We start from the raw sequence: 50,402 nt of genomic DNA on the forward strand, positions 1-50,402 counted from the left end.
ATAATGAAAAACATAAAACTTTCAGGCAAAAAGTTTTTCATTTTAGAGATTCTTTTTCTCATGATTCACTTATGGTTTTGCCAAATATTTTAAAATTGGCAGCTTAAATTTGCCAAACTCAAGTTATGTGTTTGAAATTAAATTTGCTAAAAATAAGTTGTATGGTAAAATATATTTAGAAGCGGTTTCATAAGTCTCTTCTACTACAGTTAACTGCAGGACTTATGTACTGCGTTATCGGCACAAAATGTCCTCGACATAGCCCTGCTATGCCTGCGGGCATTTTGCACCTGCTGCCTTGTTCATAAGTCCTTCGCTTAACTTCGTGACGAACCGACTTATGAAACCGCTTCTATTAAAAATAGAAATGAGGGAAAATGATAGCTTTTTTATCAGGCATATTGGATGAAAAATTTTTAGACAAGGTTTTTATTGATGTCCAGGGAGTCGGGTATCTTGTTTACATTCCCGCGACGGTTTACAGCCGCCTGCCGGAGAAAGGGTCGGAAATAAAAATTTATACGTATTTTTATGTGAGGGAAGATACGCACATTCTTTATGGTTTTTTGACGAATGAAGAGGTGGAATTTTTCAGGCTTTTACTGCAGGCGTCGGGAATAGGCCCGAAGCTGGCGCTTAAAATTCTTTCCTCTGTTTCAGTATATGAATGCCAAAAGGCGATATTGCAGAATGATATATTGTCGCTTACAAATATTCCGGGTATCGGCAAAAAAACCGCGGAAAAGCTGGTCGTGGAATTAAAGGATAGGGTATCAAAAATTTCTTCAATTGAACAAACAAAAGAAATTTTTGCGGATGACACTGCTTTAAACGAGGCCTTATTGGCCCTTCAGGCGTTGGGTTATAAACCGGCCCACGCGAAACAGGCTGTCCTTAAGGCGAGAGGTTTGGTGTCCGATAAAAATAGAACGGAAGAACTGGTTAAGGCGGCGTTAAAAAACCTTTAAAGTTTCGAGGTGAATCAAAAAAATGGACGAGAGAATAGTCACCCCTGAGATAATCCTTGAAGATAAAGGGCCTGAATTTAGCATCAGGCCGCGTAAAATCAACGAATATATCGGGCAGGAAAAGATAAAAGAGAATCTGAAAATTTTTATTTCCGCGGCACAGTCGAGAAAAGAGGTTTTAGACCATGTCCTTTTTTACGGCCCGCCGGGTCTTGGGAAGACAACATTGGCCCATATAATCGCCTGCGAGATGGGTGTTAACATTAAAACGACATCAGGCCCTGTGATTGAACGTCCCGGGGATTTGGCATCCATATTGACGAATCTCCAGGAGGGGGATGTCTTTTTTATTGATGAAATCCACCGTTTAAACCACACGGTGGAGGAAATATTATATCCAGCGATGGAAGATTACCAGCTTGATATAATTATAGGCAAGGGGCCGAGTGCCCGTTCGATAAAACTGGACCTGCCCAAATTTACGTTAATCGGCGCGACAACAAGGGCAGGCCTGATTACATCTCCTTTGCGTGAAAGGTTTGGAATTGTGGGCAGGCTTGATTTTTACAACCCCGGGGAATTGATGGAGATTGTTAACAGGGCGGCAGATGTGCTTGAAGTGCGTCTTGATAAAAGCGGGGCGATGGAGCTGGCTAAAAGGGCGCGCGGTACTCCCAGGATTGTTTTACGGCTTTTACGCCGGGTCCGGGATTTTGCGCAGGTTGAAGGCGTAAAATGCATAGACCGGGAATCAGCGGATAAAGCCTTAAAAATGCTTGAAATTGATGAACTGGGCATGGATACGATGGACCGTAAAATACTTTTGACGATAATTGACAAATTTGGCGGCGGGCCTGTAGGCATTGAAAGTCTTGCCGTAGCGGTGGGAGAAGAAAATGACACGATTGAAGACGTGTATGAACCTTATTTGATTCAGATAGGTTATATTGACCGCACCCCGGCCGGCCGCCGGGCGACGGAGCTTGCATACCGCCATTTTAACCGCAAATTGCCGAAAAAAGAACAGATGAAACTGGATTTGTGATGAAACAAGATGTTTTTCTTCATATCTGCTGCGCGCCTTGTTTAATCTATTTCTGTAAATATTTTAAAGAAGAAAATATTTTGTGGAAGGGATATTTTTTTAATCCGAATATTCACCCTGAAGAGGAATATGGCAAAAGGGCGGACTGTTTAAAAAAATTTGTTTCAGAAAATAATTTTCCCGTTGATTTCATCACCCGTTATTCCGGACAGGAATTTTTAAACAGAATCGGCAGGAATAAAGAACATTGGACAAAATCTAAAAGTAACAGGTGCCTGGTTTGTTATGAATGGAGGCTGAAAGAGACCGCGTGTAAAGCGAAAAAAGAGGGATATAAATATTTTTCGACCACGCTTTTAATAAGCCCGTATCAGGACCACGGCCTCTTGAAAAAAATAGGCGAGGAAACAGCAAAAGAATTTGACCTGAAATTTTATTATAAAGATTTCAGGCCTTTTTTCCGCGAAGGAAGAAAATTGGCAAAAGAGAATAATTTTTATTTGCAGAAATACTGCGGATGTTTATTTAGTAGGGGCGAGGCGATGCCTCGCCCAAAATAGAAGAGGAATAATTATGGATGATTTTAGTTCAACAGGCCGCGTTTTAATTATTATAGGGTTTTTTATAATCATTATAGGAGTCTTTATTCTATTTTCAGATAAAATACCATATTTGGGCATGCTCCCGGGTGATATTTACATTGAAAAGAAAAATTTCAGATTTTATTTCCCGTTGGCAACTTCAGTCATTATAAGTATTATTTTAAGCATAATTATCCGTCTGTTTTCTAAAAAATAAAATTCCATGAAAAAAATAAATTTATTCTTAATTTTTATTGCATCGTTTATATTTTTGCGGATGGCGTCCGGGAATAAAAAAGAGTCAAATATAAAATTACGCGTAGCCGTTTTTCGCGGTACCGGCCTTGTTTTAACGAATACAGATGGTTTTAATGTCTTATACCCGAAAGAAAACAACAGGAATGCCGGTTTTCCCAACAGGGTAAATATTTTTTTTAAAGAAGGCAGGCTGTTTTTAGAAGATAAGGAAATTACAAACCCTGTTATTTTTAAATCACGGGAAGATGACAGGATAAAGGTCGGGGATAATATATACCGGGGAGATGTTGAAATCAGGCTTGAAGAGGATAATCTTGTTGCTGTGAATGAAATTCCCCTTGAAGAATATCTTTTCAGCGTGGTTGGAGGTGAGATTTATCCCTCGTGGCCCATGGAAGTTTTAAAGGCCCAGGCTGTTGCCGCGAGGACATACGCGTTATACCAATATGAAAAAAATAAGGATAAAACATACCAGATGGAATCTTCCGTAGATTCACAGAGGTATATAGGTATAGCGGGGGAAAATAAAAATGTAAACAAGGCTGTCCTTGAAACAAAAGGGATTGTAATGACCTATCACAATAATCTGATACAGGCTTTTTTCCACAGCACATGCGGGGGCAGGACGGAGGATGTTAATTCATTATGGCCCGGTAACAACCTGCCATATCTTGAAAGCAAAATATGCAGTTTTTGCAGGGACGCGGTAAATTACAATTGGAAGTTCACCATCACAAAATCAGATTTAGAAAAAATTTTGTCAACAGATGAAAATTTTGGAGGGAAACTCCGTTCCCTGAAAATTGCAAAACTCACGCGTACCGGGAGGGTAAGCGAACTTGTGTTTCAGACATCTTACGGGGACAAAAAAATAAATGTGTCTGATTTCAGGAAATGGATTGGGCAGGATAAAATTAAAAGCACGCTTTTTAAAACCGATTTTAAAAAAGATAAATATATTTTTACAGGCCGCGGTTCAGGGCATGGGGTAGGTTTGTGCCAGGAGGGCGCAAAAACACTGGCTGTAAAAAAATACCGGTATGATAAAATTTTGAAATTTTATTATCCTGGTATCAAGATAGAAAAATATTCTTTATAAAATATGTCAACAAGTATTGAAAAAACAAGTATAGTCGCGCTTGCGGGAATTTTTATCGCTGTGATTTCGCTTTTTTGGGGCGGTGGAAATAAAAAGAATAATTCAGCCCCTGTCCATATAGAGAAAGTTGTTTCTCCTTCAACCGGTGAATTGAATTCCAAGGCTTTGATGAATCTTGATTCGGGCCGCTCATTTTTCGCGAAAAGCGATTTTGTGCGCGCGATTTCAGAATACCGCAGGGCGGTTGAAATCGAGCCGGATTACATAGATGAAAGAACCGGGTTATTTTTGGGAGACGAGATAAAAGACGTTATTAAAAAAACTATTTTTGAACTTACCGGAGAAGAGAAAAAAACCCCCGCTGATAAAATTATCAGGCAGGGGTTGAAAGACGCTTATTATTTAAGAAGAAGATTTGGGAGAGGCTGCGAGTGAGCCGTTTCGCGGCAGCAAAAAATTTAAAGTGTAAAGTTGAAAGTCATGGAAAAAAAACAAAAATATGATTTAACAATTGCAGGTGTAATACTTTCCGGAATTTTACTGGGTGTTGGAGGGGTGATACTTGAGAAATTCGGAAATCCTTTCCGCACGGGGATTTGTGTGTCCTGTTTCATGGAAAATATCGCGGGGAGCCTGGGATTTCACGCTAACAGCCGGATGCAATATATCCGTCCTGAGGTTGCCGGGTTTATTATAGGTGCGTTTTTGCTGAGTTTAATAAGAAATGAATTTAACGTTCGCGGGGGACAGTCGCCTTTAATCAGGTTTATGCTGGGTGTCTTAATGATGATAGGTGCAGGTGTGTATATAGGATGCCCTATAAAATTATTTTACAGGATATCCGGCGGAGAAATTATGGGTGTTGTCGGCCTGGCAGGATTGATTGCAGGTGTTTGGGTTGGCGGAGAATATATAAAATCAGGTTTTTCATTAGGGGAATCACGGCCGTTGAAAAGCGTGGAAGGAATTTTTATTCCTATGACAGCGTTTATTTTATTAATATTTGTTTTTATTAAACCCAGTTTTATTCTTCAAAGCAGTTCCGGGCCAGGGACGAGGTTTTCACCGGTATATTTATCGTTATTTATTGGATTAATTATAGGAGGGGTTTGTTATTACTCAAGGTATTGTGTTTTGGGAAGCATCAGTAATTTTATACTTGGAAGAGAGACGACTTTGCTTTACGGGAGTTTCGCCTTTTTAATCAGCGCATTTTTGAGTTATTTTTTTGTAAAGGATTTCCAGCCGGGGATTATCGCTTATCAGGGGTCATCACCCGATTACCTATGGGATTTTTTAAGCATGGGATTAGTCGGGTTCAGCGGGGCCCTTGCGGGCGGGTGTCCTTTCAGGCAGATGATTCTTGCCGGGAGCGGCGATAGCGACGCGGGTATTACTGTTTTAGGCCTTTTTGCCGGCGGTGCGATACTCCAGAATTTTAATTTGAACAGCACGGCGGGCGGGGTTACTTTTAACGGACAGGCCGCGGTCCTTTTTGGTTTTGCTTTATGTATTATAATCGGGCTTGCGAACAGGGAAATATAGTGTGCCCTGTTACATAATCATAAGAGTTACAGCGGTACAGATTTGACGACATTAAACGGACAAGATTTAGTATCTGTGCGAAATGAGCAGATGATATGCGAAGAAACGTCCCGTTTCGATTACTATCGGAATGGGGGATGGGGGGCGCATATCACTGCGAAATTGAGCTACAGATACTTAAGCTTGGTAGTTAGTCGGCAAATTTGTACTGCTGTAACTCTGCCAAATAAAGTAACAATGAAGTCGTTTGTTTGATTGGTATCAGTTTTTATTAAGTCCGGTGAGAAAATTTTTTCGCCAGTTTTCGAAATTATCTTCCAGTATCGCGGTCCTCGCTTCCCTCATAAATTCAAGATAAAAATGGACGTTGTGAAGGCTTACCAGTGAAAGGCCTGTAATTTCACTCATCTTAAACAAATGCCTGAGATAAGCGCGTGAATGTGTGCGGCATGTGTAACATTTACAATTCTCATCCAGTGGTTTAAAATCATCCTGGTATTGCGAGTTTTTAAGAATGACCTTTCCGTTTTTAGTAAACGCGGTGCCGTTTCTGGCGTTCCTTGTCGGCAGGACGCAGTCGAACATATCAATGCCGAGAGATATAGCTTCAACAAGGTCTTCGGGGGTGCCGACACCCATGAGATACCGTGGTTTGTGTTCAGGGATAAGCGGCGCGGTATGTTTTATTATTTCATACATTTCATCTTTTGGTTCTCCCACGCTTAAACCTCCCATGGCATACCCGTCAAAACCAATTTCAATAAGCTGTTCAGCGGAAATTTTCCTTAATTCCGGATATACGCCCCCCTGGATAATGCCGAACAGCGATTGTTTGCCGGCCGAATTCGCAAGGAAATATTCCTTGCACCTTTTTGCCCAGGCCGTTGTGATTTCGAGCGAATTCCGGATATGGTCCGGTGTGGACGGGTAGGGCGGGCAGTCATCAAAATTCATAATGATATCCGCGCCTAATATAATCTGGATTTCCATGGATTTTTCGGGTGAGATAAAATGGCTGCTCCCGTCAAAATGCGAATTAAAATGAACGCCGTCTTTTGTAATTTTTTTTAAGACATTCAGGCTGAAAACCTGATAACCGCCGCTGTCAGTTAAAATGGGTTTCTTCCAATTCATAAACCTGTGTGTGCCGCCGATTTCTTTGATAACCTCAAGCCCCGGCCGGAGATAAAGGTGATATGCGTTATTCAGAATGATTTGCGCGCCTATTTCATCCATGTCCCTGTTTGTCAGGGTCTTGACAGTGGCATGTGTTCCTACAGGCATAAAAACTGGTGTTTCTATCGGGCCGTGAGGAGTATTGATAATTCCAGCCCTTGCCATTGTCTGCTTATCTTTTTTCATTAAACTGAATTGCATAATTTTTTGAATAATATTTTTGACAAATCAATAAATATAGATTATACTATATATTATTAATATGGAAACAGAAAAATTAGAAGCGGTAATAAATATTGACGGGGCGTGTTCCGGGAACCCCGGGCCTGCAGGACTTGGTGTTTTGATAAGCCATCCCAGCGGCGAGGTCTATGAAGAGATTAGTGAATATATCGGCGAGGCGACCAATAATGTAGCCGAATACAGGGCTTTTATCAAGGCGCTGGAGCGTTCGAGGGTCCTGGGTTTAAAAAGAATCGCAATCTATTCTGATTCGGAACTTCTAGTAAAACAGGTTTTGGGAGAGTATAAAATAAAAAATAAAGATATTTTAAGGCTTGCAACTGAGGCCGGCGAGATATGCAAGTCATTTCAAAAACTATATGTCAGATACCTGCCGCGTGAACAAAACAGCCAGGCTGATAAATTGGCCCGCCTGGCTATAAAAAAACATACTACTAAACTGTCTCCAAAGGCAAAAAAAATCAGCAGTAAATCGCAAGCCGGACAGGCAATCGCTCCAAATATCTTTGGTGGTTAACGGGATAATTTGGAGAGGAAAGTCCGAACACCGCAGGACAAGATGGCTGCTAACAGCGGCGCTCCGCAAAATAATTGCGGGGACGGAAAGTGCCACAGAAAATACACAGCCAACCCGTTATTTAACGGCGGCAATGGTGAAAAGGCGTCCGCCTAAGGCGGATTTATTTTAAGGTAGAAATATCTTGAAGTAAAAGGTAAGAGCTCACCGTCCCGATAGTAATATCGGGAGCGTGGTATGCACTGTATGGTGCATACCGGGGAAAACCCCATCTGGTGCAAGGCCAAATAGGTTTCGGTTCCCGGTGTTACACAGGGACAGGAATTGTCCGTTCCTGAGCCCGCCTTAGGGCGGATATCGAAACGGGTTAGGCCGCTTGAGGCTGGTGGCAACATCAGTCCCAGAGGAATGATTGCCGCTTCGTCCCGATGTTAAATCGGGGAGGAGAACAGAATTCGGCTTACAGTCCGGCTTATTTTTAAGGGTAGTCCGCCAGGGCGGACTACCCTTTTTATATTCACTGAACGAAGTATAAAAATCTGGTATAATATATTTGTGCTTTTAAAGGAGGAAAATATGTTGCCTTGTAAATCCCAGGAATATCTTGTAACTCTGCTGGATACGATGAGCGATTGCATTTTTACTGTAAAGATGCCTGAAAAGACCATTGAATATATTAATAAGGCAGGCCTTCAAATGTTTGGATACCAGCCGGAAGAAGTAATTGGCCAATCAATGCGTATATTCTACCCGGATGAACCAAGCTATATTTCTATGGGCCTGGCACTCCAGTCTAAAATAGCCAAAAATGAAACACAGGTTTGTTTTGAACAGGAACTGGTGGGGAAAAACGGCAAACCTGGACGGTATGATATCATTTTTAATTTCATGTTTGACGCCGGCCAGATTACCCATATGGTCAGTGTAAACCGCGATATCACAAAGCGTTTAAAAAATGAGGAAAAACTTGTAAAGAGTCTTGAAGCTTTGCAGAAAACAATGAAAGAAATCGTACAGGCCGTATCTTTATCCGCGGAGTTAAAAGACCCTTTTGCATCAGGTCACCAGTTAAGAGTGTCCAAACTCGCAGTTGCCATAGGTAAAGAAATGGGGCTCACGGATTATCAATTGGAATCAATTGACAGGGCAAGTATGGTCCACGATATCGGAAAAATTTCCGTCCCGTCCGGGATATTAAGTAAACCCGGTAAATTAACCAAAGGTGAATTTGATTTAATGAAAGCCCATTCCGTTTACGGTTATGAATTGTTAAGTAAAATTGAATTTCCCTGGCCGATTGCGAAAATAGTCCTTCAGCACACGGAAAGAATAAACGGTTCCGGATACCCTTACGGTTTAATCGGGAAAGATATTTTACTGGAAGCCAGGATCATTTCTATCGCGGAAGTTGTTGAAGCAATGTCTTCTGAAAGGCCGTACAGGCACGCGCTTGGGATAGAAAAAGCGCTTTCTGAGATTGAAACAAACAAGGGAATACTCTACGATAAAGACGCTGCGGCCGCCTGCATAAAATTGTTCAGGGAAAAGGGTTTCAAATTCAGTTGATTCCCGCTATGCCCCGGCTTCTTTTTTAAGCTTTTCTATCTCTTCCTCTAAATCCTCTATTTTCCGCCAGAGGGAAGCCGGCGCGTGATGATAATCGATGTAGCCGTTTTTCCCGTAGCAATGTTCAGGCAGGCTTTTTTTGGCTTCTTCCAGCTCCTTTTCAAGCCTCACAAGTTTGTCCTTTTTTGTTTCATTGTTTTTTCCCATTTTGCACCTCCTGTTTTTTTATTCTATCTCTTTTTATTTTATTTGTCGAGGCAGATTGACCTTTTTCTTGACAATTTATTAAAATAACTATAATATAGCTTTATAAAACCTCTTCAAAAATTTAAAAAAATGTAGTATTTGAGATATTATTGATGATAAAATGTTTCCATGAAAACTTTAGAATATATTATAAAACATGGTGATTGTCTGGACGTTTTGCAGGAGTACCCGGATAATTATTTTGATCTTATTATTACGTCACCGCCATATGCGGATTGCCGGGTCAAGTCATACGGAGGGATTTCACCTGATAATTATATTGAATGGTTTCTTCCCCGTAGTAAACAGTTTTTGAGAGTTGTTAAACCAACAGGAACATTTATTTTAAATATTAAAGAAAAGGTTGTTGATGGAGAACGCCATACTTATGTTATCGAATTAATTCTCGAACTTCGGCGTCAGGGATGGCTGTGGACAGAAGAATTTATCTGGCATAAAAAAAATTGTCATCCAGGTAAATGGCCTAATCGTTTCCGTGATGCATGGGAAAGATGTCTTCAATTCAATAAAACACGACATTTCAATATGTATCAAGAAGAAGTTATGGTTCCTATGGGAGATTGGGCACAAACAAGATTAAAGCATCTTGGCCAAAATGATGTTATTAGATTCAATTCCCAGGTTGGCAGTGGTTTTGGTAAAAATATTGCTAACTGGTTAAGCCGGGACAAAGCATACCCGTCTAATGTATTACACATGGCGACTGAGACCGGGAATCGAAATCACAGTGCTACTTTTCCACGGGATCTTCCTGAATGGTTTATTAAACTGTTCACTAAAGAGGACGATTGGATACTTGATCCATTTGTTGGATGCGGAACTGTATGTGAGGTTTCGCAGCGGCTTGGACGTAATTCCGTTGGGATAGATATTTTAAAAGAATATGTCGCATTAGCTCGTGATAAAGCAAAAGAAAAAGAATTATTACTTTGTGAAAAAACAGGGAAATATGGCGCAAATAACAAGAAACGAAATAATAAGGTTTATCGAACCAAACATTCAACAGTTTCACAAGCGAAGGCTCGATAATCTTACTGATCTTCAGTTAAAGAAAATTCTTTGCAGAAAGAATCCGTATTTGTTTAAAGCAATGAATCAAGACACCGCTCAGGATTTAGTGAAAACTATTCTTGATGCACATCTTTCCTCGCAGGAAGAGGGTATTTTTGGAGGATTTCTTGAAGAGTTGGCGATTTTTATTTGCAGTAAAGTATATGGAGGCCGAAAGTCTTCTTCTGAAGGAATTGATCTTGAATTTTCGAGGGATGGAGTAGCATACATCGTTTCAATCAAGTCCGGGCCAAACTGGGGAAATAGCCGCCAGATTGCACGAATGAAAGATGATTTTAAACGTGCCAAACGTATTTTAAGTACAAATACATTATCTCAAAATGTTGTTGCTGTAAATGGTTGTTGTTATGGGAAAGATAATAGAGCAGACAAGGGTGACTATTTAAAACTATGCGGCCAAAGATTCTGGGAATTTATATCGGGAAATGAAAATCTTTATACAGATATTATAGAACCTTTAGGACACAAGGCTAAGGAAAAGAATGAGAAATTTTCTGAAGAATATGCAAAGGTGATTAATAAATTTACTCGTGAATTTGCAACAGAATACTGTGATAAAGACGGATTAATACTATGGAAAAAGCTTGTTAAATTCAATTCAGGAAAAAGTAGTACTACCTGTTAACTTACCCCATTTGTTATGCCGCTAATAACTCAATAGACTCTTTTAATACACTTCATTACTCAAACTATTTTTTAAGTCAACATCTTCCATTTTTATTTTAAAAATTTTTTAATTTTTCTCTTGACATCCCGGAAATAAGGTGTAAAATTTTGTATAGAAGTGTAGTAAAGTGTAATGAAATAAAATTTATTGTCTGAAATCCTTGTTTGGGTAGTCTCTATTTTCGGATATTTCCGGGGGAAACTGAAATGTTCACAGGCGAATACCATTTCACATTAGACGAAAAGGGAAGGCTATCGATTCCTGCTAAAATGAGGCAGAAGAGAAAAGGCATTTTCACCGTTACCCGCGGCCTGGAAAAATGCCTTTTTGTTTTTACTCCCGATGAATGGAAAAAATGGGAGAAAAAAATATCCGCAACGCCCACGACCCAGAAAGACGCACGTTCATTTGTCCGTTTTCTTCTTTCAGGGGCCACGGAGTGCGAGGTCAATGAACAGGGGAGAATAAATCTGCCTGTGACCCTGCGTCAGTATGCGGGTATCAACAGAGACGTTGTTGTTATCGGTGTGGGCAACCGTATTGAAATCTGGAGTAAAGAGAACTGGGAGAAATATCTATCGGAATCAGAAAAGATTTTTGAGGACGCGGCTGAAAAACTGGTTGATCTGGGTATATAACTAGTGCTCTGGCAAACAAATTTCTGATAGATAGAATGCCCGGATTTGAGACAATTTCAACGAACGACGACGAAAGGCATATCCGCAGTGATACGTCGAGGAGGAGTGAGGCAGAAATTGGCCAAAGGTGGGCATTCCCGAAGGGCAGGGCTCTTTTGCCCTGCTTCTGCGTTGCTCGTCGCATGCATACCGCAGAGGGTATGCACTGCTTCTCGCGCCTTGAATCAGGCCAAAATAGCCTCTGCTATCTATCAGAAATTTATTTGCCAGAGCACAAGGAGTTTTCAGTGATTATCAAAAACAGTATAAAGGAAAGTGCTGTTCAGAAGCCGTTTATTATCTCCTGCGGCCGGCAGAGTGTTGAAAAAAAGAGCCTGCAAATATCGGGAATGAATTTCCCAAGAGATTCAAATATTGTTATAATAAAAGTTTCAGGACATTTAAAAGGAAAGATATGCGGTGAATAATTATTTTCATAAGCCCGTGATGCTTGATGAAGTATTAAAGTGGTTTTTGAATCTTGACGAAAATAGTTGTAACGGGGGGGTCTATGTAGACGGGACATTAGGCGGAGGCGGGCATGCTAAAGCGATTTTGGAGAAAATTCTCCCTCATGGGAGACTGGTTGGGATCGATTGCGATAAAGATGGTATTTTGGCATCTGAGAGGCGTCTTGAAGGTTTTCGGGAAAACTTGATAATTGTAAAGGATAATTTTCGTAACATTAAGAGAATATGGGAAAAGCTTAATCTTCCCCTGGTTAACGGAATTTTATTTGATTTAGGTGTTTCTTTGCACCAGTTGAAGGAAGGGGGAAGGGGCTTTTCTTTTAGCGCGGATTATCCACTGGACATGAGGCTTGACTATGAACAGAAAGTTTCAGCGGAATATCTCGTTAATAATTTACCGTATGATGAACTTGCAAGAATAATTTTTGAATACGGCGGGGAACGTTTTTCAAGAAGAATAGCAAAGGCAATAATTTATGAACGGTCAAAACATCCGGTAAAAACAACCGGAGAGTTAGCTGAAATAGTAAAGAAAACGGTGCGCGGGAGAGGTAAAATTCACCCGGCTACAAGGACCTTCCAGGCTTTGAGGATTGCGGTAAACGATGAACTTAAGGCACTGGAGGAAGGGCTTTCATGCGCGCTGGATATTCTCACAGTTAAAGGAAGAATTGTAGTCATAAGTTATCATTCATTAGAGGACAGGATAGTAAAAAATAAATTCAGGGACAAAGCAAAAGAAGGCGGTTTTGTGCTTTTGACAAAGAAACCTTTAATTCCCTCATTAGAGGAAATCATGGAAAATCCAGGCAGCAGGAGCGCTAAGATGCGGGTGATTGAAAGAATTGCTTAGCAAGCTAAAAGAGTTATAGAGTTTCAGAGTTTGGGAGTTTTTGACTCTTAAACTCTTGGAACGCCAAAATTTCTAAACTGATTTTAAGGAGTTAACATGTTTCAGGAAGGTTATCTTTCAGGAAGCACGGTTTTTGAAATATTTGATAAAATAAAAAACCGGGAAGAACTAAAAATAATGATTCTTACGTCTGTTTTTGTCCTGGGAATAATATTTATTTTCCTTTTTTATATATACCAGAGAATGGAAGTGAGAGAAAAGGTTTATTTGATAAACCAGATGCAGGAAGAACAAAAAAAACTGGTTGAGGAAAACCGGAGCTTGCAATTGGAGGCCGCGAGCCTGCGTTCACTGGACCGTATTGAACATATCGCAAGGGAACAGCTGGGATTAAATGTTCCCGGGGATGTCCGGAATCTGAATTAAGTGCTCTTTTACATGTAACAGAGCACTATAAAGGGGCACTTGGAGGGAAGATTGTGCTTGGCAAAAAAACAAAATTTCGCATAGTCACTTTTTTTATTTTTTTAGGAGTGGCTATTTTTTTTATTATTCTTCGCTTAGTTCAAGTCCAGATTATCCAGCATAAAAATTTCTCGCAAAAAGCTTCACGCCAGCACCAGAAAATTGTTAATCTTCAGCCCAAAAGAGGCGCCATATATGACCGCAAAATGAGAGAATTGGCGGTAAGTGTTTCCATGTATTCTATTTATGGTGAACCGAAAAAAATAAAAGACCCAATGGAGGCCGCGGAAGTTTTAGCGGAAATACTGGAGATTGACAATAAAAAGATTATCGGGTATTTGACAAGCGACAGGGCATTTGTCTGGATTGCACGGCGTATTGAGAGGAAAAAATCCAGGAAAATAAAGGAATTGGACATCAAAGGCATTGGTATTATTGAGGAAAATAAAAGATTTTATCCTAAAAAAGAACTATGCGCCCAGGCAATCGGTTTTGTAGGACTGGATGATGACGGTATGGAAAATAAAGGACTTGAAGGCATAGAATTTTATTATGATAAATATGTCAAAGGAAACCCGGGTTTGCTTATCACTGAGAAGGATGCTATGGGGCGCAATATTTCAACCAATGTGGAATCTGTTATCCCTTCAACTGAAGGAAACAGTATTGTTTTGACTATTGATGAGGTGATTCAGCATATTACCGAGAGGGAACTTTGCAAAGGAGTGGAAAAATTTAATCCTAACTGGGGAATGGCCATTGTTATGGATCCTGCGACTTTTGAGATCCTTGCCATGGCAAACTGGCCGTTTTATAATCCTAATGATTTTCCCAGGTATCCGAATTCTGTCAGGCGCAACAGGGCTGTTACGGATTTATTTGAACCCGGGTCAAGTTTTAAGGTGGGGGTTATGTCGGGTTTGCTGGAAGATGATATTGTGTCTCCTTCTGATATTATTGATTGTGAGAAGGGGGTTTATTTTGTATATAACCATGCTGTCCATGATTCTCATATCTATGATACTTTGACATTTAAAGAAGCGATGGGGAAATCAAGCAATATCGCTGTTATTAAATCAGTGCAGAAATGGAGCCCCAGAAAACTGTATCAATATTTATGTTCGTTCGGTTTTGGTGAAAAGACAGGTATTGACCTGCCCGGAGAAGTTCCCGGCAGTATTCCTTCACCTGATAAATGGTCAAAACTTTCAATAGGAGCAATTCCTATAGGCCAGGAAGTAGCGGTCACCGGGCTTCAATTGATTCAGCCTTTGGCGGTAGTGGCAAACAAAGGAATTCTCATGAAACCCTATATTGTCAAATCTATTAATGATAAAAATGGTGTTGTGAAAGAATTTCGTCCTAAACCGATAAGGCGTGTAATATCTGAAGAAACTGCGGAAAAGGCAAAAGATATTTTGGAGGGTGTTGTTCTAAACGGTACCGGCCGGAGGGCCCGTATGACAAACTATAGAGTCGCCGGCAAGACCGGCACTGCTAAAAAATTCGATTTTGAGTTAAAAAAATACAGCAACGAAAAATTACTTATTTCTTTCGCAGGCTTTGCGCCGGTAAAAAATCCGAAAATTTGTGTGCTTGTGGTATTGGATGAAGCCAAGTCTGATGATACAGAAATCTGGGGGGAAACTATATGTGTCCCGATTGCAAGAGAAATAATAAGAGAAACCCTGAGATACCTGAATGTCCCACAGGAGATGCAGGATATAGCGTGCCAGGATCGGAAGATTGCCGCGGATTCGAAGGATATTAACGAGAGAGATACAGATAATATTTTAATAAAGGATAAAGAAAAAATAAATGACACAACTTTTCAAAATATTGTAATGCCCAAAGTAATCGGGCTTACCATGAGAGAGGCATTGAATGTAATGTGCAATTATCAGATTAAAGTGAAGTTTGAGGGGAGCGGGGTCGTAGTCAGGCAGTCTCCCCCGCCGGGAACAGTGATTAAAAAATTTCAGGAGGGTGTTTTATATTTTGAGGATAAAACTTAATAGTTATTCCGCCAGAGGCGGATCCGCCTTTGGCGGAAAGTTGAAAAGAGATTACAAAAAAAATGATTTTATTAACATTAGGGGAAATCCGGGAGGCGGTTGGCGGGAAAATTTTTGGTGATTTTAATCCAAAAGAAAAAATTTCGGGGATCTCTACCGACTCGCGGACAATAAAAAAAGGTGAAACCTTTTTTGCCATTAAGGGGGAGAAATTTGACGGGTCGAAGTTTTCAGGTGATGCTTTAAAAAGGGGCTCGTCCGCAATTGTTGTTTCAAATGATTCAGAAAATATTGAATATAAAAATGTAATTTATGTCCGGGACACGAAAAAAGCCCTGATGGATTTGGCATTATATTACCGTAAAAAAATCAATCCGAGGGTTTACGGCATTACCGGCAGCAATGGCAAAACCACAACGAAAGACATCCTGGCATTATTATTAAAAAACACTTATAAAACAACAGAAAGCAAGGGCAGTTTTAACAATGAAATAGGGCTCCCTTTGACAGTTTTGCAGATGTCAAAAAATACAAAGGTTCTGGTCCTGGAAATGGGGATGTCGGGAAAAGGGGAGCTTAACAGGCTTTTCAAAATCGCCCTGCCTGATGTTGGGCTTATTACAAACGTCGGTCCCGCGCATCTTGCCCATTTTTCTTCGCTTGAAGAAATTGCGGCCGCCAAATCGGAATTGATTGAAAACCTGGCAAAAAATAAATTTGCTGTATTGAATAAAGATGATTGTTTTTATGATTATTTTAAGTCAAAAACCAGGGCGAAAATTATTGATTTTGGGATAAAAAATAAAAGCGGTTTCATGGCCGGGAATATCAGTTTACTCCCTTTCAAGGGGAGCACGTTTATACTGAATGCGCATGGCAAAAAAATAAAAATAAAAACTTCTTTACCGGGCCTTCATAATGTGTATAATATCTTAGCCGCCGTGGCGGCTGCCAGCATATTTGAAAATGATTTAAATTATCTGGCGGAAGAACTTAAAAATGCGTCCCTTCCAAAAATGAGGCTGGAAGGGATTAAATTAAAAGGTATTAAAATAGTAAATGACGCGTATAATGCCAACCCGAATTCAGTTGCCGCGGGATTAAAAGAATTAGGGAATTATAAAGCTTTGGGAAACAAAATTTTTGTGTTCGGCGGTATGCTGGAACTCGGGAGTGATTCAGGCAATTATCATAGGCAGATAGGTGAGGAGGCAGTCAGGCAGGGTGTTGATTATCTCGTAATAAGGGAATCTGAAGAGACTATTGCGGCATCTTGTGCCGCGATAAAATACGGTATGGATAAAAATAAAGTTTTTTCTGCAAAAACAAATGAGGATATTGTTAATATTTTGTTATCATTTATGAAAAAAGGGGATGTTGTTCTTTTTAAAGGGTCGCGTGCGGTGTACCTGGAAGAGGCAGTAGAATTGTTGAAATTTAGGATTCGTAGGGGCAGGTTCTAAACCTGCCCGAATTTATGGACGGGTTTAGAACCCGCCCCTACAAGGAAACAATGTTTTACTATTTATACCTTTTATTATATAAACAAGGCACTATTTTTTCCGGCCTTCGGATTTTCAGGTATATCACCGTGCGGTCGGTATTTGCCGCTATAACGGCGTTTCTTGTAAGTATAATTTTCGGGCCGTGGATTATACGCCGCCTTAAAGCGATGAGAGCAAACCAGCCGATCAGGCGGGATGGCCCTGAGACTCATTTCAAAAAATCCGGCACGCCTACAATGGGAGGAATGTTAATAATCTTTTCAGTTATCCTGTCCTGCCTTTTCTGGAGCAATTTAAGCAACAGCAAGGTCTGGATAGTCCTTTTTGTTACAGTCTGGCTTGGATTGATAGGGTTTATTGATGATTATATCAAATTGACACAGAAAAATTCAAAAGGGCTTTCGGTTTCGTTTAAATTAATCAGCCAGGTCATCCTCGGCCTCCTTCTGGGATTTTATCTTTACAAATACCCGCTTGATATCGGAGCGCTATGGAACTATAAAATAGACGACGCGAATTATATGAAATATCTGAACACAAAATATATGACTCAATTGGCCGTGCCGTTTTTTAAAAATGTATTGTGGAATTTATCGTGGTTTTATATTCCTTTTGCCGCACTCGTAATAGTGGGGAGTTCCAATGCGGTAAATTTGACTGACGGCCTGGACGGTCTTGCCATCGGGGCTATAGTTTTTTCGTCGATTTCATTTTTAGGCATGAGTTATGTTTCAGGCAACTGGACATTCAGCCAGTATTTAAATATTTTTTATGTTGAAGGGTCAGGCGAATTAACGGTGATTTGCGCGGCCATTATCGGCGCGGGACTCGGGTTTTTATGGTATAACACTTATCCTGCCGAGGTATTTATGGGCGATACCGGGTCCCTGGCGCTGGGAGGGGCCCTTGGAACAATAGCGATTCTTACTAAAAAAGAATTGACACTTGTAATTGTCGGGGGTGTTTTTGTTATCGAAGCAGTTTCAGTTATAATCCAGGTCCTGGTTTTCAGACTGACCGGCAGGAGGGTTTTTCGCATGTCGCCGGTCCATCATCATTATGAAATGAAGGGGTGGCCGGAGCCAAAGGTTGTCGTTCGTTTCTGGATAATTTGTATTGTATTTACGCTTTTAAGCCTGGCAACATTAAAGATAAGATAAAAATAGGTCAAATAAGTCTTATAAGACCTATATTAAAACATGAATTTAAAAAATAAGAAAGTTTCTGTTTTAGGTTCGGCAAGAACAGGCCTGGATTCTGCGCTGTTTTTGAAAAAAAAAGGTGCATCGGTTTTCCTTAGCGAGAAAAAACCCGGGAGACTTTGGGTTAAAACAAGGAATATTTTGGAAAGTGAAGGAATTGAAACGGAAGCCGGCTGGCACACGGATAAAGTTTTAAAAGGGACAGATTTTATTGTGGTAAGCCCGGGCATCCCCTTAAATATTCCTGTCCTTGTAAAGGCAGGGGAATTAAACATCCCGGTAATAAGTGAGATTGAGCTGGCATATGTTTTTTGTCCATGCCCTATTATTGCTGTCGGAGGGACTAACGGGAAAACAACTACAACCACGCTTTTAGGAAAGGTTTTTAAAAAAGCAGGAGTGCCTGTTGTTGTTGCCGGCAATATCGGGACGACTTTTATAAGCCAGATAAAAAATTTAACGCCGGGGCATATCGCGGTTCTTGAAATAAGCAGTTTCCAGCTGGAAGGTATTGAGAATTTTCGCCCTAAAGTAAGCATAACCTTAAATTTGACTCCAGATCATCTTGACAGGTATTTATCGATGGAAGATTATGAGGCTTCCAAACAGAGGATTTTTTTGAATCAGGGAGAGAAAGATTATACTATTTTGAATTTTGACGATAAGATTATTAAAACATGGGCGGGAAAAACAAAAGCAAAGGTTTTATATTTCAGTACAAAAAGAGAAGTGCCGGCGGGAAGTTATCTTGAAGGAAATGATATTATATTTTCCTTTAACAGCAGCAGGGAAAAAATTTGCTTCCGCAGTGACATCAAACTGCTTGGCGAGCATAACATAAGCAATGTGCTGGCGGTTATTACTGCCTGTAAAATAAGTAATATCGCAAACAGTGTTATAAAAAATACCATAAAGTCTTTTATGGGATTGAAACACCGGATTGAATTTGTGCGCGAGATTGAAGGTGTAAAATTTTACAATGATTCCAAGGGAACTACCGTGGATTCAGTCGTTAAAGCAATTGAAAGTTTTAATAAGCCTGTTATTCTTATAGCCGGCGGGCAGGATAAAAATTTGGATTTTACAATTCTTAAAAATTTGGCTAAAACCAAAGTGAAATTCCTTATTTTAATCGGCGAGGCAAAGGGAAAAATCAGGCGGGCATTAAATGGAGCGGTAAAAATATATGAAAGTGATACACTGGAAAACGCGGTAAAAAATGCGAAGAAATTTGCCGGTTCCGGAGATATAGTTTTACTTTCCCCGGGATGCGCGAGTTTTGATATGTTTAAAGATTATGAAGACAGGGGAAATAAATTTAAAAAAGCAGTGAGGAATTTATAATATGGCGGCCAGGAAAGTATCGGATTATAAGCTTTTTCTTATTGTTCTTGTCCTGATAAGTATAGGTATTATTATGATTTACAGCGCAAGCGCAATGATAGCTTATGAAAATTTTGGCGATAGTTATTATTTCCTGAAAAAACAATTGGTCTGGTTTTTAATCGGGCTGTTTTTTGTTTTGATTACTGTAAACATAGATTATCATTTTTGGGAAAAAATCAGCAAGCCGCTTTTGATTTTCGGTTTAATTCTTTTAGGAGTTGTTTTAATACCGCGCGCAAGCAAAGAAATCGGAATCGCAAGACGGTGGATTGAAATCGGCGGATTCAGGTTCCAGCCTACGGAATTGATAAAACTTGTTATTGTAATTTATATGGCAGGTTCACTATCGAGGAAACAACGTGAAGTGGAAGTTTCTTTTTCCGCGTGGTTTCAGGATTTGGTAATAATAGGATTTATTTGCGGATTAGTTGTATTACAGCCTGATTTTGGGACGGCGGTGATTTTGGCAGGCACGGTTTTAATAATGTTTTTTGCGGCGGGAGTCAAAATTGTTCATCTTTTAAGCATTGGATTGGCCTGCCTGCCTGTGCTTTATTTTCTTATATTCAACAGCGCTTACCGTATGAAAAGGTTTTTGGCGTTTTTTGATCCGTGGCAGGACCCCCAGGCTTCCGGATTCCAGATTATACAGTCTTTTTTAGCGTTTGGTTCCGGCGGGACTTTTGGTCTCGGGTTGGGTGAAAGCAGGCAAAAACTATTTTATCTGCCTGAGGCGCATACGGATTTCATTTTTTCCATAATCGGCGAGGAGCTTGGTTTTGCCGGGTCACTGGTAGTTGTTATTATTTTTATCGGGTTCATATTGCGCGCGGGAAGGATTGTTTTTAAAGCGAGAGACAATTTTGGATGTTTTCTTAGTTTAGGAATATTGACTGTAATAGGATTGGAATTTTTGGTCAATATCGGAGTGGTCCTTGGATTATTGCCGACAAAGGGGACACCGCTTCCTTTTATAAGTTACGGCGGGTCTTCGCTGATATTTACCATGGCGTCAGTAGGAATTTTATTAAATATATCAAAAGAAAGCTAATTGCAGGTATGTCAAAAAGAATACTTATTGCAGCAGGCGGGACGGGCGGGCATATTTATCCGGCAATTGTTCTGGGACATGAATTGCAAAACGAATTCAATCTGAATGTTTTTTTTGCCGGCACAAAAAAAGGTATCGGGAAAGATATTTTTACAAGAGAAAAATTTAGATTTGAGTTATTTGATATTGACGGACTAAGCAGGAAATTTAATTTTTCGCTTTTTTCCGGTTTCTGGAAATTGATAAAGGTTTTTTTAAAAGCGTTATTTTTATTCAATAAATTTAAGCCGGATGTTGTAATAGGAATGGGGGGATATGTTACTCCCCCCATAGTTTTAGCGGCGATTTTATACAATATCCCCACAGTCATACATGAACAGAACGTTATTCCCGGGTTAGCCAACAGGTTTTTAAACAAACTGGTTGATCAAACAACAATCGCTTTCCCGGAGGCACGGCGTTTTTTTAAAAATGCAATTATTACCGGGAACCCTGTTAGATCGACCATTGAACTTGTGAAAAAAGAAACGGGAATACGTAACCTGAATTTAGAGCATGGAAAAATTACTCTTTTTATTTTTGGAGGCAGCCAGGGGAGCCATAATCTTAATGAGATTTTTAGAGATACTTTAGTATTATTGGAAAGAAAAGGGCTGGAATTACAATTTATTATAATGACAGGGGAAAATGACTGGGAAAAAATGGATGAGTTTTGCCGCGGCCTTCGTTTTAAATCAGTTGTCCGGCCGTTTTTTTATAATATTGAAGACGCGTATGCGGCGAGCGATTTAATAATTTCCCGCGCGGGGGCATTAAGTATTTCAGAAATTTGTGCCAGCGGGAAACCGGCAATATTTATTCCTTATCCTTACGCGGCAGGGAATCATCAGTATTTCAACGCGAAAAGGCTTGAAGAAAAAGGCGGGGGTATAATTATTGAGGAAAAGGAACTGGCCCCGGAAAAGCTCGCGAAGGCGATTTCTGATTTGCTGGATAATAAGGCAGGATTAATAAGAATGGGCGAGCGAAACAGCGGATTGTATCAAAAAGGCGCTTCCAGGATTCTTGCTTTAAATGTTTTGGCGCTGATAAAATAAAAAACGTGAAGTCTAAAACGTTAAACGTAAAATGAAAATCTAAATATTTTTTAATATTTTACTTTTTACGATTCACGTTTTACGTTTAACGATAAAGGAGTTTACATGCTTCCAAGAGACCGTAAAATACATTTTGTCGGAATCGGCGGTTCAGGTATGAGCGGGATTGCCGAAGTTTTGCTTAACCTGGGGTTTCAGGTTACGGGTTCGGATTTAAAAAGCAGCCAGGTTACAAAAAGGCTGGAAGATTTAGGCGGGGGGATATTTTATTCACATGAGAGAGGAAATATTAATAATGCGGATGTTGTTGTCATGTCTTCAGCGGTTGCATATGATAATCCGGAGATAATTGCCGCGTTGGAAAAAAAAGTACCGGTTATACCGCGCGCCGAAATGCTGGCTGAAATAATGCGGATGAAGTCAGGGATTGCTATCGCAGGGTCCCATGGGAAAACGACTACAACCTCTTTTATTGGTTCTATTCTGGTAAAAGCTGAAATGGACCCGACTATTGTTAACGGGGGTATTTTTAATAGTTTGGGTACAAATGCAAAATTAGGGCAGGGAGATTATTTTGTCGCGGAAGCAGATGAAAGTGACGGTTCTTTTCTTCTGCTTTCTCCTGTTTTCGCGATTGTCACGAATATCGATTTGGAACATCTTGATTATTACAGGGATTTAGATCATATAAAAGATACTTATCTTCGGTTTATTAATAAAGTGCCTTTTTACGGTAGCAGTATAATCTGCCTGGATGAACCAAATATTCAAAGCATTATTCCCCGCATAAAAAAGAAATTTATTACATATGGATTAAAAACACAGGCTGATATGGTGGCCAAGAATATACAGATAGAGCCGATGAATATACAGTTTGATGTATTTTATCACGATAAAAATCTTGGCAAATTTAGTTTGCATGCCGCAGGAATTCATAATGTTGATAATGCGTTGGCCGCAATTACCTGCGCATTGGAATTGGGTATAGATATTGAAAAAATCAGGGAGACGCTTTTAGAATTCAAAGGCGTTAAACGGCGTTTTCAGATTAAGGCGGAAATCGGCGGCATTATGATAATCGATGATTACGGACATCATCCGACGGAAATAGAAGCAACCCTGAATGCCGCGAGGACAGGATGGGGAAGAAGAATTGTTCTTGCTTTTCAGCCCCATCGTTTTACAAGGACCAAGGCCTTGCTTGAACAGTTCGGGCGGTGCTTTTACCAGGCGGATGAATTGATTATAGGGCCTATTTATCCGGCGGGTGAAAAACCTATTCCCGGCATAACAGGTGAATCAATAGTAGAATCAGCTAAAAAGTACGGTCAGAAAAATGTCCGGTATATCCCGGAAAAGAATAAGATTCTTGAATATATTTTATCAATTGTCAGGCAGGGGGACATGGTTTTTACCATGGGCGCGGGGGATATATGGGAGGTGGGCGAGAATCTGATTGAAAAATTAAAATACAGAAATTTTATTTTTATGCCGAAATAAAAAATGAATAAAAAAAATATTAAAGAGATAAAAATCGGAGTGCTCGCCGGCGGAAATTCTTCTGAAAGAGAAATCTCTCTTTTAAGCGGTAAGGCCGTAAAAAAAGCGCTTGATGAATTGGGTTTAAAAAATAAATTCATCGATGTCGATAAGAATATTGTTTTTAAGTTAAAACGAACAGGAATTGATATTGCCTTTTTGGTTTTGCACGGGCCGGGCGGCGAGGATGGAACTATCCAGGGACTGTTGGAAATAATAGGTATTCCCTATACAGGTTCGGGTGTATTGGCTTCCGCCGCCGGGATGGATAAAATTTTTACCAAGCAGATACTGGTTGCAAATAATATAGAAACACCAAAATTCAGGATTTTGGAATCCGGCACGGCCGCGGCGGTTGGCGGAGCGCCACGGCTGAAATTACCGTTTGTCGTTAAACCGTCCCTGCAGGGATCGGCAGTCGGAGTCAGTATTGTTTCTAAAAAGTCCGAAGTTAAAAAGGCGGTAGACATTGCTTTTTCTTATGATAAAAAAATTTTAATAGAAGAATATATCCCGGGTAAAGAAATAACAGTCGGTATTCTCGGAGACGATGCTTTGCCGGTCGTGGAGATAGTCCCGAAAAATAAATTTTATGATTTTGAGTCAAAATACAAAAAAGGGATGTCGGAACATATTGTTCCCGCGAGGCTCCCGGGCGCTGTGTATAAAGAGGCACAGGGGATTGCGTTGAAAGTCCACAGGACACTGGGATGCCGTGATGTCTCGAGGATAGATATGATTTATAATCCCGGGAAAGGTTTATATGTCCTTGAAATAAATACTATCCCGGGAATGACAAATGTGAGCCTGCTTCCTGATGCGGCGAAAGCGGCAGGTGTTGATTTTAATGAAATGGTAAACCGTATAGTTATTCTGGCGGCTAAACGGGCGGGGTTAATATGAAATATGACAAAAATGTATATTTAACAAAACGGCGGCATTCAGACACCGAGCGGCTGGAGTCAAGAATAAAGTTTTTTAAGTCGCTGGGGAAGACACTGATGTTTTTGGTTGGGACAGCAATGGTTGTTTCTTTATTTTGGATAACACGCAATTTTGTTCTGGTCGCCCCGTATTTTAATGTTAAAAACATTGTTGTTACAGGCAATAACGCTGTTTCAAAAGACGATATAATAAAATCAGCCGGTATATCACAGGGGCAGAATATTTTTAAATTAAATTTAGTCAAAATTCAATACAAGATTAAGGAAAATCCTTTATTTGATAAGGTATATGTTAAAAGGTCACCCCCCGGCAGAATAGAAATTCAGGTAGAAGAAAGGAAACCGGTGGCATTTTTTAATTTGAAAGGGGATTTTTATTTGGTTTCTGAAAATGGCATAATTTTTAAAAAATTATCATCAGTTATTTATGAGAACCTTCCGATAATAACTAATATAAATTTGAAGAATATTATTTTAGGCAGTGAAACTAATTCTGTTAATCTCAATACGGGGCTGAAAATAATAAAAGATATAAAGGACATCCAGCCTGATTTTCTGGATTACGTCTCGGAAATAAATGCGGGGGACGTAAACGAAATTATTATTTATACTGACAGGGGGATAAAAATAAAGGCCGATAAAGATACAGATAAAAATAAGTGGCTTTATGTGAACAGGGTGATTGGTATCGCAGACACAGATAAAATTCCGGTTGGTTATTTAGACGTCCGTTATAACAAACAAATTGTATTAAAACCGGCAGAAAAATTAAATATAAATAATATAAAACGTAAAACGTGAAATGTAAAATGTGAAACGTAAGAAGTTAAAAATTTTATTTGCTTTTAACGTTTAACGTTTTACATTTTACGAATACAAGGAGAGTTTATGGCAAAAGAAAAAATAATTGCGGGATTGGATATAGGAACATCAAAGATTGCCACTGTTGTGGCAAAGGCCGATGATAATAAAAAAGACATAGAGATAATCGGTGTGGGTTTATCGGAATCTTCAGGAATAAAAAAAGGCATGGTGATAAATCTAGAAGCAGTAACTTCCGCTGTGGAGAAGTCAGTAAGCAGCGCTGAGGAAATGGCAGGGTTAAGAATAAACAAAGTATACGCCGGAATTTCAGGTTCTCATATAAAAGGTATAAACAGCAGGGGGGCGATAAATGTCCAGCGTCCGGACAAAGAAATAACAAAGTTTGACGTGAACCGTGTTTTAGAGGCCGCCCAGACAGTATCAATTCCTGTTGACAGGGAGATTATTCATATTCTGCCGCAGGATTTTATTGTAGATGAGCAATGCGGGATATCCGAGCCTGTAGGTATGGCTGGGAATAAACTTGAAGCGGAAGTGCATATAGTTATCGGGGCCGTAACATCTCTCCAGAATTTAATCAGGTGTATTAATGAGGCTGGAATTGAGGTTGAGGAAATAGCTCTTGAACCGCTGGTTTCAAGTTACGCGGTTTTGACCGAGGATGAAAAAAGATTGGGTGTGGTCCTCGCGGATTTAGGGGGCGGGACAACGGATATTGCCGTTTTTGCTAATGGCATATTAAGACATACCGCTGTTATTCCTGTAGGAGGTGACCACCTTACGAATGATCTGTCAGTAGGCCTGCGTATTCCAATCAGCGAGGCCGAACGGATAAAAAAAGAATACTGCAGGGCTATGTGCTGTGATGAAGACAAAAATGAAACTGTTGGCATTTCCGGGGCAGGCGAGCAGGGGGAACGCGTGTTCTCGGAAAAAGAAATTTCTTATATTATTAAACCAAGGCTCGAAGAAATTTTTTGGCTTATTCATAATGAAGTGAGAAATTCAGGGTTTGAGGAATTAATTGCCTCAGGATTAGTCATTACCGGCGGGACATCACAAATGAAAAATATTGACAAATTGGGGGAAAGGATTTTCTCTTTACCCGTAAGAAAAGGTGTGCCGAATAAAAGTATAAAAGGATTGTATGAACTTATCAATAGTCCAATTTATTCCACAAGTGTAGGGCTTATTCATTATGCATGGAAAAAGCATTGTGAAGATGAAAGTAAAAATGAATTAAATATATTTGAAAAAACATTTAATAAACTTGGGGCTTTAATCAGGGCGCTGCCATAGCGCGAAAGGCTGAAGAGCTGAAGGCTGAAGTATTAAAATAAGGGTACTCCAGAATTCAGAACTATTTATAGGAGGATAAAATGTTAGAATTCAGTAATGAATTTGAAAAATCGGCTTCGATTAAAGTTATTGGAGTTGGCGGCGGCGGCGGTAACGCGGTTAACAGGATGATTGACGCAAAAATGCAGGGTGTTGAATTCATTGCGGTCAATACTGATTTACAGGACTTGCGCGCTTCCCAGGCTAATGTCAAGATACATGTTGGCGAAAAGGTCACCCGCGGGTTGGGGGCAGGGTCAAGCCCCGAGCTCGGTGAAAAAGCTGCGATAGAAGACAAGACAAAAATATCCGAGGCAATTGAAGGTGCGGATATGCTTTTTATTACTGCAGGGATGGGCGGCGGAACAGGAACAGGCGCGGCCCCTGTTATAGCACAGCTTGCTAAAGAAAAAGGAATTTTAACAGTAGCAGTTGTCACAAAACCGTTTTATTTTGAAGGCAAAAAAAGAATTGTCCACGCAGACGAGGGATTGAAAAAATTGACCCAGTACGTTGATACTCTTATTACTATTCCTAACCAGAGGCTTCTCTCGGTCGTTGGAAAAAATATACCGATTATTGATGCCTTTAAAGTTGCCGATGATGTTTTGAGGAGCGCGGTACAGGGTATTTCAGATTTGATTACTGTTCCCGGATTGATAAATTTGGATTTTGCCGATGTCAGGACGATTATGTCGGGTATGGGTGATGCCCTGATGGGGACTGGCTCGGCGGCGGGTGAAGGACGGGCCTTGAAAGCGGCCCAGCAGGCCATTACCAACCCGCTTTTGGAAGACGCGACTATAAACGGCGCGAAGGGAATCCTTATTAATATAACAGGCGGCCCGGAAATGACTTTACACGAGGTCAGTGAAGCCGCTAATTTGATAAATGATTCGGCTGACGCGTCCGCGCATATAATTTTTGGGGCGGTAATTAATGAAGACTGCAGGGACGAAGTAAGAGTAACGGTCATTGCAACAGGTTTTGAAAGGCCTTCCCGGAAAAAAGGATTTGGAAAAGAACAGTATAATATTGACTATTTAAAAAACGCGGGGCACCAGGTTTTTGAAAAACGGGAAGGTTTAAAAGTTGAACCGGGTTTAGCAAACTTTTTGGAAGACAGCCTGGATATACCCACTTTTTTAAGAGACAAACGGTGATGGATAAACGTAGAGACAAGGCATTGCCTTGTCTCTACTAAATTTTACCCTGGTTTCTATATTTAGAGGCCGGGGTTTTTTGTTTGAAAAACAAAAAATGTGACAAGAATTTAATAAAATGTTATAATATTTTTGGCGGTAGCGGAGTATAATAAAATGTATAGAAAGGAGAATAAAATGGGATTAGTAATTGCAAAAATAATACTTAAAAATCCAAGAGAAAAAAGTCTTAAACCGGTGGAAGTTACCGCGCTTGCTGACACGGGATCAGTTCATCTTTGTATTCCCGACCATATAAGAATTCAGTTGAAATTGGAAGAAATAGATAAAAAAGAGGCCACATTAGCCGATGGAAGCAAGAAACTTGTTTCTTACGTCGGTCCTATTGAAATCAGATTTAAAAACCGGGTTGGTTTTGCAGGGGCGTTAGTAATGGGCGACCAGATACTTCTGGGTGCGATTCCCATGGAAGACATGGATCTGGTTATAATTCCTAACAAAAGAACTATCGATGTGAATCCCGACAGCCCCAACATTGCCACTTCAATCGCAAAATAAAATTTTAAAAGTTTACCCAAAAGCGCTTGCCAATCAGGAGTTACATCGCCTTGCCCAGAGGGTGTTGGAATAAGCTGTTTTTTAAAATCATTAATCATGTATAATATTATAATATGCTTAAAATAATCTCCGGCGGACAAACAGGGGCTGACAGGGCAGGACTGGATGTTGCCATAGCCCTGGGGCTGGAATATGGCGGGTCATTGCCGAAGGGCAGGATGACGGAAGACGGCCCGCTGGACTTGAAATATAAGTCCATGACTGAACTGGATATTGACAGCTATTCAATGCGGACAGAAAAAAACGTTAAAGACAGCGATGTGACATTGATATTTGTGGACGGACCCGCCGGTGAAGGCACTGTATTTACCATTGAACTGTGCAAAAAACTCAACAAACCATATCTTTTAATAAATTTTACTCATGATAAGGACTATATTAATATGATAACCGGGTGGATAAAGACAATTAAACCAGGAGTATTGAATATTGCCGGTTCGAGAGAAAGCGGTGCGCCCGGAATTTACGATAAAACATACAGGGTTCTTTATAAAGCGTTAAAAATGTTATAATAATGACGACATATTTGATGTTAAACGAAATAATCTCGACAAATCATCTTCTCCTATGAAATTGATTGAAATAGGCAAGGGCGGCTTTGACTTTGACCCTGAATTTTGAAGAAAAATAATGAGACGGCACGGCTTCTCAGGCCGGATGACGCGTTCAAATAAAGATATTTTAAAATTTCCCGTGTAATCCAAATCTCTGATATAATTTTCACAAATCATATGATCAGCAACAGAGAATTATTAAAGAGCGAAAAAGGACCTGAATACAGCCCGTATGGCAAAAATATCAAGGCCGCTCTGGCGTACCCGAATTTTTATCCGGTTGGAATGTCCAGCCTCGGTTTCCAGACAATTTATCACCTCCTGAATTCCTTCAATAACGTTTACTGTGAAAGAATATTTTTAAGCGAGGATGAAAAACAGTCTTCATTCGAAACAAAACAGTCTTTAAACAGTTTTAATTTTCTTTTCTTCTCATTATCATTTGAGGGTGATTATCCAAATACCGTGAAAATACTGGAAAAAGGGAATATCCCTGTTTTTGCCAGCGGGCGCGACGAAACACACCCTCTGGTTGCCGGCGGCGGGGTATGCGTTTTTTTAAACCCTGAGCCTGTCGCCGGATTTTTTGATTATTTTGTAATCGGCGAGGCGGAGGAAGTATTAAATAAGCTGATTGATATTTATGCAAAAAATTACCCTGACGGTTTTAAAACAAAAATGGACCGTGAATCATATTTGAAAGATATCTCAAAAATTGAAGGTGTTTATGTGCCCGAATTTTACGACTTTATTTATAACGATAAAAATGAGATAGCTTCCGTTGAAATACAAAACGGCGCGCCGTCTAAGATAAAAAGGCTTTTTATCAAAGACCTGGACAGCCTTCCGGTTTTGCCTCAAATAACCAGCCCTTTTTCCGAATTCAGGAATATGTTTCTTATCGAGATTGGAAGGGGATGTCCTTACCAGTGTAATTTCTGCGGGGCAACATCTGTCTATAAGCCCTATCGTTATAGAAGCTTGGAATCTATAAAAAAAATTGTCCTTGAACAGGGGAATATAGAATCGTTCGGATTAATAAGCCCCGCTGTGTCATGTTATCCTGAGATGGATGAACTATTTGATTTCTTTTCTTTAAAAAATTCCAGGATATCGTTTTCGTCATTGAGGATAGATAAAATTGATGATAAATTGGCCCATCTTCTGTCCCAGAACAATCAAAAGACAATAACATTGGCCCCTGAATGCGGTTCACAGAGGATGAGAAATATGGTCAATAAAAAAATAAAAGAGGGGGATATACTCCAGGCCGTAGAAAACCTGGCCGAAAATAAAATAAAAAATATTAAGTTGTATTTTATGATCGGACTTCCCGGGGAAACACAGGAGGACATATTTGCCATTTATGCCTTGACACAAAAAATCAGAGATGTTACAATAAAAATTTATAAAAATACGAAAAATCTGGTTAAAATAACAATTCATATTACTCCTTACGTGCCGAAACCTCATACTCCATGGCAAGATGTTTGTATGAGCAGTGAGGAGGATTTAAAATCGAAATTGCATTTTTTACAAAAGGCTATTTCCGGCTTAGGATCAATCAAACTGGAAACAGAAGATGTAAAAAGTGCGATTTTGCAGTCAATTTTTTCCCGCGGGGACAGAAGATTAGCCGGTTTTATAAAAGCGTTGTCCCGGACAGAAAATAAAAATTGGAAAATAACAGGTAAAAATATGAAATTTATATGGCAAAAATATTTATCGACAGAACATTACGGTAAAATTTTGCCATGGAAACTTATTAGTGAATAGTTGCCGGTGAATAGTCGATAGTAATATATTATTATGGCTAATAACTGTTCACTATTTACTAAATACTAAATTATGCCTCAGATATTCAAGAGAAGAATCGAAAATAGAAACCAGCACATGATATTTTTTACCAGTATGGTAATTCTTTTCCTTACTGGTTATTTTAAAAGTATTCCAAAATCATGGATAAATTATCTCGGGGACAGCAGGCTTTTCTGGTCGCAGATTAGCGGGATTCTCCATAGAATAGCGGCGTTTGCGTTTATCGCGTCTTCTCTTTACCATCTGAAATTTTTGTTTGTCAGTTCTGACGGCCGGTCCAATTTCAAAAACCTGATATTTACCAAACAGGATCTGGTTGATTTCTGGATACATCTTTTATCTTCACTGCATTTGACAAAGAAAAAACTTGTAAGAAAGCGTTTTTATTATAATGAAAAATGCGATTACTGGATTGTTTTCCAGGGTACTATAGCTTTTATTATTACAGGAACAATCCTCTGGCTGGAAGAATATTTCGGGAAATTTATTATCGATATTTCCTACATTATTCATAATAAGGAGGCGTTGTGGGGAGTTTATACCATTATCGTCTGGCATTTTTTCAACCTTCATCCCGAATTTTATCTTTACGCGCGTGAAGATGCGCAGCCATGCGGCCGCGACGAATGCGTGTTCTGCGGGATTTGTGATTTGTTAACACAGGACAAAGACAGCCTTAACGCATTCTTGAGCGGGGATAAACAGGTGGACAGCCTGACAAAAACATATACTCTGAATTTATGTATTGGTGATGTATTGACAAGAGCGAATAAATTAAAAGAAAAAGGCATTACTACCTGCAAAGAGGGTGCGGCCGCTTTAGCTTCTGATGCAACGGTTTGCCAGTATGGTTGTATAGGTTTAGGCGATTGTGTGGCGGTCTGCAGGACGCACGCCAGGTATTTTGACTCCAGCGGAAGGGGGATGATAAACAATTCGTTATGCACCGGGTGCGAGGAGTGTATAAGGGTATGCCCGCGAAACCTTATTATCATGTATCCCAAAGAAAAACGCGTACATATTCCGTGCCGTTCGCTGGACAAAGGTACAAAGGTCAGGGAGGTATGCGCTGTCGGATGTCTGGGGTGCGGGATTTGTGTTAAATTCTGTCCTGTCCAGGCAATTACCCTGGAAAATAACCTGGCAAGACTTGATTATGAGAAATGCATTGAGTGCGGTATTTGCGCCGCCAAGTGTCCTCACAAGACTATTGTAGATTTGGCAGGCCCGAGGGCGAAAGTTAAAATTGAAACAAGCGGATGCACCGGATGTTCGGAATGTGTGAAGGTATGCCCCGTGAAAGCCATCCAGCCCGACGCTGAAAACGCCGGTAAATTCAAAGTATTGGAAGATAAATGTATCGGGTGTAAGATTTGCATTGATAAATGCCCTCCAAAATGTATTAAAATAGTGAATAGTTGATAGTGAATAAAAAAAATAAAATATTTTATACACTATAAACTAACTACTATTCACTGTTAACTATTTTATGTCCACAAAAAAGCACCTGATTAAATCGACGACAATTATAAGCTTGAGTACAATCCTGAGCAGGATTTTTGGCTTTATACGCGATATGATTATCGCTAAATTCCTCGGGACAGGGCTGGTTGCGGATGCCTTTCTTGCAAGTTTCAGCATCCCGAATATGCTGAGGCACCTGATGGGGGAAGGAGTTTTGAGCGCGGGGCTTGTCCCTGTTTTTACCGAATCAATTGAAAAAAAGGGAAAACAAGATACAAATGCGTTAATGAACAGCGTTTTTTGGATGATTTTGCTTGTTTCAATTTTTATTACCCTCGCGGTGGTTTTTTTTACGCCCTTTCTCGTAAAATTGGTTGTCCCAGGTTTTATCTCTTCCCCCGAAAAATTAAATTTAACTATTAAGACAACAAGGTTTTTGATGCCTTATTTAATTTTTATCGGGCTTTCGTCTTGGATAATAGGGATTTTACATTCATACAAGCATTTTTTTATCCCTGCCATTTCGTCCGCCGTTTTTAATTTCGGGATTATTATTTCATCTTTGTTTTTAGGGATTTTTTTCCACAGGCCCCTGGAGGGGATAGTGGCAGGCGTGGTTTTAGGCGGTATTATGCAGGTTTTGGTTCAATGGCCTCTCCTTTTCCGGAGCGGATTCGAGATCCAGTTTATATTCTGGCACCCGTCAATAAAAAGAATTATAAAGATGGTCGGGCCGGCTGTTTTCGCGCTGGCAGTTACTGAAATCAATATTGCCGTCACAAGGATTTTTGCCTCGTCGGCGTCTTTAGCGGGAGAGGGGGCGATTTCCATTTTATATTACGCAAGCAGGCTGATCCAGCTCCCGATGGGAATTTTTACAGCGGCTATTTCAACAGCCATTTTGCCGACACTTTCAAGCCAGTTTATTGAAGGGGATATTGAAAAAGTAAAACTTACTGTTTTTTACGCGTTCCGGTTCGCGTTATTTATTGTAATCCCGGCCGCAACAGGGCTTATTGTTTTACGTGTTCCTATTATCCGGCTTTTATTTGAAAGAGGGGCCTTTGGCCCGGCTGCCACACAGCAGACTGCTTCGGCGCTTTTGTTTTACAGTGCTGGAATATTAGGTTATGCAGGAGTGAAAATAATCACTCCTGTTTTTTATTCACTGGGGGATACTTTCACGCCTGCAAAAATAGCGTTAACAATGCTTGGGACAAGCGTTTTGTTGGATTTTATTTTAGTCCGGATGATGAAATTCCCGGGCCTGGCACTCAGCGTGTCGATTTCAAATTTTATTCAGCTTGCGCTTTTAATTATCTTTTTAAAAAAGAAAATCGGGGCCATGGGGTTTAAAAATATTTTATTGCCATTAAGCAAAGTAATAATAATTTCTTCAATAATGGGAATAAGTTGCTTTTGGTTATTTAATTTTATAGAGAAATTTATTGTTTTGGATTTAGCAAGCCAGATTTTTGAAGTGGGGATATGTATATCTTCCGGAGCAATAATATTCTTATTTTTAAGCTATATTTTTAAACTGAAAGAAATGGAGATTCTTAAAGAAATAATTGGCAAAAGAGGTTAAAAAATGTTATAATATTATGAATGATAATAGATAAGCAAAAAGCAGCTACGTTTTTATTATGGATAGAAGTATTAATGCTTCCAGGCTGCAAATGCGGCTCTTCTTCCGATTCAGATATTTCCAATTTCCAGGCTAATTTTTTCCCGGCTAATAATCCAGGCAGTGGTTCCATTTATTTAAGTGAATTAAAAAGTGAAAGGGGAAGTCTTACTTTAGGGGTTAATGCTAAAGATGTCGGGGAGATAAATACCGTTTATTTTGATTTAGTGTATAATCCTTCTGTAATAAATTACTCAGGCAGTGAAGAGGGGGATTTTTTTAAATCAGGCGGGCAGTCTACCTCTGGTTTCCAGGTTTCGTTACAAAATAAAACAGAGGGACGGATTTATGTCGCCATAAATGTGTTAAATAACTCCCCCGTAAAAGGAAGCGGATTAATTGGAAAAATAACATTTATTCCAATTGCGGAAGAAAACTTCGCTGTAATTTTTGAGAATAATAAATTATTGAGATATAACTCGTCTTCCCTGGAATCTTTTGAGATAACAGGTGACTGGTTTGGGGGGGGGATTATAAGTAAAAGGATATAGCCGATATTATGTCTATGAAAAAGATATTGATATTATTTTTTTATGTTATTTCTGCAGGATTATTTTTTATTTCTTTTGCCGGCGCGGATAATTCGGCTGTTTCTGATTCTTTTCCATGGCAGGAATTTAAAAAAAATTATGGAGAAAACTGGAATGTCAAGTGGAATAAGAAAACAGGAACACCCCATCGTGTTTTTGGCAATAAAAAGCCGGTCACCGGGAAAGACGGTGTTTTAAAAAGAACAGAAGGACAAAAAAATTTTTCTGAAAGCGAGTTTGAAAGTGTTTCAAGGGCATTTATTGAGCAAAATCAAGGGCTTTTTAAAATAGACAATTCAGATTTAAAATTGCAGCGAAGCAGAAAACACGGTCCAATTTTTTATGTAACATTTAAACAGTTATTTCAAAATGTTCCTGTCTACAACAGCCGGGTTGATTTCCAGTTTGATAAAGACGGTAACCTTTTATTATTTGGTGCAGACGTTTTTCCGGATATAAATATTCCGGTTTTGCAAAAAATTGATGAAAATAATGCCGTTAAGATTATAAAGGACGATATTAATTTTAACCCGGAAAAAGATAAAATTTCCGTTCCCGAGCTTTTGATATACCCCGAAGAGATAAAGGAAGGTTTCAAGTATTATCTTGTGTGGAAATTGGAAGTAACCGTAAAAAGACCGGCGGGCAACTGGGTATATTTTATTGACGCCGAAAATGCTGGTATTAAGATGAAATATAATGATATTAACAATGATATTAGCGGCAAAATAACAGGATATATTTTGCCTTTTTATTCCGGCGATTCGCCTCAGGAGGTTTCTTTCCCTTACGAAAGTGTATTCGCCGGATCTTATAGTGCCATTTCAAATAAAGACGGAAATTATTCAGTCCCGACTCCCTTTGGGATTTACCTTCTAACATCGGGTTTGTCAGGGAAATATTTGAACGTGACCAATGAAGATGGAAATAACTCGCTGTTTTATAAAACACTGAATGATAGTGAATCCCAGAATATAATATGGAACACCGGCCTTACGTCAGGCTACTATGAGGAAATGAATGTTTATTATCATTCTATGAAAATGCATGATTATATAAAAAGTATCGACCCTGAATTTACCGGTATGGATTATTGCGTGCCGGCTGTGGTCCGAATTACAGACTATTATAGAGATAATGCGTATTGGAGTAATACGGAAGGCATGGGGTTTGGCGCGGGCACATCAGGTTATTCCAAAAGCTGGGCATTGTTTGCAGATGTTATTTATCATGAGTATACACATGGAGTTACAGATAGGCTTTATATGCAGGAAGGAGGGTCTCTTGATTATATAGACGGCACGGAATCAGGGGCTATGGATGAGGGTTTTTCAGATTACTGGGCCTGCACTCTCACAGATGAGTCTTTGATTGGAGAAGGTCTCTTACATTCGAGACCCTATATAAGGAATATTGATAATAATTTTGTCTCTCCTGAGGATTTTTCTGATGAAGTCCATGCAGACGGCCGTATTATCGCGGGGGCCATGTGGAGAATGAGAAAATATCTCGGCAGGGACACGGCGGACCGTTTATTCCATTTTGCCCGCTACGGTCTCCCGACTACATTTGCGGACTTTTTTTTGGAGGTTTTAATGAAAGATGATGACAATAACAATTTAAGGGACGGGACCCCGAATTCCTCAAATATTTACACGGCTTTTGGAAATTCCGGTATTTCCGGATTGCAGATAGAGGCAGTTTCTATAGATGATAATGACGGGGGAAACGGCAACGGCAGGGTGAATCCCGGGGAAAAGATAAGTATCATAGTAACGTTAGAAAATAAAATGTTTGAAGACGCTGAAGATATCCGGGCCGTTTTATCCACGGGGGATATTTTCACGGATATTATATCGGATCAAGCCTTTTTCGGAAATATAAACGAAGGATTGAAGGCTGACGGATTGTTTACGGTTTTAGTAAATAAATCCACGCCCATTGATTATTTAATTTCTTTTAATCTGAAAATCACCGATAAAAAAGGATATACTTTTGAACTGCCTTTTGACATAAATATTACTGATGTTATTGAAAAAAAGTGGAAGGTTGAAACTATTACAGGTATTTCTAATCTGCCGGATTATGCGGGCAGCCGCGTGTTAGAGAGGGATAAAGACGGGAATTTTCATCTATTGTATGGATACAGCTCTTTGAATTATGCCTTTTATGATAATAATAAATGGGTAACGTATCTTTTAGACAGCAGTAAGCTGTATTCTTACAATTATTCATTATGTTTAGCCGGTAATATCCCGCACATAGTCCATAATTTTGCGGATTACACCGGGAGTTATTTAAAATATAAAAAATTGGCCAACGGACAATGGGAAACAGAAATCATAGATTCAAACTATTATTCACGATACAGCTATCCATCTTTGATTCTTGACAGCAGTTATAATCCCCACATAAGCTATTCCATTAACAGCAATATTTTTTACAATTATCGCGACAGTGATGGAAATTGGAAAACAGAGGAAGTTGATACTGTCCATTGCGGTTCTAATAACTCGCTTGGGATCGGGAAAAATAATCTAATTCAAATCGGTTATTATGATTTCTGCTGCGGGGGATTGAGATATGCCAAACGGGCATCCGGCTGGGAAAATGGTTTTTTAGACATTTCAGTTGATATTGGCAAATATACCTGTTTAAGAATCGGGACAGATGGATACCCTCACATTACTTACTATGACAATGATAAAGGAAATTTAAAATACATGTATTGGGATGGTTATTCATGGGAAACAAAAATAGTTGATTTTGACGGTGATGCCGGGTTATATCCTTCAATGGCCGTAGATTGGAAAAACAGGCCGCATATCGCATATTATGATAAAACAAATGGCGCCTTAAAATATGCTTATTACAACGGAGAATTTTGGGAGATAACTGTAATAGATGATTCTGATGACGCGGGATATTATCCTGCTATGGTTATTGACGAAAATAGGTTGCCGCATGTTGCTTATTATTCAAAAAGTACAGATGGGAATATTTATTTAAAATTTGCATCCAGCCGTTTAATGGCCTCTCCTGTTTATTTAAATCCGGAAAATAATACTTTTACCGGCTTGGATGTTACGCTCCAGTGGGAGGTAAACAATATAAATGAGGGGGATACGATAAGTTATGATGTTTATTTTGATACGTCCGGGGCCGGTACAAAAATAGCGGAAAATATTTCTGATTCTTCTTACACTTTAAATAATTTGGAATACCGCAAAACTTACTATTGGAGGATTATTTACCGGGACAAAAATAAATTTGAATCCAGGGGGCCTGTTTATAGATTTAAAACAACAATGGCGGGAGATATAGATAAAAACGGGATTGTCGATGGTGATGATTTGGTTCCATTTGCAAATTCTTTTGGTTCGACTAAAGATTTTAGTATGTATAAGTCGATAAGTGATATTGATCTGAATGGCCGCATAGATGGCGCAGATTTGATGTTTATAGGAATGAATTTCGGGAAAAGTTATTAAATTTATTTATGAAAACAAGAGAGATTACTATAAATAAGGTAAAAATTGGCGGATTAAATCCATTGGTCCTTGTTGCGGGGCCCTGTGTGATTGAATCGGAAAGGATTTTTTTCCTTTGTGCGGAAAAATTAGTTGGGATAGTTGAGAGACTGAAAATCCCTTTTATTTTCAAGGCATCTTACGACAAGGCAAACCGGTCATCCATTGATTCATACCGGGGGCCGGGATTTAAAAAGGGCCTTGAGTTCCTGGACAGGTTGAAAAAAAAATTTAAAATTCCTGTTACGTCTGATATTCACTGCAGAAATGAAATTAAAGAGGCATCGGAAGTATTGGATTTACTTCAGATACCGGCATTACTTTCCCGCCAGACAGATTTTATTGTGGAATCCGCAAAGACAATGAGGCCTGTAAATATAAAAAAGGGGCAGTTCTTATCTCCCTGGGAGATGAAAAATATTGTTTCAAAAGTTGAAAGCACGGGGAACAGAAATATAATATTAACTGAGAGGGGCTCATCTTTCGGCTATAATAATCTTGTGGCGGATATGCGTTCATTGCCTTACTTAAGGCAATTGGGATATCCTGTAATTTTCGATGCTACACACAGTGTCCAGCTCCCGGGAGGTTTAGGTAAATCTTCCTCCGGGCAGAGGGAATTTGTGCCGTATCTTGCTAAATCTTCAGTGGGCTGCGGATGTGACGGAATTTTTATGGAAGTCCACATAAGTCCTGATAAAGCTTTGTGTGACGGGCCGAATATGCTTGCAATAAAGGATTTGCCTGTTTTGCTTGAAGAGTTAATGGCAATTGATGAATTAAAGAGAAAAAGATTTTCAAGATAGGAAAGCGCTGGAGGCTTAAATTCACAGGTTTTTAGAGGTTAATATCAATGAGCAGGCAAAGTTTAATGTTTTTTATCATTATTATGACTTTTACCCTTTTAATTTCTTCGTGCGGAAAAGATGAAAAAATTTCTTCCCCCGAAAATAATCAAAAAGGGCCTCAATTGGTAATTGATAAGTTCTCTATTACCGCGACAAACGCGGGTAAAATGGAATGGATTTTTTATGCGAAGAAAGCGGTAGTGTTTGAAGACAAAAATTTAATTACAGCTTCTGAAATAAATATAGATTTTTTCTTTGATAAAAAAGGGAAAGAGATAATATCTCATTTAGTTTCTGAAAACGGAAATGTTGATACAAAAACCAATGATATGGAGGCAGAGGGAAATGTCGTTTTGACAACTGAAAGCGGGAATAAATTAAATACCTCGAAATTGAAATGGATTTCCAATGACCGGAAGTTTTTTACTGATAAGGAAGTCAGGGTCGAAAAAAAAGACAGTATTGTTACAGGCCTGGGCATGGAGGCGGACCCCAATCTGGAAAATGTCAGAATCCTGAAAGACGTTAAAGTCGAGGCGAAGGAATAGGAAAATGCAAAATGCAAAATGCAAAATGCAAATATTAAATTTTCTGCTTATTTTTTTTCTTTTATCTTTTTCAATTAAGGCAGAAAGTGTTGACAATAATGGCAGTAAAGGTACGATAAATATAAAATCGGACAGGGTTGAATATACCAGCAAAGATGAGGAGGAAGTTGCTGTATTTACCGGTTCGGTTGAATTTAAAAAAGGGGAATTAACTGTTTATTCTGATAAAATGCAGATGTATTCGCAGGGCAAAAAAGCCATAGGCGAGGATAATGTTAAGATAGTTATTGACACAGAAAAAGAGAATAGAGTTATGACGGGCGGTTATTTTGAATATCATCGTGATAATGAATATGCTGTCCTTAAAAAAAATTCGAAAATGATAATAATTAATAAAAAACAGGAATCCGGTAAAGATAACGGGAGTAAAGATGTTAAAAAGTCAAAAGACTTTAAAGAATTGGTTGTTACAAGCGAAATTATGGAGATGTTTTCGAAGGATGGTTATTCCAGGGCAAAAGGTGCTGTTATTATAGAAGAAGGCGATCGTAAGGCATATTGTGAAGAAGCTGTATATTATGAAAAAGAGGATAAAGTTGTAATGACAGGGTCTCCGAGGATTGAACAAAAAGAAAATAAATTCCAGGGTGAAAAAATGACATTATTTTTGAAGGAAGACAGGCTGATAATTGAAGGAAAGGTTGAAGGAACGGTTTTGGAAGAAGGAGATAAAGTTGATAAAGAACCTGAAAGCCCGTAATCTGGCGAAATCATACGGGAAAAGAAAAGTAGTTAAAAATGTGAATGTAGAAATTAATGACGGTGAAATAGTAGGCCTTCTCGGCCCGAATGGGGCAGGCAAGACTACTACATTTTACATGACGCTTGGTTTGATAAAACCGGAAGCGGGAAATATATTCCTGAACGATGAAGATATTACTCATTTGCCGACTTATAAAAGAGCGAGGAGAGGCATTAATTATTTACCTCAGGAACCTTCTATTTTCAGAAATTTAACAGTGGAAGAAAATATCAGGGCTATTTTGGAATTTAATGAACCAGGGGAGAAAAGAATTAAAGAGAGGCTTGAATTACTGCTTTGTGAATTTAGTTTAGGGCATTTAAAAAATAATTACGGTTATGCCCTTTCCGGAGGGGAGAGAAGAAGAGTGGAAATAGCAAGGTCATTAGCCTGTAATCCTTCTTTTGTCCTTTTAGATGAACCTTTCTCCGGTATTGACCCCATCGCTGTTTTGGATATCCAGAAATTAATTGCCAAATTAAGGGAAAGGGGGATTGGAATTTTGATCACCGATCATAATGTCAGGGAAACATTGGCTATTACGGACCGGGCATATATTATTGCCGAGGGTGAAATTTTGGTATCAGGGACCGCGCAGGATTTACTTAATAATGAGCAGGCCAGGAAAATTTATTTAGGCGAGAGTTTCAAGATGTAATTTTAACTTATAACTTATGAAAACGGGACTTTATCAGACTATCTCACAAAAATTAGTATTAACGCCAAGGTTACAGCAGGCGATAAGTTTACTGCAAATGTCGAACATGGAACTGCTTCTTTATATCAGGCAGGAAATGGTATTGAATCCCTTTTTGGAAGAAATAACATCTGAAGAAAACGGTGAGGAAGAAAAGAATTCGCAGAATAGTGAAATTTTGGAACAAGACGAAGACGAAAATGAAGATGAAAAACATGATGAAAATCTTAAAATAGAAGACTGGCAGGAATTATTTGAAGAAAATAATACATCACATGAAGAAAAAGATAAAAATAATTTTCCGGAAAAACCTATAGAAGCCAAGACCACTTTGTTCCAACATCTTATGTGGCAATTATATATGAGTAAATTGACATTGGATGAACGTTCGCTTGGCGAGATTATTATCGGTGAAATTGATGAAAAAGGATATTTAAGAATTTCCCTGGAAGAATTGGCGGAAACATCAGGTGTGACCGTTAATGAAGCAGAAAGAATTTTAAAAGTTATCCAGACTTTTGAACCCGCGGGTGTGGGAGCCAGGAATTTAAAGGAATGTTTATTATTGCAGTTAGGAGATAAATCAGAAAAAGAAAAGCTTGCAAGAATAATATTGGAAAATTACCTGGAAGAAATTGAGAATAAAAATTATGATAAAATAGTCCATCATCTGAATAGAGGCATGGAAGAAATTAAAGCATCTGCTGATTTAATTTCCACCTTAAATCCATACCCGGGCAGTATGCTGGAAGAGATAAATAATTTTTATATTGTTCCCGATGTTATTGTGGACAAAGTTGAAGATGAGTATGTAGTTATTATAAATGATGACCGGCTGCCGAATTTAGGTTTAAATAAATATTATTTGAACCTGATGAAAAATAAAGAAAAAACATCTTATGATGTTTCAGAATTTTTGTCCAAAAAATTTCAATCGGCTAATTGGCTGCTGCATTGCATAGAGCAGAGGCGGCTGACTCTATACCGGATTACAAAAGCAATAGTTAAAAAACAGCACGATTTCTTTGAAAATGGATTTGAGTATCTTTGTCCTTTAAATTTAAAGCAGATTGCAGACATAGTTAGCCTGCATGAATCTACCGTAAGCCGGACAGTCAACAATAAATATGTCCAGACACCCAGGGGAATATTTGAACTGAAATTTTTCTTTTTAAAAGGTTATAATACGGCAAACAATGAATTGGTTTCAACTTTAATGGTTAAAGAGTCGGTCAGGGACATTATAAAAAATGAAATTACACCTTTAAGCGATGAAGAAATAGCGTTTATGTTAAAACAAAAGGGGATTAATATCGCGAGGAGAACCGTAAGTAAATACAGAGATGAATTGAAAATTCCCACTTTAAATAAAAGAAAAATCAAGTCACGAAGTGACCACTTTATGGAAAGGAGACACTAATGGAAATACGAATTACAGGCAGGCATGTCCAGGTGACAAACGCAATGAAAGATTATGTTGAAAAAAAATTGTCTCATCTCGAAAAATATTTTAATCATATTATTGAAGCCCATGTGATTATGGATATCGAAAAGAAGAACAGACATAGAATAGAGGTTGTCCTGCACACAAATATAGGGAAGATTTTCGGTGAAGAAGAGACAGAAGATATGTATGCATCTATTGATAAAGTGCTTGAAAAAATGGAAGTCCAGCTGAAACGTCAGAAGGAAAAGATACAGAAACATAAACTAAAAAAAGATATAAAACAGGCAGAATTGTAAATGTGTTAAAAAAACATTGGAGGGTAATTTAATGAAATTGATGGATTTTCTTGACAAGAGGGCAATTATTCCGGTTTTGGAGAAAAGGAATAAAGAAGAAGTTGTAAGGGAAATGGTGGATAAATTAGTAGCGTTGGGCGAGATTAAAGACAGCGAGGAAACAGTAAGAATTTTACTAGAGAGAGAAAAACTCGGCAGTACGGGAATCGGCGAGGGAGTGGCAATACCCCATGGCAAATCAAAGGATGTTAAGAAAATCGCGGCTGTTTTTGCCAAGGCCAAAGAAGGGGTTGACTTTGAAGCCTTAGACGGCGAGCCTGTGTATTTATTTTTTCTTTTGGTTGCCCCTGAGAGTTCTACCAGTGAACATATTAAGGCTTTAGCGAGGATTTCCAGGCTGTTAAAGGATTCTAATTTCAGGAAAAAATTGAAGATGAAACAAAGTGCTGAAGAAATTCTGTCTGCCATATCAGAAGAAGATAAAAGACAGCCATAGCACCAGTGGCAAACAAAAGAAGAATTTGATTTTTAAAAGGAATTTAATGCAAAAATTCAAATTTGTTATTATTACAGGATTATCCGGTGCAGGTAAGACCCAGGTGGTCCATATTTTTGAAGATTTGGGTTTTTTCTGCATAGATAATTTGCTCCCGGCACTTATCCCTGAATTTATACAGATATGCGAAAAATCGAAGGACAAATTGCGAAGAGTAGCTATTGTGGTTGATATCCGGGGAAGAAAATTTTTTGGCGGATTACAGGATATCCTTTACAGATTAGATGATATAGGTTTCAAATATGAAATACTTTTTCTTGAGGCGTCCGACAGGGTTATTTTAAAAAGATTCAAGGAGACAAGGAGAGAACATCCGTTAGGGGGAAACCGGCCTATTGAAGAAAATATAAGGCTTGAGAGGTCTTACCTGGAACGAATCAGGGGAAAAGCAAAGAAGGTTATTGATACTTCAAATTTGAGTCTTAAAGAGTTTAAAGAAGAAATCATAAATGTATTTCTAAAAGAAGAAAAACCAAATAAAATTAATTTTAATATAACGGCTTTTGGTTATAAATATGGTTTACCGCAGGACGCGGATTTGATTTTTGATGTCCGTTTTTTGCCTAATCCGTTTTATATCGCAAACCTAAGGGCCTATTCGGGTGAGAGCCGGAGGGTCCGGAATTTCATTCTGAAATCAAAAAAAACAAGAAAATTTTTGAAAAGTTTATTTTCGTTTATTAATCAAATGACTTCATTTTATTTGACAGAAGACAGGATACATGTAGATATAGGTATCGGATGCACGGGAGGAAAACACAGGTCAGTTGTTGTAAGCAGCGAATTAAAAAAATATCTGGTCAGGCAAAAACATAAGGTAAATACCGTGTATCGTGACATAAATAAGGAATAACACTGTATGCGGCTAATCAGGCAAGACCTATCAAGTCGGTCATGACATTAAAGAATAGGTCGTAGAAAGGGCGGACGGGGGTGAAAAGGTTAAAATGGCTATACCCGGGGATGGGCATAAAACGGTGGTTTTCTCTTTTAGCTGTGGGTATTTTTTTTATTGGAGTAAGTCTGTCCAATCCGTTTCGCAGGATGACTGTTTTTCTGTTTCCTGAAGACTCATATTTTTTTACAAAAAGGAATTTATTATTCCTGGGACTTGGAATTTTATTGGTTATTCTTGGCATCCGGAAGCTTATTAAATCCTTAACAAGTATATTGCTTCCGCAGAGAGAAGATACCCTGGTGGATATTGTTTTTGAAAATAGACAGCTTAAAAAAGGGCCAAGAATTGTGGCAATTGGCGGCGGGACGGGGCTACCTGTTTTACTCAGGGGAATAAAGGAATATACAAGCAATATCAGCGCGATAGTTACTGTGGCGGATGACGGCGGGAGTTCGGGAGAGCTTAGAAAAGGAATGAAAATTCTGCCTCCGGGCGATATCCGGAATTGCCTGGTTTCTCTCGCCGATTCGGCCCCCCTGATGGGAAATTTATTCCAGTATAGATTCGGCAGAGAAACAGGTCTTGACGGGCACAGCTTCGGGAATATTTTTATTGCAGCCATGTCCGAGGTCGTGGGTGATTTTGGCGAGGCGGTTAAAGAGTCAAGCAAGGTCCTGGCCATCAGGGGGAATGTGATTCCGGTCACCCTGAATGATGTCCAGATAGGCGCTTTTATGAAAGACGGAAGGGAAGTCATCGGAGAAAGCAAAATAACAAAAAGCGAAGGAGGCATTAAAAGTATTTTTACAAAACCTGAAAAAATTTATCCCACGGAAGATGCCTTAAAAGCCATTGAAGAAGCCGAAGCAATTATTATGGGGCCCGGAAGTTTATACACAAGTATTATCCCGAATCTTCTTGTTAAAGATATTCCGGAGGTGATTGAGAAATCAGACGCGGTAAAGATTTATATTTGCAATATAATGACGCAGCCTAATGAAACAGACGGGTATACGGTTTCCGATCATTTGCAGGCAATCATGGATCATGTCCCAGGCCGTTTAATTGATTATGTTATTGTAAATAACGGGGAAATAGGAGAGGAATTTTTGCAAAGTTACAAGGCGGAAAAATCTTACCCTGTAAAATTGGACAGAAAGAAGACAGAAAAAATGGGAATAAAAATAATAGAAGACGATTTATTGGCCATAGAAAAGGGGGCATCAATTGCAGGAGATTTAATAAGGCATGATCCAAATAAAATAGCATATTTGATTCTTCGCCTTATAATGGGCACAAAATATATTCATAAAACATAATAAATACCGCCATGGAACAAGAAAAGGAATTTGAAATAAAAAATAAATTAGGATTACATGCAAGGCCTGCCTCGCTTCTGGTCAAGATGATCAAACAGCACAGGTCACAGGTTTTTATTGAAAAAAACGGCGAGGTTATTGACGGCAGGAGTATTCTCAGCCTCCTTGCCCTGGCCGGGGAACCGGGAAGCGCGTTAAAATTTAAAATAAGCGGCGAGGACGCGCCTGAATTGATGAGGAAGATAGAAGTATTTTTTAAAAATAGATTTAATGAGGAGTAACTCGATGGAGAATAATTTTAAAGGTATTCCTGCCTCTCCCGGGATAATTTCAGGGCGGGCGTTTATTATAGATAAAGATAATTTTGTTATAGAAAAGAAAAAGGTCAGCCAGGGCCAGGTTAAAAATGAACTTTTACGTTTAGAAAAGGCCATTGTCGCCACTAAAAAAGAAATTTTTGAGTTAAAAGAACGGTTAACAAAAGAATTAAGTGAATCAGAAGCAAGGATTTTTGATGCGCACCTTTTAATTTTGGAAGACCCGGTTTTTACCAAAGATATAGTTGATAAGGTGGAAAAAGAAAAATTATCGGTTGAATATGCGCTTTCGGAAAGTTTAAAAAAGACCGCCTCGGTTTTTGAAAAGATCAATGATATATATTTAAAAGAACGAAGTGCTGACTTAAAAGATGTGGGAAGAAGATTGATTTACAATCTCCTGGGATATAACAAAAGATCTATTTCACAACTTAAACAAAAGGTTATAATTATCGCGCATGATATTTCCCCGTCTGATACCGCTTCGATGAAAAAGGACAAGGTCATTGGTTTTGCAACGGATATCGGGGGCGAGACATCGCATACCGCTATTATCGCGCGATCGTTAGCAATCCCCGCGGTAGTGGGTTTAAGAAATATAAGCAATAATGTTAAAACGGGAGACACTGTCCTTATTGACGGGAACCAGGGGGTTGTTATTATTAACCCTTCGGAAAAAACATTAAAAGCCTACCAGGCCATAAAAAGAAGATTCAATGTTTTTGAAAAGGAATTAAAAAAAGTCACGAAACTCCCGGCTGAAACCCAGGACGGCCATAGCGTGGAACTCGTGGGTAATATTGAATCCCCCGAAGAAGTAGACGCGGTTCTTGAACATGGCGGCGAGGGAATAGGGCTTTTCCGCACAGAATTTCTTTATTTAAACCGTAACAGCCTGCCGACCGAAGAAGAGCAGTTTCAGGTATATAAAAAAGCGGTGAAAAAGGTGGGTTCCAAGCCTGTAATTATACGCACACTTGATATAGGGGGGGACAAGTTTGTTTCTTATATGGATATTTCCCCCGAGGTCAACCCGTTTTTGGGACTGCGTGCCATCCGTCTTTGCCTTGAACATCCTGAAATTTTTAAAGTGCAGCTTAGGGCAATTTTAAGGGCAAGCGCCTTTGGCCAGATTAAAATTATGTTTCCAATGATTTCAGGCTTGTCCCAGCTCAAAGAGGCAAAACGTATTTTAAACGAAGTAAAAGAAGGCTTGGATAAAGATAAAATCGCTTATGATAAAGATATGGAAATAGGGGTAATGGTGGAAACTCCCTCTGCCGCGGTTATCGCGGACATCCTGGCAAAAGAAGTCGATTTTTTCAGTATCGGGACAAATGATTTAATTCAATACACGTTGGCAGTGGAGAGAACCAATGAGAAAATCGCTTATCTTTACGAACCTCTCCATCCCGCGATAATCAGATTATTAAAAAACATTATTGACGCGGGGCATAAAGAAGGTATATGGGTGGGCTTATGCGGGGAAATGGCCAGTATCCCTTTATTTGTTATTATTCTTCTGGGTATGGGGCTGGATGAGTTCAGCACGAACATCGTTTCACTTCCGCTTGTAAAAAAGATTATACGTTTAACCACTTATCATGACACAAAGATTTTGGCGGACAAAATAATGGGACTATCTTCATCAGTGGAAATCCGCAAATATTTGCAGGAAAATTTGACCAGTGTAATAAGAGAGGAATTAGTCATAAGAGAGGAGAGAAAATGATATTGAGATATGTGAAAAAATATATTGATGGGGACGAATACAAAAATATAGATTTAAGTTTTAAAAGAAGGAAAAAATGAAGTATAAAAGAGCCAAATCTAAACAAGATATTTCTCTTTGGCTGGACAAATTAATTGATAATATTACAAACGCTTTTCCCAGGAAAGACATTTCTAAAGAAAATTTAAAGGAAATCGTAAAGGACGCTTTAAGCACAAAACGTTTAATCAATGATTTAGCCGAGTTATATCGTTTGGAACCGGATTATGTTATTGAGGCTTTGCAAAAGTTAGGATTAAATTTTTCAATTCCAGTGTCTTCCGCAAGGTATATTGATGAACAAAAGGTAACTTGGATTGCGGCTCCCAAAGGAATATACAAAATGAAGGGTTTATCCATTACTGCGTCTTTGCCAGCATTTATTGAACCTTTCGATGTTGATAATGGTGTATTTTCCCTGCTTGAATCAGAATGGAAAAATTTGATAGATAAGATTAAAGGCGGAGATTCATTCCTTTCTTACTATCGAACCGGGATCCTTGCATATTTGGATTATTATTTTACAAATATCTCGCCAAAGATTCATACATTTATTGAAAAATATTTCAAGAACTCAAGTCTAAAATATATTATAACAGTGGGAATAGGGGCAAATGAGCAATTTCTTCATTTCCCACAAAGCTGGTATCAATATCAAAATAAGAAACTCCAATGGTTTATTTGTGACAATCCCAAGGATTTATCCAAATTGCCCTTAGATTGTAATGTGAAAAACACACTTTTTATTGAATATTCACGAAGCGGGAAAACACAAGAAATTGTCAAATTCGACGAATTTTTGATTTCCGAAGTCGTTCGTATTATATTTGCAAATTCAGGACCTTTATTTGCTTTATCGAAACAGCATAAAGAGGGGTGCCTGAACCTCGATTTCCCGGAGAAGGTTCCGGGACGTTTTGGGAAAAATATGACACCCTTATTGCTTGTCCCTTTTGATCTTTTGGGTCTTCCGGTAAAAGAATATTGGAATGAAATAGCTTACTGTATAAATTCATGGGATTTGAGTGATCCCTCAAGTCCTCCCGCCGCGGTGGCAAGATATATTCGAGCAGCTCAACTAAACAATAAAGTTAATCATATTTATTTAGGCTGTAATGATGATATGTTGCTGCATTCCTGTGATGAAATGGTTCAATTTTGGAATGAAGGTGTAAATAAGGACGGGAATGATATATCTATGTCGCGGTATTTCGGTCTTCCCAGGGATTCGCATCTTAATATTGAAGGTATTTTGTCGAATCGTGATACCAAAATAGGGATTTTTCTCTTGAGAAAAAAAGGGGATGTTCAATTCCAGCATCCATTAAGAAATAAATCGCCCAAACCGGTAAATCCTGAACATAATGGATTAAACATTGCAGATGTGGATTATGCTCTCGCATTGGCAAATGCAGACCATTTTGGAAAACTTATGCCGACTATTAAAATTGAAGTTGAAGAAGTTAATCTTTTAACTTCGGCTGTATTGAGTCAGTTATGGGCTGATATTACTTACTCTTATTCGTTATTGATTGGAGTCAATCCCGGTTCAAATCCCGAAGTCAGGTTAGTACGCGATCGTTCTGAAATATTGCTTGCTGAATTTGCAAAATCAAAAAAATAATTTATAGCTTATTTCTTTATTATTTTTGCGTGCATTAAATTTAATCATTAAAGAAGCTCTCTCTCCGCTAAAAATTATCAAATTTCTGGAAATGAATTAGTAAAAGTTGCCTTTTAGTCTCACCGTTATAAAAATCTTGACATCGACGGGATAAAGTTGTAAAATTAGGTCAACAAATACAAAAAAGGAGGGTATAGAACTATGATGGGGCATAGAGCCATGATAGATAATGAAGGCTTTAAGAATTTTGGAGAATTTTTAAAGACATTCAGGAAAAAGAATAGAATAACGCTCAGGGAATTTTGTATCAAGGCTTCGGCTGATCCGGGGAACATGAGTAAAATTGAGCGCGGTGCGATGGTGCCGCCTCAGGATCAGGATATTCTCAAACGCTATGCTTACGCACTGGGGCTGAAAGAAAGGTCTGATAACTGGTATACATTTTTTGACCTTGCCGCGGCAAGCAGGGGGATGATACCAAAAGATATTATGTCGGATAAAGAGGTTGTTAAAATACTTCCGGCATTTTTCAGGACTTTAAGGGGCCAGAAGCCTACGCCGAAAGAAATGAAAAAGATTGCTGAGAAAATCAGGAAAAGTTGAGAGGAAATGTGAAAACAAGTTCTTTTAAAGCGCCATTTATATCTATTGATGAGATTTGGGTGAAAGCTGATAAATTTCGAGAGGAATTTTGGGATAAAGATTGTCCTGTTGATATATTCGCTATTGTAGAATTTGATCTGGATTTAAGTATTCTCCCCATCTCCGGTTTGAAAACAGACGTTGACGCGGATGCTTTACTGCTCGGTGATTTAAAAACAATTGCGGTTGATAATGAGGAATACCTTAGAGAATCATATCAAAATCGGCTTAGATTTTCCTTCGCCCATGAAATCGGTCATCTTGTCCTTCATAAAAATATTTTTTCAAAAATTAAATATTCCAGCCTTGAAGAGTATATTCAATATTTTTCGGGCCTTCCGGAAGACCAATACAGCTGGATTGAATATCACGCGAATGAATTCGCAGGCAGATTACTTGTGCCAAAAGAAAAATTAATAAAAAGTTTAAACAGAACCATAAAAAAAGCGGAAATAAAAGGTTTTAACGAATGGGATTCATCAGGCGAATCCGCCCTTGAATATGTCTCTCACAATATAGCCAAAGATTTTGGGGTGTCGGAACAAGTTATAAAAATAAGATTAATTAAAGAAAAGCTATGGTTACCAAAATAATAATAAAGTGGGTTTTTGAAAAGGAAAGACTATGGTAAAACAAATCAAATTAGAAAGTTATAAGGGGATTAAAAGCTTAGAGTTAAAAAATCTTGAGCATGTTAATATCATCTGCGGTAAAAATAGTAGCGGAAAATCTTCTATTTTAGAAGCCATTAATAATCCTAAAAATCGTGACTTAGGCCTAAAACAAGCGAGTTTTTTTAAGCGCGACTTAAAATTAATCGGTAGCCATGTAAAATCTTTATTTTCGCTCTATTCGTCCATATAAAATTTATTTTTTGTTTCGTTAAACTGGGAAAATATTTTT

Annotated in this window: 49 protein-coding genes, 1 other RNA gene and 1 pseudogene; 49 read left to right on the forward strand and 2 right to left on the reverse strand. The window is 38.9% G+C overall.

Translation table 11 applies throughout. The annotated features are described in order from the left end of the window. Window positions 1-377: 377 nt before the first annotated feature. From ruvA to yedE, 7 genes are read left to right on the forward strand one after another with little or no spacing between them, the layout of a single operon-like run. Window positions 378-968, forward strand: a complete 591-nt coding sequence (gene ruvA, locus AB1498_07950; protein ID MEW6088222.1) for a Holliday junction branch migration protein RuvA — start codon at window positions 378-380, stop codon at window positions 966-968. A gap of 22 nt (window positions 969-990) precedes the next feature. Then, on the forward strand, window positions 991-2,013 hold the full coding sequence (ruvB, locus tag AB1498_07955) for a Holliday junction branch migration DNA helicase RuvB (GenBank protein ID MEW6088223.1): 1,023 nt from the start codon (window positions 991-993) through the stop codon (window positions 2,011-2,013). Beyond that, entirely contained in the window at window positions 2,013-2,573 is a 561-nt protein-coding gene (locus tag AB1498_07960; GenBank protein ID MEW6088224.1) for an epoxyqueuosine reductase QueH, read from the forward strand. The genes ruvB and AB1498_07960 overlap by 1 nt, the downstream gene beginning before the upstream one ends. Window positions 2,574-2,586: 13 nt before the next feature. Next, window positions 2,587-2,811 carry a DUF2905 domain-containing protein gene (locus tag AB1498_07965; protein MEW6088225.1) on the forward strand — a complete coding sequence of 75 codons (225 nt, stop codon included), beginning with the start codon at window positions 2,587-2,589 and terminating at the stop codon, window positions 2,809-2,811. A 6-nt stretch (window positions 2,812-2,817) separates the two neighbouring features. Then, window positions 2,818-3,951 carry a SpoIID/LytB domain-containing protein gene (locus tag AB1498_07970; GenBank protein ID MEW6088226.1) on the forward strand — a complete coding sequence of 378 codons (1,134 nt, stop codon included), beginning with the start codon at window positions 2,818-2,820 and terminating at the stop codon, window positions 3,949-3,951. Between the two features lie 3 nt (window positions 3,952-3,954). Further along, complete coding sequence (locus tag AB1498_07975; GenBank protein MEW6088227.1) at window positions 3,955-4,386, forward strand: hypothetical protein; 432 nt, start codon at window positions 3,955-3,957, stop codon at window positions 4,384-4,386. A 45-nt stretch (window positions 4,387-4,431) separates the two neighbouring features. Next, window positions 4,432-5,496, forward strand: a complete 1,065-nt coding sequence (gene yedE / locus AB1498_07980; GenBank protein MEW6088228.1) for a YedE family putative selenium transporter — start codon at window positions 4,432-4,434, stop codon at window positions 5,494-5,496. 261 nt (window positions 5,497-5,757) lie between these two features. Here yedE and tgt read toward each other — a convergent pair whose 3' ends face one another. Continuing rightward, window positions 5,758-6,858, reverse strand: coding sequence for a tRNA guanosine(34) transglycosylase Tgt (tgt, locus tag AB1498_07985; GenBank protein MEW6088229.1), 1,101 nt, complete (start codon window positions 6,856-6,858; stop codon window positions 5,758-5,760). A gap of 76 nt (window positions 6,859-6,934) precedes the next feature. Between tgt and AB1498_07990 the strand changes: the two are divergent. The 3 genes and pseudogenes from AB1498_07990 (at window position 6,935) to AB1498_08000 (ending at window position 8,998) form a co-directional block, all read left to right on the forward strand. After that, window positions 6,935-7,321 (forward strand): annotated as a pseudogene (locus AB1498_07990) (ribonuclease HI family protein). Window positions 7,322-7,390: 69 nt separating this feature from the next. Continuing rightward, window positions 7,391-7,911, forward strand: an RNA gene (gene rnpB, locus AB1498_07995) — RNase P RNA component class A. A 97-nt stretch (window positions 7,912-8,008) separates the two neighbouring features. Beyond that, a complete protein-coding gene (locus AB1498_08000) occupies window positions 8,009-8,998 on the forward strand; it encodes an HD domain-containing phosphohydrolase (GenBank protein ID MEW6088230.1) in 990 nt (329 codons plus the stop codon). Window positions 8,999-9,004: 6 nt separating this feature from the next. Here AB1498_08000 and AB1498_08005 read toward each other — a convergent pair whose 3' ends face one another. Next, the gene (locus tag AB1498_08005; GenBank protein MEW6088231.1) at window positions 9,005-9,205 is read right to left on the reverse strand and encodes a hypothetical protein; all 201 of its coding nucleotides are present in this window, start codon (window positions 9,203-9,205) and stop codon (window positions 9,005-9,007) included. A 168-nt stretch (window positions 9,206-9,373) separates the two neighbouring features. Here AB1498_08005 and AB1498_08010 point away from each other — a divergent pair, with 168 nt between their 5' ends. The 39 genes from AB1498_08010 to AB1498_08200 all read left to right on the forward strand — a co-directional run bounded on the left by AB1498_08010 (window position 9,374) and on the right by AB1498_08200 (window position 50,363). Continuing rightward, on the forward strand, window positions 9,374-10,294 hold the full coding sequence (locus tag AB1498_08010; protein MEW6088232.1) for a site-specific DNA-methyltransferase: 921 nt from the start codon (window positions 9,374-9,376) through the stop codon (window positions 10,292-10,294). Continuing rightward, the gene (locus AB1498_08015) at window positions 10,215-10,961 is read left to right on the forward strand and encodes a PmeII family type II restriction endonuclease (GenBank protein ID MEW6088233.1); all 747 of its coding nucleotides are present in this window, start codon (window positions 10,215-10,217) and stop codon (window positions 10,959-10,961) included. Before AB1498_08010 ends, AB1498_08015 begins: the two co-directional genes overlap by 80 nt. A gap of 248 nt (window positions 10,962-11,209) precedes the next feature. Beyond that, on the forward strand, window positions 11,210-11,641 hold the full coding sequence (gene mraZ / locus AB1498_08020; protein ID MEW6088234.1) for a division/cell wall cluster transcriptional repressor MraZ: 432 nt from the start codon (window positions 11,210-11,212) through the stop codon (window positions 11,639-11,641). A gap of 287 nt (window positions 11,642-11,928) precedes the next feature. Continuing rightward, the gene (locus AB1498_08025; GenBank protein ID MEW6088235.1) at window positions 11,929-12,108 is read left to right on the forward strand and encodes a hypothetical protein; all 180 of its coding nucleotides are present in this window, start codon (window positions 11,929-11,931) and stop codon (window positions 12,106-12,108) included. Next, window positions 12,101-13,003 (forward strand): 16S rRNA (cytosine(1402)-N(4))-methyltransferase RsmH, encoded by a 903-nt coding sequence (gene rsmH / locus AB1498_08030; protein MEW6088236.1) that lies wholly within the window; start codon window positions 12,101-12,103, stop codon window positions 13,001-13,003. The genes AB1498_08025 and rsmH overlap by 8 nt, the downstream gene beginning before the upstream one ends. Window positions 13,004-13,099: 96 nt before the next feature. After that, window positions 13,100-13,429, forward strand: coding sequence for a cell division protein FtsL (gene ftsL / locus AB1498_08035; protein MEW6088237.1), 330 nt, complete (start codon window positions 13,100-13,102; stop codon window positions 13,427-13,429). A gap of 53 nt (window positions 13,430-13,482) precedes the next feature. Further along, the gene (locus tag AB1498_08040) at window positions 13,483-15,483 is read left to right on the forward strand and encodes a penicillin-binding protein (protein MEW6088238.1); all 2,001 of its coding nucleotides are present in this window, start codon (window positions 13,483-13,485) and stop codon (window positions 15,481-15,483) included. 62 nt (window positions 15,484-15,545) lie between these two features. Next, window positions 15,546-16,946, forward strand: a complete 1,401-nt coding sequence (gene murF, locus AB1498_08045; protein MEW6088239.1) for a UDP-N-acetylmuramoyl-tripeptide--D-alanyl-D-alanine ligase — start codon at window positions 15,546-15,548, stop codon at window positions 16,944-16,946. 50 nt (window positions 16,947-16,996) lie between these two features. Beyond that, window positions 16,997-18,148 carry a phospho-N-acetylmuramoyl-pentapeptide-transferase gene (mraY, locus tag AB1498_08050; protein MEW6088240.1) on the forward strand — a complete coding sequence of 384 codons (1,152 nt, stop codon included), beginning with the start codon at window positions 16,997-16,999 and terminating at the stop codon, window positions 18,146-18,148. Window positions 18,149-18,187: 39 nt separating this feature from the next. Next, window positions 18,188-19,534, forward strand: coding sequence for a UDP-N-acetylmuramoyl-L-alanine--D-glutamate ligase (murD, locus tag AB1498_08055; protein ID MEW6088241.1), 1,347 nt, complete (start codon window positions 18,188-18,190; stop codon window positions 19,532-19,534). A 1-nt stretch (window position 19,535) separates the two neighbouring features. After that, a complete protein-coding gene (ftsW, locus tag AB1498_08060; protein ID MEW6088242.1) occupies window positions 19,536-20,627 on the forward strand; it encodes a putative lipid II flippase FtsW in 1,092 nt (363 codons plus the stop codon). 8 nt (window positions 20,628-20,635) lie between these two features. After that, complete coding sequence (murG, locus tag AB1498_08065; GenBank protein ID MEW6088243.1) at window positions 20,636-21,724, forward strand: undecaprenyldiphospho-muramoylpentapeptide beta-N-acetylglucosaminyltransferase; 1,089 nt, start codon at window positions 20,636-20,638, stop codon at window positions 21,722-21,724. 105 nt (window positions 21,725-21,829) lie between these two features. Continuing rightward, window positions 21,830-23,224 (forward strand): UDP-N-acetylmuramate--L-alanine ligase, encoded by a 1,395-nt coding sequence (gene murC, locus AB1498_08070; GenBank protein MEW6088244.1) that lies wholly within the window; start codon window positions 21,830-21,832, stop codon window positions 23,222-23,224. Window positions 23,225-23,227: 3 nt separating this feature from the next. Beyond that, the gene (locus tag AB1498_08075) at window positions 23,228-24,166 is read left to right on the forward strand and encodes a D-alanine--D-alanine ligase (protein MEW6088245.1); all 939 of its coding nucleotides are present in this window, start codon (window positions 23,228-23,230) and stop codon (window positions 24,164-24,166) included. Next, window positions 24,163-25,008, forward strand: a complete 846-nt coding sequence (locus AB1498_08080; GenBank protein MEW6088246.1) for an FtsQ-type POTRA domain-containing protein — start codon at window positions 24,163-24,165, stop codon at window positions 25,006-25,008. The genes AB1498_08075 and AB1498_08080 overlap by 4 nt, the downstream gene beginning before the upstream one ends. A gap of 87 nt (window positions 25,009-25,095) precedes the next feature. Next, complete coding sequence (gene ftsA / locus AB1498_08085) at window positions 25,096-26,331, forward strand: cell division protein FtsA (protein MEW6088247.1); 1,236 nt, start codon at window positions 25,096-25,098, stop codon at window positions 26,329-26,331. Window positions 26,332-26,411: 80 nt separating this feature from the next. Further along, entirely contained in the window at window positions 26,412-27,533 is a 1,122-nt protein-coding gene (gene ftsZ, locus AB1498_08090) for a cell division protein FtsZ (protein MEW6088248.1), read from the forward strand. Between the two features lie 177 nt (window positions 27,534-27,710). Then, on the forward strand, window positions 27,711-28,091 hold the full coding sequence (locus tag AB1498_08095; protein MEW6088249.1) for a clan AA aspartic protease: 381 nt from the start codon (window positions 27,711-27,713) through the stop codon (window positions 28,089-28,091). A gap of 113 nt (window positions 28,092-28,204) precedes the next feature. Further along, a complete protein-coding gene (locus tag AB1498_08100; GenBank protein ID MEW6088250.1) occupies window positions 28,205-28,663 on the forward strand; it encodes a putative molybdenum carrier protein in 459 nt (152 codons plus the stop codon). 219 nt (window positions 28,664-28,882) lie between these two features. Beyond that, entirely contained in the window at window positions 28,883-30,481 is a 1,599-nt protein-coding gene (locus tag AB1498_08105; protein ID MEW6088251.1) for a radical SAM protein, read from the forward strand. Window positions 30,482-30,553: 72 nt separating this feature from the next. After that, on the forward strand, window positions 30,554-31,945 hold the full coding sequence (locus AB1498_08110) for a 4Fe-4S binding protein (GenBank protein MEW6088252.1): 1,392 nt from the start codon (window positions 30,554-30,556) through the stop codon (window positions 31,943-31,945). A gap of 67 nt (window positions 31,946-32,012) precedes the next feature. Next, the gene (gene murJ, locus AB1498_08115; protein MEW6088253.1) at window positions 32,013-33,575 is read left to right on the forward strand and encodes a murein biosynthesis integral membrane protein MurJ; all 1,563 of its coding nucleotides are present in this window, start codon (window positions 32,013-32,015) and stop codon (window positions 33,573-33,575) included. Between the two features lie 20 nt (window positions 33,576-33,595). Next, complete coding sequence (locus AB1498_08120) at window positions 33,596-34,165, forward strand: cohesin domain-containing protein (GenBank protein ID MEW6088254.1); 570 nt, start codon at window positions 33,596-33,598, stop codon at window positions 34,163-34,165. A 14-nt stretch (window positions 34,166-34,179) separates the two neighbouring features. Next, window positions 34,180-37,695 (forward strand): M36 family metallopeptidase, encoded by a 3,516-nt coding sequence (locus tag AB1498_08125; GenBank protein MEW6088255.1) that lies wholly within the window; start codon window positions 34,180-34,182, stop codon window positions 37,693-37,695. A gap of 8 nt (window positions 37,696-37,703) precedes the next feature. Beyond that, the gene (kdsA, locus tag AB1498_08130) at window positions 37,704-38,540 is read left to right on the forward strand and encodes a 3-deoxy-8-phosphooctulonate synthase (protein ID MEW6088256.1); all 837 of its coding nucleotides are present in this window, start codon (window positions 37,704-37,706) and stop codon (window positions 38,538-38,540) included. 47 nt (window positions 38,541-38,587) lie between these two features. Further along, window positions 38,588-39,130 (forward strand): LPS export ABC transporter periplasmic protein LptC, encoded by a 543-nt coding sequence (lptC, locus tag AB1498_08135; GenBank protein MEW6088257.1) that lies wholly within the window; start codon window positions 38,588-38,590, stop codon window positions 39,128-39,130. 4 nt (window positions 39,131-39,134) lie between these two features. Further along, window positions 39,135-39,890, forward strand: a complete 756-nt coding sequence (locus tag AB1498_08140) for an LptA/OstA family protein (protein ID MEW6088258.1) — start codon at window positions 39,135-39,137, stop codon at window positions 39,888-39,890. After that, window positions 39,868-40,590, forward strand: coding sequence for an LPS export ABC transporter ATP-binding protein (lptB, locus tag AB1498_08145; protein ID MEW6088259.1), 723 nt, complete (start codon window positions 39,868-39,870; stop codon window positions 40,588-40,590). Before AB1498_08140 ends, lptB begins: the two co-directional genes overlap by 23 nt. Before the next feature lie 16 nt (window positions 40,591-40,606). Continuing rightward, window positions 40,607-42,049 carry an RNA polymerase factor sigma-54 gene (gene rpoN / locus AB1498_08150; GenBank protein ID MEW6088260.1) on the forward strand — a complete coding sequence of 481 codons (1,443 nt, stop codon included), beginning with the start codon at window positions 40,607-40,609 and terminating at the stop codon, window positions 42,047-42,049. Beyond that, window positions 42,049-42,372, forward strand: coding sequence for a ribosome-associated translation inhibitor RaiA (gene raiA / locus AB1498_08155; GenBank protein ID MEW6088261.1), 324 nt, complete (start codon window positions 42,049-42,051; stop codon window positions 42,370-42,372). The genes rpoN and raiA overlap by 1 nt, the downstream gene beginning before the upstream one ends. 31 nt (window positions 42,373-42,403) lie before the next feature. Further along, window positions 42,404-42,868 (forward strand): PTS sugar transporter subunit IIA, encoded by a 465-nt coding sequence (locus AB1498_08160; protein ID MEW6088262.1) that lies wholly within the window; start codon window positions 42,404-42,406, stop codon window positions 42,866-42,868. A gap of 46 nt (window positions 42,869-42,914) precedes the next feature. Next, the gene (gene rapZ / locus AB1498_08165; protein MEW6088263.1) at window positions 42,915-43,781 is read left to right on the forward strand and encodes an RNase adapter RapZ; all 867 of its coding nucleotides are present in this window, start codon (window positions 42,915-42,917) and stop codon (window positions 43,779-43,781) included. A gap of 80 nt (window positions 43,782-43,861) precedes the next feature. After that, window positions 43,862-45,145: a YvcK family protein gene (locus AB1498_08170; GenBank protein MEW6088264.1), complete on the forward strand. Its 1,284-nt coding sequence runs from the start codon at window positions 43,862-43,864 to the stop codon at window positions 45,143-45,145. 11 nt (window positions 45,146-45,156) lie between these two features. Next, the gene (locus AB1498_08175; GenBank protein ID MEW6088265.1) at window positions 45,157-45,426 is read left to right on the forward strand and encodes an HPr family phosphocarrier protein; all 270 of its coding nucleotides are present in this window, start codon (window positions 45,157-45,159) and stop codon (window positions 45,424-45,426) included. A gap of 4 nt (window positions 45,427-45,430) precedes the next feature. Next, on the forward strand, window positions 45,431-47,194 hold the full coding sequence (gene ptsP / locus AB1498_08180) for a phosphoenolpyruvate--protein phosphotransferase (protein ID MEW6088266.1): 1,764 nt from the start codon (window positions 45,431-45,433) through the stop codon (window positions 47,192-47,194). 76 nt (window positions 47,195-47,270) lie between these two features. Continuing rightward, on the forward strand, window positions 47,271-48,857 hold the full coding sequence (locus AB1498_08185) for a hypothetical protein (protein ID MEW6088267.1): 1,587 nt from the start codon (window positions 47,271-47,273) through the stop codon (window positions 48,855-48,857). Window positions 48,858-49,058: 201 nt separating this feature from the next. Continuing rightward, window positions 49,059-49,460, forward strand: a complete 402-nt coding sequence (locus AB1498_08190; GenBank protein MEW6088268.1) for a helix-turn-helix transcriptional regulator — start codon at window positions 49,059-49,061, stop codon at window positions 49,458-49,460. 8 nt (window positions 49,461-49,468) lie between these two features. Beyond that, on the forward strand, window positions 49,469-50,092 hold the full coding sequence (locus tag AB1498_08195) for an ImmA/IrrE family metallo-endopeptidase (protein ID MEW6088269.1): 624 nt from the start codon (window positions 49,469-49,471) through the stop codon (window positions 50,090-50,092). Window positions 50,093-50,123: 31 nt separating this feature from the next. Continuing rightward, complete coding sequence (locus AB1498_08200; protein MEW6088270.1) at window positions 50,124-50,363, forward strand: AAA family ATPase; 240 nt, start codon at window positions 50,124-50,126, stop codon at window positions 50,361-50,363. The last annotated feature ends 39 nt before the right edge of the window (window positions 50,364-50,402 follow it).

This window comes from bacterium, from assembly GCA_040754625.1.
Classification (GTDB): Bacteria; JACRDZ01; JAQUKH01; order JAQUKH01; family JAQUKH01; genus JAQUKH01.

Excerpts from the sequence above, each read along its gene's own strand:
- ruvA (MEW6088222.1), top strand. The coding sequence starts at position 378 with ATGATAGCTTTTTTATCAGGCATATTGGATGAAAAATTTTTAGACAAG.
- ruvB (MEW6088223.1), top strand. The coding sequence starts at position 991 with ATGGACGAGAGAATAGTCACCCCTGAGATAATCCTTGAAGATAAAGGG.
- AB1498_07960 (MEW6088224.1), top strand. The coding sequence starts at position 2,013 with ATGAAACAAGATGTTTTTCTTCATATCTGCTGCGCGCCTTGTTTAATC.
- AB1498_07965 (MEW6088225.1), top strand. The coding sequence starts at position 2,587 with ATGGATGATTTTAGTTCAACAGGCCGCGTTTTAATTATTATAGGGTTT.
- AB1498_07970 (MEW6088226.1), top strand. The coding sequence starts at position 2,818 with ATGAAAAAAATAAATTTATTCTTAATTTTTATTGCATCGTTTATATTT.
- AB1498_07975 (MEW6088227.1), top strand. The coding sequence starts at position 3,955 with ATGTCAACAAGTATTGAAAAAACAAGTATAGTCGCGCTTGCGGGAATT.
- yedE (MEW6088228.1), top strand. The coding sequence starts at position 4,432 with ATGGAAAAAAAACAAAAATATGATTTAACAATTGCAGGTGTAATACTT.
- tgt (MEW6088229.1), bottom strand. The coding sequence starts at position 6,858 with ATGAAAAAAGATAAGCAGACAATGGCAAGGGCTGGAATTATCAATACT.
- AB1498_08000 (MEW6088230.1), top strand. The coding sequence starts at position 8,009 with ATGTTGCCTTGTAAATCCCAGGAATATCTTGTAACTCTGCTGGATACG.
- AB1498_08005 (MEW6088231.1), bottom strand. The coding sequence starts at position 9,205 with ATGGGAAAAAACAATGAAACAAAAAAGGACAAACTTGTGAGGCTTGAA.
- AB1498_08010 (MEW6088232.1), top strand. The coding sequence starts at position 9,374 with ATGAAAACTTTAGAATATATTATAAAACATGGTGATTGTCTGGACGTT.
- AB1498_08015 (MEW6088233.1), top strand. The coding sequence starts at position 10,215 with ATGGCGCAAATAACAAGAAACGAAATAATAAGGTTTATCGAACCAAAC.
- mraZ (MEW6088234.1), top strand. The coding sequence starts at position 11,210 with ATGTTCACAGGCGAATACCATTTCACATTAGACGAAAAGGGAAGGCTA.
- ftsL (MEW6088237.1), top strand. The coding sequence starts at position 13,100 with ATGTTTCAGGAAGGTTATCTTTCAGGAAGCACGGTTTTTGAAATATTT.
- murF (MEW6088239.1), top strand. The coding sequence starts at position 15,546 with ATGATTTTATTAACATTAGGGGAAATCCGGGAGGCGGTTGGCGGGAAA.
- mraY (MEW6088240.1), top strand. The coding sequence starts at position 16,997 with ATGTTTTACTATTTATACCTTTTATTATATAAACAAGGCACTATTTTT.
- murD (MEW6088241.1), top strand. The coding sequence starts at position 18,188 with ATGAATTTAAAAAATAAGAAAGTTTCTGTTTTAGGTTCGGCAAGAACA.
- ftsW (MEW6088242.1), top strand. The coding sequence starts at position 19,536 with ATGGCGGCCAGGAAAGTATCGGATTATAAGCTTTTTCTTATTGTTCTT.
- murG (MEW6088243.1), top strand. The coding sequence starts at position 20,636 with ATGTCAAAAAGAATACTTATTGCAGCAGGCGGGACGGGCGGGCATATT.
- murC (MEW6088244.1), top strand. The coding sequence starts at position 21,830 with ATGCTTCCAAGAGACCGTAAAATACATTTTGTCGGAATCGGCGGTTCA.
- AB1498_08075 (MEW6088245.1), top strand. The coding sequence starts at position 23,228 with ATGAATAAAAAAAATATTAAAGAGATAAAAATCGGAGTGCTCGCCGGC.
- AB1498_08080 (MEW6088246.1), top strand. The coding sequence starts at position 24,163 with ATGAAATATGACAAAAATGTATATTTAACAAAACGGCGGCATTCAGAC.
- ftsA (MEW6088247.1), top strand. The coding sequence starts at position 25,096 with ATGGCAAAAGAAAAAATAATTGCGGGATTGGATATAGGAACATCAAAG.
- ftsZ (MEW6088248.1), top strand. The coding sequence starts at position 26,412 with ATGTTAGAATTCAGTAATGAATTTGAAAAATCGGCTTCGATTAAAGTT.
- AB1498_08095 (MEW6088249.1), top strand. The coding sequence starts at position 27,711 with ATGGGATTAGTAATTGCAAAAATAATACTTAAAAATCCAAGAGAAAAA.
- AB1498_08100 (MEW6088250.1), top strand. The coding sequence starts at position 28,205 with ATGCTTAAAATAATCTCCGGCGGACAAACAGGGGCTGACAGGGCAGGA.
- AB1498_08105 (MEW6088251.1), top strand. The coding sequence starts at position 28,883 with ATGATCAGCAACAGAGAATTATTAAAGAGCGAAAAAGGACCTGAATAC.
- AB1498_08110 (MEW6088252.1), top strand. The coding sequence starts at position 30,554 with ATGCCTCAGATATTCAAGAGAAGAATCGAAAATAGAAACCAGCACATG.
- murJ (MEW6088253.1), top strand. The coding sequence starts at position 32,013 with ATGTCCACAAAAAAGCACCTGATTAAATCGACGACAATTATAAGCTTG.
- AB1498_08120 (MEW6088254.1), top strand. The coding sequence starts at position 33,596 with ATGATAATAGATAAGCAAAAAGCAGCTACGTTTTTATTATGGATAGAA.
- AB1498_08125 (MEW6088255.1), top strand. The coding sequence starts at position 34,180 with ATGAAAAAGATATTGATATTATTTTTTTATGTTATTTCTGCAGGATTA.
- kdsA (MEW6088256.1), top strand. The coding sequence starts at position 37,704 with ATGAAAACAAGAGAGATTACTATAAATAAGGTAAAAATTGGCGGATTA.
- lptC (MEW6088257.1), top strand. The coding sequence starts at position 38,588 with ATGAGCAGGCAAAGTTTAATGTTTTTTATCATTATTATGACTTTTACC.
- AB1498_08140 (MEW6088258.1), top strand. The coding sequence starts at position 39,135 with ATGCAAAATGCAAAATGCAAAATGCAAATATTAAATTTTCTGCTTATT.
- rpoN (MEW6088260.1), top strand. The coding sequence starts at position 40,607 with ATGAAAACGGGACTTTATCAGACTATCTCACAAAAATTAGTATTAACG.
- raiA (MEW6088261.1), top strand. The coding sequence starts at position 42,049 with ATGGAAATACGAATTACAGGCAGGCATGTCCAGGTGACAAACGCAATG.
- AB1498_08160 (MEW6088262.1), top strand. The coding sequence starts at position 42,404 with ATGAAATTGATGGATTTTCTTGACAAGAGGGCAATTATTCCGGTTTTG.
- rapZ (MEW6088263.1), top strand. The coding sequence starts at position 42,915 with ATGCAAAAATTCAAATTTGTTATTATTACAGGATTATCCGGTGCAGGT.
- AB1498_08175 (MEW6088265.1), top strand. The coding sequence starts at position 45,157 with ATGGAACAAGAAAAGGAATTTGAAATAAAAAATAAATTAGGATTACAT.
- ptsP (MEW6088266.1), top strand. The coding sequence starts at position 45,431 with ATGGAGAATAATTTTAAAGGTATTCCTGCCTCTCCCGGGATAATTTCA.
- AB1498_08185 (MEW6088267.1), top strand. The coding sequence starts at position 47,271 with ATGAAGTATAAAAGAGCCAAATCTAAACAAGATATTTCTCTTTGGCTG.
- AB1498_08190 (MEW6088268.1), top strand. The coding sequence starts at position 49,059 with ATGATGGGGCATAGAGCCATGATAGATAATGAAGGCTTTAAGAATTTT.
- AB1498_08200 (MEW6088270.1), top strand. The coding sequence starts at position 50,124 with ATGGTAAAACAAATCAAATTAGAAAGTTATAAGGGGATTAAAAGCTTA.